The sequence below is a fragment of the Streptomyces sp. NPDC003327 genome, assembly GCF_053589515.1.
On record NZ_JBSFSA010000017.1, the window covers coordinates 53,720 to 105,360 of the forward strand.

General features: G+C 73.1%; 50 protein-coding genes (1 of these 50 cut by a window edge). 30 read left to right on the top strand and 20 right to left on the bottom strand.

The window, feature by feature from the left end; all coding sequences use genetic code 11:
- From ACWDVG_RS16520 to ACWDVG_RS16535, 4 genes are all read right to left on the bottom strand, one after another.
- Window positions 1-61: the beginning of a toxic anion resistance protein gene (locus ACWDVG_RS16520; protein WP_451699891.1), read on the bottom strand. It extends 1,160 nt beyond the left edge of the window; only the first 61 of its 1,221 coding nucleotides appear in the window; its start codon is at window positions 59-61; its stop codon lies off the left edge, out of view.
- Window positions 58-1,182: a hypothetical protein gene (locus ACWDVG_RS16525; protein ID WP_451699892.1), complete on the bottom strand. Its 1,125-nt coding sequence runs from the start codon at window positions 1,180-1,182 to the stop codon at window positions 58-60. The genes ACWDVG_RS16520 and ACWDVG_RS16525 overlap by 4 nt, the downstream gene beginning before the upstream one ends.
- Window positions 1,183-1,494: 312 nt before the next feature.
- Window positions 1,495-1,887 carry an SCO4983 family protein gene (locus ACWDVG_RS16530; RefSeq protein WP_451699893.1) on the bottom strand — a complete coding sequence of 131 codons (393 nt, stop codon included), beginning with the start codon at window positions 1,885-1,887 and terminating at the stop codon, window positions 1,495-1,497.
- A gap of 92 nt (window positions 1,888-1,979) precedes the next feature.
- Complete coding sequence (locus ACWDVG_RS16535; RefSeq protein ID WP_451699894.1) at window positions 1,980-3,191, bottom strand: pyridoxal phosphate-dependent aminotransferase; 1,212 nt, start codon at window positions 3,189-3,191, stop codon at window positions 1,980-1,982.
- Window positions 3,192-3,358: 167 nt separating this feature from the next.
- Between ACWDVG_RS16535 and ACWDVG_RS16540 the strand changes: the two genes are divergently transcribed.
- Genes ACWDVG_RS16540 through ACWDVG_RS16550 form a run of 3 tightly spaced genes read left to right on the top strand, consistent with a single transcriptional unit; the run spans window position 3,359 to window position 5,805 of the window.
- The gene (locus tag ACWDVG_RS16540) at window positions 3,359-3,859 is read left to right on the top strand and encodes a hypothetical protein (protein ID WP_451699895.1); all 501 of its coding nucleotides are present in this window, start codon (window positions 3,359-3,361) and stop codon (window positions 3,857-3,859) included.
- Between the two features lie 34 nt (window positions 3,860-3,893).
- Window positions 3,894-5,360 (top strand): polyprenol phosphomannose-dependent alpha 1,6 mannosyltransferase MptB, encoded by a 1,467-nt coding sequence (gene mptB, locus ACWDVG_RS16545; protein ID WP_451699897.1) that lies wholly within the window; start codon window positions 3,894-3,896, stop codon window positions 5,358-5,360.
- A gap of 10 nt (window positions 5,361-5,370) precedes the next feature.
- Window positions 5,371-5,805, top strand: a complete 435-nt coding sequence (locus tag ACWDVG_RS16550) for a glutaredoxin domain-containing protein (RefSeq protein WP_451699898.1) — start codon at window positions 5,371-5,373, stop codon at window positions 5,803-5,805.
- Window positions 5,806-5,951: 146 nt separating this feature from the next.
- Here the strand turns inward: ACWDVG_RS16550 and ACWDVG_RS16555 are convergent, their stop codons facing one another.
- Entirely contained in the window at window positions 5,952-7,541 is a 1,590-nt protein-coding gene (locus ACWDVG_RS16555; RefSeq protein WP_451699899.1) for an N-acyl-D-amino-acid deacylase family protein, read from the bottom strand.
- A 13-nt stretch (window positions 7,542-7,554) separates the two neighbouring features.
- Window positions 7,555-8,820 carry an alanine racemase gene (locus tag ACWDVG_RS16560; RefSeq protein WP_451699900.1) on the bottom strand — a complete coding sequence of 422 codons (1,266 nt, stop codon included), beginning with the start codon at window positions 8,818-8,820 and terminating at the stop codon, window positions 7,555-7,557.
- A gap of 276 nt (window positions 8,821-9,096) precedes the next feature.
- Between ACWDVG_RS16560 and ACWDVG_RS16565 the strand changes: the two genes are divergently transcribed.
- Genes ACWDVG_RS16565 through ACWDVG_RS16575 form a run of 3 tightly spaced genes read left to right on the top strand, consistent with a single transcriptional unit; the run spans window position 9,097 to window position 11,332 of the window.
- On the top strand, window positions 9,097-10,113 hold the full coding sequence (locus tag ACWDVG_RS16565; protein ID WP_451699942.1) for a sugar kinase: 1,017 nt from the start codon (window positions 9,097-9,099) through the stop codon (window positions 10,111-10,113).
- Window positions 10,110-10,922, top strand: coding sequence for an IclR family transcriptional regulator (locus ACWDVG_RS16570; RefSeq protein WP_451699901.1), 813 nt, complete (start codon window positions 10,110-10,112; stop codon window positions 10,920-10,922). The genes ACWDVG_RS16565 and ACWDVG_RS16570 overlap by 4 nt, the downstream gene beginning before the upstream one ends.
- A complete protein-coding gene (locus ACWDVG_RS16575; RefSeq protein WP_451699902.1) occupies window positions 10,919-11,332 on the top strand; it encodes a RidA family protein in 414 nt (137 codons plus the stop codon). The genes ACWDVG_RS16570 and ACWDVG_RS16575 overlap by 4 nt, the downstream gene beginning before the upstream one ends.
- Before the next feature lie 67 nt (window positions 11,333-11,399).
- On the opposite strand, the gene ACWDVG_RS16580 is transcribed toward ACWDVG_RS16575, so the two are convergent.
- Window positions 11,400-12,773 (bottom strand): M14 family metallopeptidase, encoded by a 1,374-nt coding sequence (locus ACWDVG_RS16580; RefSeq protein ID WP_451699903.1) that lies wholly within the window; start codon window positions 12,771-12,773, stop codon window positions 11,400-11,402.
- Between the two features lie 314 nt (window positions 12,774-13,087).
- Window positions 13,088-14,806 (bottom strand): chitinase, encoded by a 1,719-nt coding sequence (locus ACWDVG_RS16585; protein ID WP_451699943.1) that lies wholly within the window; start codon window positions 14,804-14,806, stop codon window positions 13,088-13,090.
- Between the two features lie 333 nt (window positions 14,807-15,139).
- Here ACWDVG_RS16585 and ACWDVG_RS16590 point away from each other — a divergent pair, with 333 nt between their 5' ends.
- The 12 genes from ACWDVG_RS16590 (at window position 15,140) to ACWDVG_RS16645 (ending at window position 24,530) form a co-directional block, all read left to right on the top strand.
- Window positions 15,140-16,048 carry a hypothetical protein gene (locus ACWDVG_RS16590; protein WP_451699904.1) on the top strand — a complete coding sequence of 303 codons (909 nt, stop codon included), beginning with the start codon at window positions 15,140-15,142 and terminating at the stop codon, window positions 16,046-16,048.
- A 7-nt stretch (window positions 16,049-16,055) separates the two neighbouring features.
- Window positions 16,056-16,772: a Flp pilus assembly protein CpaB gene (gene cpaB / locus ACWDVG_RS16595; RefSeq protein ID WP_451699906.1), complete on the top strand. Its 717-nt coding sequence runs from the start codon at window positions 16,056-16,058 to the stop codon at window positions 16,770-16,772.
- A 7-nt stretch (window positions 16,773-16,779) separates the two neighbouring features.
- A complete protein-coding gene (locus ACWDVG_RS16600; RefSeq protein ID WP_451699907.1) occupies window positions 16,780-18,054 on the top strand; it encodes an AAA family ATPase in 1,275 nt (424 codons plus the stop codon).
- A gap of 6 nt (window positions 18,055-18,060) precedes the next feature.
- The gene (locus tag ACWDVG_RS16605; protein ID WP_451699945.1) at window positions 18,061-18,426 is read left to right on the top strand and encodes a TadE/TadG family type IV pilus assembly protein; all 366 of its coding nucleotides are present in this window, start codon (window positions 18,061-18,063) and stop codon (window positions 18,424-18,426) included.
- 164 nt (window positions 18,427-18,590) lie between these two features.
- A complete protein-coding gene (locus ACWDVG_RS16610; RefSeq protein WP_451699946.1) occupies window positions 18,591-19,004 on the top strand; it encodes a TadE/TadG family type IV pilus assembly protein in 414 nt (137 codons plus the stop codon).
- On the top strand, window positions 19,001-20,362 hold the full coding sequence (locus ACWDVG_RS16615) for a CpaF family protein (protein ID WP_451699908.1): 1,362 nt from the start codon (window positions 19,001-19,003) through the stop codon (window positions 20,360-20,362). Before ACWDVG_RS16610 ends, ACWDVG_RS16615 begins: the two co-directional genes overlap by 4 nt.
- A complete protein-coding gene (locus tag ACWDVG_RS16620) occupies window positions 20,359-21,300 on the top strand; it encodes a type II secretion system F family protein (protein ID WP_451699909.1) in 942 nt (313 codons plus the stop codon). Before ACWDVG_RS16615 ends, ACWDVG_RS16620 begins: the two co-directional genes overlap by 4 nt.
- Before the next feature lie 8 nt (window positions 21,301-21,308).
- Complete coding sequence (locus tag ACWDVG_RS16625) at window positions 21,309-22,196, top strand: DUF5936 domain-containing protein (protein ID WP_451699910.1); 888 nt, start codon at window positions 21,309-21,311, stop codon at window positions 22,194-22,196.
- A gap of 233 nt (window positions 22,197-22,429) precedes the next feature.
- The gene (locus ACWDVG_RS16630; protein WP_451699911.1) at window positions 22,430-22,645 is read left to right on the top strand and encodes a Flp family type IVb pilin; all 216 of its coding nucleotides are present in this window, start codon (window positions 22,430-22,432) and stop codon (window positions 22,643-22,645) included.
- Between the two features lie 2 nt (window positions 22,646-22,647).
- Window positions 22,648-23,316 carry a pilus assembly protein TadG-related protein gene (locus tag ACWDVG_RS16635; protein WP_451699912.1) on the top strand — a complete coding sequence of 223 codons (669 nt, stop codon included), beginning with the start codon at window positions 22,648-22,650 and terminating at the stop codon, window positions 23,314-23,316.
- A gap of 14 nt (window positions 23,317-23,330) precedes the next feature.
- Window positions 23,331-23,903, top strand: coding sequence for a hypothetical protein (locus tag ACWDVG_RS16640; RefSeq protein ID WP_451699914.1), 573 nt, complete (start codon window positions 23,331-23,333; stop codon window positions 23,901-23,903).
- Between the two features lie 9 nt (window positions 23,904-23,912).
- On the top strand, window positions 23,913-24,530 hold the full coding sequence (locus ACWDVG_RS16645; RefSeq protein ID WP_451699915.1) for an OmpA family protein: 618 nt from the start codon (window positions 23,913-23,915) through the stop codon (window positions 24,528-24,530).
- Here the strand turns inward: ACWDVG_RS16645 and ACWDVG_RS16650 are convergent.
- Window positions 24,520-25,434 (bottom strand): endonuclease domain-containing protein, encoded by a 915-nt coding sequence (locus tag ACWDVG_RS16650; protein WP_451699916.1) that lies wholly within the window; start codon window positions 25,432-25,434, stop codon window positions 24,520-24,522. The genes ACWDVG_RS16645 and ACWDVG_RS16650 overlap by 11 nt on opposite strands.
- Before the next feature lie 65 nt (window positions 25,435-25,499).
- Between ACWDVG_RS16650 and ACWDVG_RS16655 the strand changes: the two genes are divergently transcribed.
- Together ACWDVG_RS16655 and ACWDVG_RS16660 are read left to right on the top strand one after the other, a co-directional pair.
- Entirely contained in the window at window positions 25,500-25,910 is a 411-nt protein-coding gene (locus tag ACWDVG_RS16655; RefSeq protein ID WP_451699917.1) for a hypothetical protein, read from the top strand.
- 31 nt (window positions 25,911-25,941) lie between these two features.
- A complete protein-coding gene (locus ACWDVG_RS16660; RefSeq protein WP_451699918.1) occupies window positions 25,942-27,093 on the top strand; it encodes a hypothetical protein in 1,152 nt (383 codons plus the stop codon).
- Window positions 27,094-27,146: 53 nt separating this feature from the next.
- Here the strand turns inward: ACWDVG_RS16660 and ACWDVG_RS16665 are convergent, their stop codons facing one another.
- Entirely contained in the window at window positions 27,147-27,521 is a 375-nt protein-coding gene (locus tag ACWDVG_RS16665; protein ID WP_451699919.1) for a DUF192 domain-containing protein, read from the bottom strand.
- Between the two features lie 60 nt (window positions 27,522-27,581).
- Here ACWDVG_RS16665 and ACWDVG_RS16670 point away from each other — a divergent pair, with 60 nt between their 5' ends.
- The gene (locus tag ACWDVG_RS16670; RefSeq protein WP_451699920.1) at window positions 27,582-28,319 is read left to right on the top strand and encodes a prepilin peptidase; all 738 of its coding nucleotides are present in this window, start codon (window positions 27,582-27,584) and stop codon (window positions 28,317-28,319) included.
- A 104-nt stretch (window positions 28,320-28,423) separates the two neighbouring features.
- Window positions 28,424-28,777 (top strand): winged helix-turn-helix transcriptional regulator, encoded by a 354-nt coding sequence (locus ACWDVG_RS16675; RefSeq protein WP_451699921.1) that lies wholly within the window; start codon window positions 28,424-28,426, stop codon window positions 28,775-28,777.
- A gap of 335 nt (window positions 28,778-29,112) precedes the next feature.
- On the opposite strand, the gene mgrA is transcribed toward ACWDVG_RS16675, so the two are convergent.
- Window positions 29,113-30,150, bottom strand: coding sequence for an L-glyceraldehyde 3-phosphate reductase (mgrA, locus tag ACWDVG_RS16680; RefSeq protein WP_451699922.1), 1,038 nt, complete (start codon window positions 30,148-30,150; stop codon window positions 29,113-29,115).
- A 129-nt stretch (window positions 30,151-30,279) separates the two neighbouring features.
- On the opposite strand from mgrA, the gene ACWDVG_RS16685 reads away from it, so the two are divergent.
- From ACWDVG_RS16685 to ACWDVG_RS16705, 5 genes are all read left to right on the top strand, one after another.
- Complete coding sequence (locus ACWDVG_RS16685; protein WP_451699923.1) at window positions 30,280-31,041, top strand: isoprenyl transferase; 762 nt, start codon at window positions 30,280-30,282, stop codon at window positions 31,039-31,041.
- Between the two features lie 328 nt (window positions 31,042-31,369).
- Window positions 31,370-32,695, top strand: coding sequence for a PhoH family protein (locus tag ACWDVG_RS16690; RefSeq protein WP_451699925.1), 1,326 nt, complete (start codon window positions 31,370-31,372; stop codon window positions 32,693-32,695).
- A gap of 387 nt (window positions 32,696-33,082) precedes the next feature.
- Window positions 33,083-33,805: an aggregation-promoting factor C-terminal-like domain-containing protein gene (locus tag ACWDVG_RS16695; protein WP_451699926.1), complete on the top strand. Its 723-nt coding sequence runs from the start codon at window positions 33,083-33,085 to the stop codon at window positions 33,803-33,805.
- A 132-nt stretch (window positions 33,806-33,937) separates the two neighbouring features.
- Window positions 33,938-35,440: an AI-2E family transporter gene (locus ACWDVG_RS16700; RefSeq protein WP_451699927.1), complete on the top strand. Its 1,503-nt coding sequence runs from the start codon at window positions 33,938-33,940 to the stop codon at window positions 35,438-35,440.
- Window positions 35,437-36,105 (top strand): hypothetical protein, encoded by a 669-nt coding sequence (locus ACWDVG_RS16705; protein ID WP_451699928.1) that lies wholly within the window; start codon window positions 35,437-35,439, stop codon window positions 36,103-36,105. Before ACWDVG_RS16700 ends, ACWDVG_RS16705 begins: the two co-directional genes overlap by 4 nt.
- Window positions 36,106-36,196: 91 nt before the next feature.
- Here the strand turns inward: ACWDVG_RS16705 and ACWDVG_RS16710 are convergent, their stop codons facing one another.
- Window positions 36,197-36,730 (bottom strand): alkyl hydroperoxide reductase, encoded by a 534-nt coding sequence (locus ACWDVG_RS16710; RefSeq protein ID WP_451699929.1) that lies wholly within the window; start codon window positions 36,728-36,730, stop codon window positions 36,197-36,199.
- A gap of 6 nt (window positions 36,731-36,736) precedes the next feature.
- Entirely contained in the window at window positions 36,737-37,291 is a 555-nt protein-coding gene (locus ACWDVG_RS16715) for a peroxiredoxin (RefSeq protein ID WP_451699930.1), read from the bottom strand.
- Between the two features lie 133 nt (window positions 37,292-37,424).
- Here ACWDVG_RS16715 and ACWDVG_RS16720 point away from each other — a divergent pair, with 133 nt between their 5' ends.
- Window positions 37,425-38,387: a LysR substrate-binding domain-containing protein gene (locus ACWDVG_RS16720; RefSeq protein WP_451699931.1), complete on the top strand. Its 963-nt coding sequence runs from the start codon at window positions 37,425-37,427 to the stop codon at window positions 38,385-38,387.
- A 143-nt stretch (window positions 38,388-38,530) separates the two neighbouring features.
- Here the strand turns inward: ACWDVG_RS16720 and ACWDVG_RS16725 are convergent, their stop codons facing one another.
- Genes ACWDVG_RS16725 through ACWDVG_RS16735 form a run of 3 tightly spaced genes read right to left on the bottom strand, consistent with a single transcriptional unit; the run spans window position 38,531 to window position 42,107 of the window.
- The gene (locus ACWDVG_RS16725) at window positions 38,531-40,903 is read right to left on the bottom strand and encodes an FtsX-like permease family protein (RefSeq protein WP_451699932.1); all 2,373 of its coding nucleotides are present in this window, start codon (window positions 40,901-40,903) and stop codon (window positions 38,531-38,533) included.
- A complete protein-coding gene (locus ACWDVG_RS16730; protein ID WP_451699933.1) occupies window positions 40,900-41,586 on the bottom strand; it encodes an ABC transporter ATP-binding protein in 687 nt (228 codons plus the stop codon). Before ACWDVG_RS16730 ends, ACWDVG_RS16725 begins: the two co-directional genes overlap by 4 nt.
- Window positions 41,583-42,107 carry a PadR family transcriptional regulator gene (locus ACWDVG_RS16735; RefSeq protein ID WP_451699934.1) on the bottom strand — a complete coding sequence of 175 codons (525 nt, stop codon included), beginning with the start codon at window positions 42,105-42,107 and terminating at the stop codon, window positions 41,583-41,585. The genes ACWDVG_RS16730 and ACWDVG_RS16735 overlap by 4 nt, the downstream gene beginning before the upstream one ends.
- A 251-nt stretch (window positions 42,108-42,358) precedes the next feature.
- Between ACWDVG_RS16735 and ACWDVG_RS16740 the strand changes: the two genes are divergently transcribed.
- Window positions 42,359-44,584 carry a transglycosylase domain-containing protein gene (locus ACWDVG_RS16740; protein WP_451699935.1) on the top strand — a complete coding sequence of 742 codons (2,226 nt, stop codon included), beginning with the start codon at window positions 42,359-42,361 and terminating at the stop codon, window positions 44,582-44,584.
- A 68-nt stretch (window positions 44,585-44,652) separates the two neighbouring features.
- On the opposite strand, the gene ACWDVG_RS16745 is transcribed toward ACWDVG_RS16740, so the two are convergent.
- From ACWDVG_RS16745 to ACWDVG_RS16755, 3 genes are all read right to left on the bottom strand, one after another.
- Entirely contained in the window at window positions 44,653-46,653 is a 2,001-nt protein-coding gene (locus ACWDVG_RS16745) for a SpoIIE family protein phosphatase (RefSeq protein ID WP_451699936.1), read from the bottom strand.
- Window positions 46,654-46,991: 338 nt separating this feature from the next.
- A complete protein-coding gene (gene fomD / locus ACWDVG_RS16750) occupies window positions 46,992-47,657 on the bottom strand; it encodes a cytidylyl-2-hydroxypropylphosphonate hydrolase (protein ID WP_451699937.1) in 666 nt (221 codons plus the stop codon).
- Between the two features lie 44 nt (window positions 47,658-47,701).
- Complete coding sequence (locus ACWDVG_RS16755) at window positions 47,702-49,102, bottom strand: class II fumarate hydratase (protein WP_451699938.1); 1,401 nt, start codon at window positions 49,100-49,102, stop codon at window positions 47,702-47,704.
- A 106-nt stretch (window positions 49,103-49,208) separates the two neighbouring features.
- On the opposite strand from ACWDVG_RS16755, the gene ACWDVG_RS16760 reads away from it, so the two are divergent.
- Entirely contained in the window at window positions 49,209-50,738 is a 1,530-nt protein-coding gene (locus ACWDVG_RS16760) for a ricin-type beta-trefoil lectin domain protein (protein WP_451699939.1), read from the top strand.
- 148 nt (window positions 50,739-50,886) lie between these two features.
- Here ACWDVG_RS16760 and ACWDVG_RS16765 read toward each other — a convergent pair whose 3' ends face one another.
- A complete protein-coding gene (locus tag ACWDVG_RS16765; protein WP_451699940.1) occupies window positions 50,887-51,555 on the bottom strand; it encodes a lipoprotein in 669 nt (222 codons plus the stop codon).
- Between the last annotated feature and the right edge of the window lie 86 nt (window positions 51,556-51,641).

The window sequence follows — 51,641 nt, forward strand, 5'->3', positions numbered from 1 at the left end:
GGGCGTCGTGCCCGGGCGGCGTCAGGGCCGTCGTCCTGGGGTCGGGTGTGGGCGTGCTCATGCAGGGTCCCCCTGGTCACGGGCCCGCCGCGCCATCTCGTGCAGCACCTCGCTGGTGGGCACGGGCGCCTGGCGGACTCCGGTCAGTGTCTGGTTGAGGTAGTCGGTGTGGCCGGCGGTCGCGGAGGTGAACTCGCTCGCCGCGCCCTGGGGCCGGAAGCCGTGGCGCACCGCGAGCTTGCGCAACTCCGGGTCCGTGGCAAGGAGTTCGCCGAGCGCCCGGCCCTCCTCGCTGAGCGGCACGAGGGTGTGGTCGCTGTTGACCGTGGTGTCCGGGTAGAGGACGACCAGGTCGCTCATCGTCTTGCCGGCGATCAGGAGGGAGGCGACCTGCGACTCGTACACGAGGACCAGCGGGTTGCCGACGCCGCTGACGAAGTCGCCGAACGGCGCGTCGGAGCCGCCCTGTTGGGTGCCCTGGACCTGGATCAGCTTCCGCATCAGCGGGGCGGTCCTGGAGACGGCCGCCTTGTCGCCCGCGACCTTTCCGCCGTCGGCGACGTAGCTCGCGGCGGCGAGGTAGAGGGCGCCGGAGTTGGACGCGACCGGGTCGGTCGAGGTGATGAAGAGCGTGCCGCTCAACTCGGTGTGCCGGTCGGCGCCCTTGAGCTGCTGCCAGGTCCGGTCGGCGCGGGCCGCGTCCAGGTAGGCGCCCATCTTCAGGGTGCCGCTGGTGCCGCGCGGGCGGAGCGTCGCGAGGCCGTTGTCGGCGAGGACGCGGGCGGCGGAGCTGCGCGCGACGACGACGAGCGGCGAGTAGAAGGGGCGCTGCGGGGCCGCCTTGGACGTGCCCTTCGCCTTCGCCTTCAGCACGTCGGCGGGCCCCTTGGAGGAGGGGAAGGCGAAGTCGTAGCCGTCGAGGGGGAGCGCCTCCATGTCCCAGGACCCGGAGGTCTCGGTCCGCACGGTGTACCCCTGGGCGGCCAGGGCCCTGACGACCTGGGGGTCGGCGAAGAACGCGGCCTTCTCCGACCCGATGACTCCTCGCACGGTCTTCGGTGCCGTGTCGTGGTCCTGGTCGCCGCCCGTGAGGAGGACGGCGCCGACGCCGCCGAGGAGCAGGACGGCCAGGACGATTCCCAAGATGCGTCTCACGCGGGAAGCGTGCTCGCGGAAACCCACGTTCCAGGGGGAGTTGGGTGTACGGGTGGTGAAGTGCCGATCCCGGTAGGGAACCGGAGCGGCGCCTCCCGCATGCCTGGTGCGGGGGCGCCGCGGGACCCCTGGGTCCGCACCAGGGCCTGAGGCGAGTGAACCGAAGGGTCGCGGCCGGGGGAACGGGCCGGAGCGCGCGGAGGCCTGTGAGGAACGAACGGGTCGAGCACGTACGGGCCCGTGAGCCCGGCGTAAGCGACCCGGAGGTGAACCGAGCCCCAAAAAAGGGGGCTGGGTGGCGCCCGGTCCGCGCGGTTCGTGCCGCGCGGACCGGGGCCGTCAGGGGGCGCCGACCAGGGTGTCCCCGGTGAGCGCCGCGGTGTGCGCGTCCATGCGCTCGGCGGCGAGGATCGCGGCGGCCGTGTCGGCGCGGGAGGCGGCGACGACCAGGGCCCGGCCCGCGAGGGCGTGCGCCTTGCGGTGCAGGTCCCGGGCGGGGGCGCCGCTCAGGCCGGCGTGCCGCGCGGGCGGGGCGCCGCGCAGCCGCGCCACCTGGCGGGCGATGAGGTCGCCCGCGTCCGCGTCGCCGAGCTCGTCGGTGACGGCGAGCAGGGCGGCGAGGTGTCCGGCGAGCTGGATGTCCAGCTCCTCCTCGCGGGAGCGGTGCGGGTACGTGTCCTGGGCGTCGTCGGCCATCCGGTGGACCGACTTGGTGCGGATCGGTTCGTACATGGGGATGGCCTCCAACGGTTGCTCTGGAGCCATCCTAGCTTAGATTCAGTCTAAAGTTGTGCGCGATCCGGGAGTGGGCCGGAGTCCTGCCGTCAGGGCTGGCCGTAACCGTCCAGGAAGCGCCCGATCCGCGTCACCGCGTCCGCGAGGTCCGCGGCCGCCGGCAGCGTCACGATCCGGAAGTGGTCCGGCTCGTGCCAGTTGAAGCCCGTACCGTGCACGACCATGATCTTCTCGGCCCGCAGCAGGTCCAGGACCATCTGCCGGTCGTCCTTGATCTTGTAGACGTTCGGGTCCAGGCGCGGGAAGAGGTACAGCGCCCCCTTCGGCTTCACGCACGTCACGCCCGGGATCTGGGTGAGCAGTTCGTACGCCGTGTTCCGCTGCTCCAGGAGCCGCCCGCCCGGCAGCACCAGGTCCTCGATCGACTGCCGGCCCTGGAGCGCGGCGGCGACCGCGTGCTGCGCCGGCATGTTGGCGCACAGCCGCATGTTGGCGAGGATCGTCAGGCCCTCGATGTACGAGGACGCGTGGTGCTTGGGCCCGCAGACCGCCAGCCAGCCGGAGCGGAAGCCCGCCACCCGGTAGTTCTTGCTCATCCCGTTGAACGTGAGGGCGAGGAGGTCCGGGGCGATCGCGGCGGTCGGGGTGTGGGTGGCGCCGTCGTACAGGATCTTGTCGTAGATCTCGTCCGAGCAGACCACCAGGTTGTGGCGGCGGGCGATCTCCGTCAGCGAGCGGAGCATCTCGTCGTCGTAGACGGCGCCGGTCGGGTTGTTCGGGTTGATGATCACGATCGCCTTGGTGCGGTCGGTGATCTTCCGCTCGATGTCGGCGAGGTCCGGCATCCAGTCCGCCTGCTCGTCGCAGCGGTAGTGCACGGCCGTACCGCCCGCGAGCGACACCGAGGCCGTCCACAGCGGGTAGTCCGGGGCCGGGACGAGGACCTCGTCGCCGTCGTCGAGCAGCGCCTGCATCGACATCTGGATCAGCTCCGAGACGCCGTTGCCGAGGTAGATGTCCTCGACCGAGAGCGGGATGCCCTTGGTCTCGTAGTGGCTCATCACCGCCCGGCGGGCCGACAGCAGGCCCTTCGCGTCGCCGTAGCCGTGCGCCTCGGAGAGGTTGCGCAGCACGTCCTCGAGGATGGCCGGCGGGCACTCGAAACCGAAGGCGGCCGGGTTGCCGGTGTTGAGCTTGAGGATGCGATGACCCGCGGCCTCAAGCCGCATCGCCTCTTCGAGCACCGGACCCCGGATTTCGTAACAGACGTTGGCGAGCTTCGTGGACTGGATCACCTGCATGCCGAGAGCTTACGGCGGGGGACGGCGCGCCGCCTCGTGTTCTGTGACACGTCGGGCGAAAGGGGGTCCTCGGGACGCGGCCGGCCGGGCGCCGGGGCGGCCCCGCACGGGGCCCCGATGTGACCCGGATCGCACCGGCGGTGTCGTGCTCCCTACAATCCGGGCCCATGAGCCACCACGAGCACGGAGCCGCCGACCAGAGGCGCGGCCGAAGACGGCACGCCCCGCAGCGCCGGGGGCGCGGGCCCGTGTGGCTGGTCGCCCTCGGCGGTGTCGCCGTCCTCGGGATCACCGCCACCCTGCTCACCGGAGGCTCCCGGCCCGGCGCCGACCCGAACCCGCCGGCCGACGGCGGTTCGGCCGGGCTGCCCCGGCTCATCCAGCCCGAGCCGGACGCGGACGAGACCTCGGGCACCCCGCGGCCGGCGGACGCCGCCGGAGGGACGGGCGCCCCCTCCGCCTCCTCCTCCGGAACGGCCACGCCGGGCACCACCGCCTCCGGGACGCCCACGGGCGCCCCGTCCGCGACGGAGACCACCGCGCCGTCCGACGGCGGCACGGACGGCGGCGACGCGGCGGACGCCCCGGACGCCACGGCCGACCCCGAAGGCTCCGACGGCTCCGGCCACCCCGGCCGCGGGCGCGGCGCCACCAAGCGCCCCCGGTAGGACCCGCCGACGCGCCGGGATAGGTTGGCCCGTCATGGTGTGGAATCTCGGAGCCCCCGGATGCCGGTGGCTGGGCACGGCCGGAGCGCTCGCCGTCACGGCGGGCGGCTACGCGGCGGGCGCCCTGCCCGTACGCGGCGGCGGGGCGCTCTGGGAACCGCGCGGCTCCGCGCTCACGACCGCCGGCGCCGTCCTCGCGTACCTCGGCCTGACCCTGCTCGTCGCCGCCTGGTGGCGGTACGGCGTCCTCCTCGCGCGCGGCGCGCGCGACCGGGTGCTCCTCACCCTCCTCTGCTGGACCGCGCCGCTGCTCCTCGCCCCGCCGCTGTACAGCGCGGACGTCTACAGCTACCTCGCGCAGGGCGCCATGGTCATCGAGGGGTACGACGTGTACGGCGCCGGGCCCGCCGTCCTGCGCCCCGGCGACCTCGGCGCGGACGCGGCCGCGAGCGTCGGCGGGAACTGGACCGACACCCCTGCTCCGTACGGGCCGGTCTTCCTCGTCCTGGCCCGGCTGGTCGTCACCCTCACCGGCGGCGAGATCGTCCCCGCGGTGCTGCTCGTGCGGCTCCTGGCCCTCGGCGCGCTGGCCCTGATCGTCTGGGCCGTCCGGGGCTTCGGCCGCCTCGGCGGCGCCGGCGACGCCAGGGACGAGGGGGACGCGACGGGCGGGGCACTGTGGCTGGCCGCGCTCAATCCGCTGCTGCTCGTCCACGTCGTCGGCGGCGTGCACAACGACGGTCTGACGGCCGGGCTCATGCTCGGCGGCGTGCTGCTCGCCGTGCGCGGAAGGTGGGTGCTCGGCAGCGTCCTCGTCGGGCTGGCCGTGATGACCAAGTCCCCGGCCGCCGTCGCGCTCCTCTTCGTCGGCGTGGTCGTCGCCCGCAGGGCAGGTGGCGTACGGGGCGTGCTGAAGGGGCTCCTGCTGCCGGGGGCGGTCGCGGCCGCCGTGGCCGCCGTGGCCACCCTCGCGGCGCGGACCGGGTTCGGCTGGCTCGGCACCCAGAGCGTCGCCGGGGCCATCCACACCCCGCTCTCCCTCACCAGCGACCTGGGGCTCGCCCTCGGCACGCTCCTCGCCGACGACCCCGACCCGGTCAAGGGCGCCGTGCAGAAACTGGGCCTGCTCGCCGCCCTCGCCGTCATCGCGGTGCTCGCGTGGCGGGCCTGGCGCGGCCGCCTCGACCCGGTCCTCGGCCTCGGCCTCTCGCTCGTCGCCCTCGTGGTGCTCTCGCCCATGGTGCAGCCCTGGTACCTGCTGTGGGGCACCGTGGCCGTGGCCGCGGTCGCCTGGCGCACCCGGGCGGGCCAGCTCCTCGCCGTCCTGTCGGCGGCGCTCGTCTACGAGACGGCGCCCTCGGGCCACACGCCCTGGTACGGCTTCGTGATCGCGGGCCTCGTCCTCGCGCTCGGGCTCCTGTGGGTCCGGCGCGACCCGTGGCCGCCCGCCCTCACGGACGGCGCGGCACAGGGCGCGGCCACGGTGGGCGCCGGGCGGTAGCTTCCGGGCCATGACGCGACGACCCTGGACCCTGCCGCTCCTGGTGCTCGCCCTCGGTGGGGCCCTCACGGCGGTCCGGGCCGCACAGGGCAGCCACGGCGGCGCCGTCGTCTCCCTGCTGTTCTTCGGGCTGCTCGCGGCCGCCGTGTCGCCGTCGGCCTTCCCGCGGTCGACGGGCGCGGCGGAGGCCCGCCGCCTCGCGGAGGCCGACGGGCGCCCGATCGTCTACTGGCGGCCGGGCTGCGCGTACTGCCTGCGCCTGCGGTTGCGGCTGGGCCTCCGCGCCCGCCGCGCGCACTGGGTCGACATCTGGCGCGACCCGGAGGCGGCGGCCGCGGTGCGTGAGGCCACCGGCGGGGACGAGACCGTCCCGACGGTCGTCGTGGCGGGCCGGGCCCACGTCAACCCCGCCCCCGCCTGGGTCCGGGCCCGGCTCACGCCCTGACGCGGGCGCCCGGCGGGCTGGTTACATCCCTGCGGAAACGGGCAAAAATACCGGCCTGTCGAAGCTGGCCCGGCCACCCCGTTCGGCTCATGCCCTGACTCCGGCGCCCGGCGGGCAGGTCACCTCGCCCCGGCTCCCCGCCCGGCTCACCGTCGGCCCACCGGCGTCCGGCGGATCGCGCGGCCCGCCAGGACGTCCGTCCTGCGGCCGTCCTCGATGACGAAGCGGCCGTCGACCAGGACGTGCGGGATGCCGACCGGGAGGGTGCGCGGGGCGTCGTACGTCGAGCCCGCCGCGACCGTCGCCGGATCGAAGAGGACCAGGTCCGCCACGTACCCCTCGCGGACCAGGCCCCGGTCGGGGAGGCGGAGCCGGGCCGCCGGGCGGGAGGTGAGGTGGGCGACGCACTCCTCCAGGGAGAGCACGCCGAGCTCCCGCACGTACCGCCCGAGGTAGTGGGGGAACGTGCCGTACGCCCGGGGGTGCGGCTTCGCGCCCTGGAGGATGCCGTCCGAACCGCCCGTGTGGACCCGGTGGCGCATGATCGCCCGCACGTTCTCCTCGTGGCCCACGTGCTGGAGGACCGTCGTCCCGAGGCCGTCGTCGACCAGGAGCCGGCGGGCCGCCTCCCAGCCGTCGATCCTGCGGCCCACGTGCGCGGCCAGCGCCGGGTCCGAGACGCCCGAGACCTCGACCGTGCTCCAGTCGACCGGCACCCCGTGACAGCCGTCCGAGCCCGTCACCTCCAGGTCGTGCCGGACGCGCTCCGCCGTCGCCGCGTCGCGCAGCCGCGCGAGGACCGCCTCGGGACCGCCCTCCTGCGCCCAGGAGGGCAGCAGCGCGAGCAGGGTCGTACAGCCGGGGGTGTACGGATACGTGTCGAGGCTGATGTCGCAGCCGTCGGCGAGCGCCCGGTCGAGGAGGCCGAGCAGCTCGGGGGCCCGGCCCTCGTTGACGCCGAAGTTCATGGTGGCGTGGGCCAGGTGGAGCGCGCAGCCCGCCTCCCGGGTGAGCGCCACCATCTCCTCGTACGCGCGCAGCGCGCCCGCCCCGTACGAGCGGTGGTGCGGGCAGTAGTAGCCGCCGTACTCCGCGACCACCCGGCAGAGCTCGGTGAGCTCGGTGTCGGGGGCGTACATGCCGGGGGTGTAGGTGAGCCCGGAGGACATGCCGACGGCGCCCTGTTCCAGGCCCTCGGCGACCAGCCGCCGCATCCGGTCGAGCTCGGCGGGGGTGGCCGGCCGGTCCTCCCAGCCCATCGCGTACATCCGGACGGTGCCCTGCGGGACCAGGTAGGCGGCGTTCACGGCGATCCCGCGGTCGAGCCGGTCCAGGTACTCGCCCACGGTCCGCCAGTCGAAGTCGACGTCGTCGCCGTGGCCGTTCCAGCCGGTGATCGCCCGCCGGACCCCGGCCAGCGTGCGGTCGTCGACGGGCGCGTACGACAGGCCGTCCTGGCCGAGGACCTCCAGGGTCACGCCCTGCGCGGCCTTCGCGCTGTGGTCCGGGTCCCGGAGCAGCGCCAGGTCGCTGTGGGCGTGCATGTCGACGAAGCCGGGGGAGAGGACCAGGCCCTCGGCGTCCAGGACCCGGCGGGCGGTGGGGCGCTGGCAGCCCGCCGCGGCGGCCTCCTTGACGATCGCGGCGATCCGGCCGCCCTCGACGGCCACGTCGGCCCGGTAGGAGTCGCCGCCGCTGCCGTCGACGACCTCCGCGTCTCGGAAGACGAGATCCACGCGCCCCCGCCCCCTAGAAGAACGTGCGGACGTAGTCGACGACCGTGCCGTCCGCCTCGACCAGCGGGATGAGCTGCCACTTGTCGAAGGAGGTGCAGGGGTGCGACAGGCCCATGCCCACCCAGTCACCGACCTCCACGTCGGCCTCCGGCGCCGTGCTCAGCCAGGCGTGCTGGTCGGAGAGCGCGGTGACCGTGACGCCGGTGGCCGGGCGGACCTCGCCGGTGCGGCCGTCACGGACCACCTGCGCCTCCGGCAGGTGCAGGTCGTGGGCGGCGTCGCGCTTGCCCGCGTTGGTGAAGGCCTGCCCGGCGGAGGGGCGGGAGACGACCTGCGACCAGAGACGGAAGGCGGGGTGGAGCGCGCCCTCCTCGGGGATCCGGTTGAACGGCGTCTTCTCGCGGTACTGGCCGTCGTCGTGCGAGACGTACGCGCCGGAGCGCAGCAGCTTCAGGACGGGCAGGGAGAGCGCGGGCAGCTCGGCGAACACGTCGGCGACCGCGTCGAACCAGGCGCTGCCGCCCGCGCTGACGACGATCTCGCCGGCGGCCGCGTCGAAGCGGCCCTCCTTGTCGAAGGCGACGGCGAGGCCGGTCAGCCGCCGCAGCCAGGCGCGCACCCGCTCGGCGTCGGCCCCCGGGACCTCGGCCTCGTAGCCGGAGACGCCGACGAGCCGAAGGGTGCTGGTGGCCGCGACCGCGTCGGCGACGGCCGTGCAGTCGGCCTCGGTCCGCGCGCCGGTACGGGCGCCCTCGCCCGCGCCCAGTTCGACGACGACGTCCAGGGGGCGCCGGGCGCCCGCCGCGCGCAGGGCCTCGTCCATCAGCTCGACCCCGCGCACGGAGTCGACGTAGCAGACCAGGCGGAAGTCCGGGTCGGCGTCCAGCTCGGCGGCGATCCAGCGCAGGGCGACCGGGTCGACGACCTCGTTGGCGAGGAAGATCCGGGCCACGCCGTGGGCGCGGTAGACGCGCACCTGGTGGGGGACGGCGGCGGTGATGCCCCAGGCGCCGTGCGCGACCTGGCGGTCGAACAGCTGCGGGGCCATGGACGTCTTGCCGTGCGGGGCGAAGGCGAGGCCGTGGCGCTCGGCGTACGTCTCCAGGAGGCGGAGGTTGTGCTCGACGGACTCGGCGGAGAGCGCGAGGACGGGAGTGGTGAAGCCGCCCGTGAACAGGTTGCGCCGCTGGGCCGCGAGCTCCCCGACGGTCAGGCCCTCGGCGTCCGGGGGCAGGCCCTTGAAGCGGTGGTCGACGCGCTCGGCCGCCAGGTCCGGCATGGGTCCTCCTCGTGGAGAGCGGTTGTTGCACGCTGTGCAACAACCGTTGCGCATATCGCTTGGAGCTGTCTAACATCCGGGCGAGCGCCGGGTCAATGGACCCGAGGACGCACGGCACCGAGGGAGGCGAGCGTGACCGGAGACCCGGCCCAGCGGCTCCCGGAGCCGCCCGCTGACACAGATGCCGGTGAGGGTGGCGGTGCCGAAGTCGACCCGACCGGTGAGGGTGGCGGTGCCGAAGTCGACCCGGTCGACGTCGTCTGCGTCGGCGAGTCCATGGTCGCCTTCCTCCCGTCCCGGCCAGGCCCCCTCGCCGACGTCCCCGCCTTCACCCGCGCCGTCGGCGGCGCCGAGTCCAACGTCGCCTGCGCCCTCGCCGCCGCCGGACACCGCACCCGGTGGATCGGCCGCGTCGGCACCGACGGCTTCGGCGACCACCTCCTCGCCACCGTCGCAGCGTACGGAGTCGACGTCACCGCCGTCCGGCGCGACCCGCACCGCCCCACCGGCCTCTACTTCCGCACCGACGCCGACCGCGCCACCGACGCCCACGAGGTCGTCTACCACCGCGCGGGCTCCGCCGCCTCCGCGATGTCGTCCGCCACCGTCCCGTACGACTCCGTGCGCCACGCCCGAGTCCTCCACCTCACCGGCATCACCGCCGCGCTCTCCGCCGACTGCCTCGCCCTCGTCCGCGACCTCACCGCCCCGCGCCCCGGCCGGCCCCTCGTCTCCTTCGACGTCAACCACCGGCCGGCCCTCTGGCGCGACGGCACCGCACCGGAGGTCCTCCTCGACCTCGCCAACCGCGCCGACCTCGTCTTCGTCGGCGCCGACGAGGCCGAGGCCCTCTGGGGCGCCCCGGACGCCGCGGCCGTCGCCGCCCTCGTCGACCGGCCCGGGACCCTCGTCGTCAAGCTCGGCCGGGGCGGCGCCCGCCTCTTCGACCGCCGCCCCGGCTCCCGTACGGGCGCCCCGGACGCCGACGGCGCGGGCCACCTCCAGCGCCCGCCGCATGTGGACGTCGTCTCCGCCGTCGGCGCGGGCGACGCCTTCGCCGCCGGGTTCCTCTCCGCCACGCTCCGGGGCCTGGACGCCACCGCCCGCCTGCGCCACGGCCACCTCGCGGCCGCCGCCGCCCTCACCGTCCCCGGCGACCTGGCCGCGCCCCCGCCCCGCACCCGCGCCGACCGCCTCGCCGCGCTCGACGCGGACGCCTGGGGGAGACTGCACCTCGGCCCCGGCTGGACGTCCGCCGGCACGGAGGCCGACGAGGAGGTACGTACGCCATGAGCCAGACCGTCGACCGCGCGCTCAGCATCCTGCCGCTGCTCGCCCGGGGCCCCGCCGACCTCGGGCAGGTCGCCGACCGGCTCGGCGTCCACAAGTCCACCGCCCTGCGGCTCCTGCGCACCCTCCACGAGCACGGGCTCGTCCACCGGCAGCAGGACCAGCGCTACCGCCTCGGCGCCCGCCTCTTCGCCCTCGCCCAGGAGGCCGTCGAGAACCTCGACGTCCGCGAGATCGCCCATCCCCACCTCCTCGCCCTCAACGAACGCACCGGGCACACGGTCCACCTCGCCGTGTACGAGGAGGGCGAGGTCCTCTACATCGACAAGGTCGAGAGCCGCTACCCGGTCCGCATGTACTCGCGCATCGGCAAGCCCGTCGCGATCACCGTCGCCGCCGTCGCCAAGCTGCTCCTCGCCGACCTGCCCGAGCAGGAGCGACGGGCCGTCGCCGCGAAGCTCGACTACCCCCCGTACACGCCCCGTTCGACGCCGAACGCCGCCGCCTTCCTCAAGGAGCTGGCGCTCGTCCGCGAACAGGGCTGGGCCACCGACCTCGGTGGCCACGAGGAGTCCATCAACTGCGTCGGCGCCCCCGTCCGCGGCCCGGACGGGCGGGTCGTCGCCGCCCTGTCGGTCTCGGCGCCCAACGTGGTCGTCACGGCCGAAGAACTCCTCGCCCTGCTCCCGCTGGTGCGCCGCACCGCGGACGCCGTCAGCCGCGAGTACTCCGGCGAAGCCCCGGCGGAACACCCCGGCGAAGCCCCGGCGGACCACTCCGGAGACGCCCCGACGAAGGAAGCCAGCGCATGACCACCGAGAAGACCGCGATCACCCCCGCCACCCACACCGCCCCGCCCGCGAGGTTCTCGCACGGCGTGCGCAAGGGCAACATCCTCCAGGTCGCCGGCCAGGTCGGCTTCCTGCCCGCCGTGGCGGGACAGCCGCCGACGGTCGCGGGCCCCACGCTGCGCGAGCAGACGCTCCAGACCCTCGCCAACGTCAGGGCGATCCTGGAGGAGGGCGGGGCGGGCTGGGACGACGTCATGATGATGCGCGTCTACCTGACGGACGTCGACCACTTCGCCGAGATGAACGCGCTCTACGACCAGTACTTCGACGAGCAGGACCTCAAGGCCCCGCCCGCCGCCCGCACGACCGTCTACGTGGGCCTCCCGAAGGGCCTCCTCATCGAGATCGACGCGCTCGCCGTCCTCGGCTGACCCCCGCGCGGCAGGTCGCCCCGGCGGTCGACCGCCGGGGCGCCCCTTCGTCGTACGGACCGGACCGTCAGGAGGCGCAGTACTGCGCCTGCTTGCCGATCGAGCGGTACATGCAGTCCGCGTTCTCCAGGAGCTGCAGGACCGCGTCGCGGTTGCGGCTCGTCTCGCGCTCGATCACCTCGTCGGGCGGGTAGAAGCCGCCGCCGGAGGACGAGGCCGGGTACATCTCGAACGTGTAGCCGAAGATCCGGTGCACGCCCCAGAGGTAGTCGTCGATCGAGCCGTCCGTGATGTAGAGGTCGCTGGACTGCTCGGGCGTGTAGCCGTTGCTCGCCGCCATCTTCCCGCCGACGGTCGCGAAGGCGTCCCGGTCGTCCTGCGTCATGCCCGGGGCGGTGTTCGCCGTGGTGTAGCCGAAGGGCCAGAGCACCAGCTCGCTGTACGTGTGGAAGTCGATGGCCGCGGTGATCTGCTGCTTGCCGCCGACCACCCGGGAGCGGACGAAGTCGGCGACGACCTTCACCTCGGGGGCCGACTCGGGGGCCGCGCCCCGGTAGGTGTCGGAGCTCTTGGAGCCGGAGGAGCCGCCGCAGCAGCCCCACTTGTAGTTCCAGTTCCGGTTCATGTCGGTGCCGATGTACGAGGAGCCGGAGTTGGGCTGCCGGTTCTTGCGCCAGCTGCGGTACGAGCCGGAGGCGATGTCGTACTCGCCGCCGTCCGGGTTGAGGTCGGGGACGATCCAGATCTCGCGGTTGTTCACCATGGAGGTGATCCGGGAGTCCGAGCCGTAGCCCGCGCCGAACTCGCGCAGCAGGTAGAGCGCCATCTCGACGGTGAGGTGCTCGCGGGCGTGCTGGTGGTGGGTGAAGAGGACCTCGGGCTCGTTCTCGTCGGTGGCGACGTTGTCGCTGATCTTGATCGCGACGATGTCCCGGCCCTGGTACGACTTGCCGATGACCCGCTTGCTCATGATGGACGGGTACGCGGCGAGCCGCTGGTCGATCTCCGCGGTCATCTCCGCGAAGTTGTGGTACTTCGCGTCCGCGGACGGGAAGTCGAGCGCGCCGGACGCGGACAGGGACGGCACGCCCCGGTCCGGGGGCCCGGGAAGGGCGGTCGGCCGGTAGCCGAGGGCCTTGAGCCGCTTCAGCTGGTCGGCGTTGGCGCTGACGACGACCGAGCGGGCGTCGACCTCGTCGATCGAGACGCCCGTGGCGGCGGCGAGTGCCGTACGGGCCGCGGAGGTGGCGGGTCCGGCGATCTCGTACTGCCGGACGACCTCCTCGGTGCCCGCGGCGAGGGCCGTGCGGGCGGAGGGGGCAGCGGTCGGCGCCGGGTCGGAACCGGCGGATGAGGACAGGGCGGTGAGGGGCGCCGCGAGGGCGAGCGCCACGAGGGCCGCGAGGGTGGCGGACCTTCTACCGCGCGGGAGAGGTCGCATGCTGTCTCCTGGGTGGGGAGTGTGGGGGTGTGCGACAGACTGGTGCGGGTGTCCGGGCACATCGTGAGGCTGTGTCATGGCCCGGTCAAGGGTGTCGATTCGGCCACACCGCGCCACGAGGGCGGCGAGCGGGCGGCGCACTGTCGTCGCGCAGTCGTCGCTCTCACGCTAAGTGACGGCGCCCCGGGCGCCGCCGCCCGACGCGCCCGCGCCCGACCCGCCCGAGGCCGCCCCACGCGCCCCGCCGCCGGGAGAGCGGCGGAGAACGGCACAGCGCCGCCGGTCGGCCGGCGGCGCTGCGGGGGAAGGCGGGGTTACGGCAGGTTGTGCACGTGCGGGCCGACCGCGTTCGACCAGGCGTTGCCCGCCGTCGCGTCCCAGTTGGTGGACCAGGTCATGGCGCCCCGGAGGGACGGCCAGGCCTGGGCCGGCTTGAAGCTGCCGCACCCCGTCAGCCGGGTCAGGCAGTCGAGCGCGTTCTTCACGATCTGCGGGTCGACGTAGCCGCTGCCCGCGCCCCGGGTGGAGGCGGGGACGCCCAGGCCGACCTGGGACGGGTCGAGGCCGCCCTGGATCTGGATGCAGGCGAGCGCGGTGAGGAAGTCCACCGAGCCCTGGCTGTAGACCTTGCCGTCGCAGCCGAGCATCGAACCGCTGTTGTAGTACTGCATGTTGACCACGGTGAGGATGTCCTTCACCGCGAGCGCCGTCTTGAAGTACTCGGTGCCCGTGTTCTGCATGTCGATGGTCTGCGGGGCCATCGTCAGGACCATGGACGGCCCGGCCTTGGCGGAGAGCTGCCGCAGCGCCTTGGTCAGGTACGTGGAGTTGATCCCGTGCTCCAGGTCGATGTCGACCCCGTTGAAGCCGTACTCCTGCATCAGGGCGTACGCGCTGTTCGCGAAGGCGGTCGCGGAGGCGTCGCTGTTGATCGTGACGTTCCCCTTCTCGCCGCCGACCGAGATGACGACCGACTTGCCGGCCGCCTTCTTGGCCGCGACGTCCGCCTTGAAGTCGGCGACCGAGGCGTAGCCGACGGCCGGGTCGAGGTTGAAGACGATCTGGCCCGGCGTGGCCGTGGAGTCGGCGAACGAGACGGCGATGATGTCGTACTGCGCCTGCACGTCCCGCAGCTTCTGGACGGTCGCGCCGTTGTTGAAGTTCTGCCAGTAGCCGGTCAGCGCGTGCTTCGGCACGGACGGGCCCGGGCCCGGCGTGGTGGTCTTGGCGGTGCGGACGGTGACGGCCGCGGACTTCGCGGACTCGCCCGCGGCGTTGGTGGCGGAGACCTGGAACGAGTAGGCGGTGTCGGCGGTGAGCCCGGTGACGGTGGCCGAGGTGCCGGTCACGGTCTGCGGGTTGGCGCCGTCCCTGTAGACCTTGTAGCCCGTCGCGCCGGAGACGGCGTTCCAGGTCAGCGGGACCGAGGACGAAGTCGGCGTACCCGCCGCGAGGCCGGCCGGGGTGGCCGGGACGACCGGGTCGGGGTCGGTGCCGCCGCCCCCGTCGGGGCCGAAGACGCTCACGTCGTCGACGTGGTAGGCGGCGGTGCCGTACCAGCCGTGCGTGTACACCTGCACCGAGGTGGTGGTGGAGCCGGTGGTGAACCTCGTGGTCAGCTGCTTCCAGGACGGCGAGTCGGGCGTCCACGTGGACACGTCGGTGGTCCCGGTGCCGCTCGCGCCGAGGTAGGCGTAACCGCCCTGGACCCAGGCGCTCAGCGTGTACGTGGAGTTGGGCTTCACGGTCACGGTCTGCACGCACCTGGCGTTGTCGAGACCGGCCGGGGTGGCCTTCAGGGCGCCGGCCCCGGTGCGGACGGGCGAGGAGACGGCGGCGCCGCTGCCCGCGGAGCAGCTCCAGTTGGCGAGTCCGTTCTCGAACCCGGCGTTCTTGGCGACGTTGACGTCGGCGGCGACGGCGGTGCCGGCTCCGCCGACGAGGACGAGCCCGGATCCTACGGCGAGCGCGAGGGCCCCGCCGAGCCATCTGCGGCCGTGCGGGCGTGAGGTGGTGGTGCGGTCCACGTGCATCCTCCGGGGGAGGTGGGGGAGTTGGGGGGTACCGACGGTGGCCACCGTGATGCGCAACAAGTTGGTCCAGACCAATTGCGTTGTCAAGGCCTCCCGCCGCGCGAAGTGCCCGCCCGGGGCCCCGAAAGGCACCGGAGCGACCCGCTCCGGACGCCAAGATGGAGAAGGAGCTTGGCGGATTGTGTGTTCACCACCCCGGGTCCCCTGGATAAGGTGCAGAGCAGCCGTGCTGTGCAGTGACACGGCGAACGCGGTAAGTGAGGTATGTGGTCTGCGGGGAGAGGCCTGCGGCCCCCGGGCAGCCGGAGGCCACAGGGGGACGGGGAGCCTGACGTGCCGACAGCGATCGCGGTCACCAGCGCCGAGCTGGTGCTGCCGCCCACCGACCCCCAGACCCCGCACGCCGCCGTCCTCCCCGCCCCCGAGACCCAGCCCATCGACGCCACCCTCGCCGACCTCCGCCACCTCGTCGACCGGTACGGCCACGTGGTCGTCGTCTGCCCCACCTCCGCCCCGCCCGCCGTCGCCAGACGCCTCCACACCGTCCGCTCGCTCCTCGAGAGCGACCGGATCGCCCTGGTCAGGACCGACCTGCCGCCGCTCGGCGCCGCCGTCCTCGTCCGCCAGCTGCGCCAGCTCGCCGGCTGCGACATCAGCCCCGGCGTCCTCGCCTCCGCCGCCCGGCTCCTCACCCACTACATCTACGCCGGCGCCGTCCTCGGCTCCGTCTCCCGCCTCGACCGCGTCCCCGTCAGCCTCGGCTCCCACCTGAAGGGCTGGCTCCCCGGCGCCCACTTCGCCGTCCTCGCCGGACCGACCCCGCAGATCGTCCGGATCGGCTCCGGCGAGACCCCGCTCGCCGGCCCCGAGTTCGCCACCCGGCTGCTTCTCGCCCGCGGCCAGCTCCAGACCGACTGGCCGACGACCACCCTCGTACCCCGCTGGCAGATCCAGGGCCCCGTCCAGGAGACCGCCCTGCCGGCCGGCTCGCCCGCCTGGTGGGGCACCGGCAAGCTCGTCGAGTTCGCCTCGTACCTCCCCGACCTGCCCGTCCTCTACCAGCTCGTCGCCTCCGTACGGCGCGAGAACTGCCACTGGTGCGGGATGGAGCTCATCGGCGACCGCTGCGGCTTCTGCGCCGCGCCCCTGCCGACGGCCGCCCAGCCGCCGACGGCCGCCCGGCCGCCCGCGTCGGGCCCCGCCCCGTCCGCCCGCCCCGCCCATCGGATCCGATCGAGGTAGTCCGGCCATGAACTCCCGCCAGCGCCGCGGCGTCATCCTGCTGCTGCTGTCCGTCCTGTGCGCCCTCGGCGCCTTCGCCGGCGTCCTCACCGTAATCAGCGACGTCAACTCGAAGGTGGGCCCCGAGGTCGACGCGTACCGCATCAGGCAGGACGTGAAGCCCTACACCACCCTCAGGGCCAGCCAGTTCGAGAAGATCACCATGCCGAAGCGCTGGCTCTCGCCCACCGCCGTCACCGACCTGCGCCGCATCGAGGGCCGGATCGCCGTCACCACCCTCAAGAAGGGCTCGCTCCTCCAGTCCGACATGATCGTCGACCGCCCCCAGCTCCGGCCGGGCGAACAGGAGATGGCGATCATGATCGACGCCGCCACCGGCGTGGCCGGAAAGATCACCGCGGGCGCCACCGTCAACATCTACGCCACCTTCGCGGGCGAGAAGAAGGACGAGTCCCCCCAGTCCCGGCTGATCGTCCAGGGCGCCCGCGTCCTCGACGTCGGCACCCTCACCCCGGCCCGCGACCGCAGCGACCGCTCCGAACGCGCCACCTCCGCCGTCCCCATCACCTTCGCGCTCTCCGCACTCGACACCCAGCGCGTCGCGTACGCCGAGTCCTTCGCCGAGCACGTACGCCTCGCCCTCGTCGCTCCCGCGGCGGCCGGCACCCCGGCCGATCCCGCCAAGCCCGGCGACCGCACCTACACGCTCGACAAGGACAAGTGAGGCCGGTATGACCACCAGGATCCTGCCGGCCGTCGGCGACCCCGACGCGGCCCGGTCCGTCACCACCCTCATCGGCCAGCTGCCCGACGCCGAGCCCGCCCCGCCCGTCACCGACTCCACCCAGCTCGTCGACACCCTCGCCCGGCTCGCCGCCGAATCCCTCGACGAACTCCCCGAGGTCGTCCTCGTGCACGAGCGGATCGGACCCGTCCCCGCCCTCGAACTCGTCCGCGAGGTCGCCCTCCGCTTCCCCGCCGTCGGCGTCGTCCTCATCACCGCCGACGCCAGCCCCGTCCTCTTCTCCGCCGCCATGGACTCCGGCGCCCGCGGCCTCGTCACCCTCCCGCTCGGCTACGAGGAACTCGCCAGCCGCGTCCAGGCCGCCGCCCAGTGGTCCGCCGGGGTCCGCCGCCACCTCGGGGCCGGGGCCGACGTCGTCACCGGCCCCGGCGGCACCGTCGTCACCGTCAGCGGTGCCAAGGGCGGCGTCGGCACCACCGTCACCGCCGTCCACCTCGCCCTCGCCGCCCGCGCCTCCGGGCGCACCGTCGCCCTCGTCGACCTCGACCTCCAGAGCGGCGACGTCGCCTCCTACCTGGACGTCCAGTTCCGCCGCTCCGTCGCCGACCTCGCCGCCATCGCCGACCTCTCGCCCCGCGTCCTCCAGGACGCCGTGTACGTCCACGAGACCGGCGTCTCGCTGCTCCTCGCCCCCGCCGAGGGCGAACGCGGCGAGGAGGTCACCGACCGCGCCGCCCGCCAGATCGTCAGCGCGCTCCGCGGCCGCCACGAGGTCGTCGTCGTCGACTGCGGCGCCCAGCTCACCGGCGCGAGCGCGGCCGCCGTCGAACTCGCCGACCGCGCCCTGCTCGTCACCACCCCGGACGTCGTCGCCGTCCGCGCCGCCAAGCGGACCGTACGCATGTGGGAACGGCTCCAGGTCCGCAAGGCGGAGGAGAGCATCATCGTCGTCAACCGGCACACCCGCTCCACCGAGATCCAGCCGCCCCTCGTCCAGAAGATCACCGGCACCCGGATGGCGGGCGTCACCGTCCCCGCCCAGTTCAAGGAACTCCAGGCCGTCGTCGACGCCGGCCGCCTCCACGAACTCGACGCCCGCTCCACCGTCAAGCAGGCCCTCTGGGCCCTCGCCGGCGAACTCGGCCTCACGGCCGCCCCCGCCCCCGGAGCCGGCGGCACCAAGGAACTCGCCAGGACCACCCGGACCTCCGGCGACCGCGGCTCCCTCGGGCTGCGGCGCCGCGGCGAGCGAGGGCGCTGACCCGTGATCCGACGACCGACCCGGGACGACGACAGGGGACAGGTGGCGGTCGAGTTCCTCGGCATGGTGCCGCTCATCCTGCTGACCCTCGCCGCGCTCTGGCAGCTCGTCCTCGTCGGTTACACCTACACCCTGGCGGGGAACGCGGCGGACGAGGCGGCGCGGGCCTGCGCCGTCGGCGACGACGGGGTGGCGGCCGCCCGGCGCCACATCGACGGCGCCTGGGGCGTCTCCGGCGGCGACTGCGGCGAGGACGGCGGCCTGGTCCACGTCCGCGTCGCACTCCGGGTGCCCGTCCTCGTCCCGGGCCTGGGCGGCCTCTTCGAGGTCGTGGGCGAGGCGGCCGCGGTACGGGAGGAGACGACCCCATGAACACGCGCTCCACGGAGAAGGCGAGGACCCGGCGCGCCGGGCCGTACGGGGAGGGGCGGGAGCCGCGGTCGTACGGGGAGGGGCCCCGGCCGTACCGGTCGTACGGGGAGGGGCGGCGGGCCCGGCTCCGCGACCGGGCCCGAAGCCTGGGCCGCGAGCGGGCCCTGGACCGCGCCCGGCCCCGGCTCCGCGACCACGCGCGGTCACGGCCCCTGTCCCGTGAGCGTGACCGCGGGCAGGCCGCCGTCGAGTACCTCGGGTTCCTGCCGATCCTGCTGCTCGTCGGGCTCGCGGGACTGCAGCTCGGCGTCGCCGCGTACGCCGCCCAGCAGGCCGGCACCGCGGCCCGCGCCGCCGCGCGGGCGGCGAGCAGCGACGCCGAGGACGCCCCCGACGCCACCGCCGCCGGCCACGCGGCCGCCGACTGGGCCACGGCCGTCGACGTGAGCGACACGGGCGACGGGGTCGTCGCCACCGTCACCGTGCGCGTCCCCTCCGTCGTCCCCTTCTGGAACTTCGACCCGGTGAAGAGGACCGCGACCATGCCGAGGTCCGACGACGAAGGGGAGGCCCCGTGAGCCTGCGCGCCCGCATCAACGCCCCCGAGGAGAAGGCCGGTGCGGCCGGCCGGGAGGACGGACACCTCGTCGCCGCCTTCCGCGCCAAGCTCCTGGAGGAGATCGACCTCACCGAGATGTCCGCGCTCGCCGCCGCCGAGCGCCGGGCCCGTCTCGAACGCGTCCTCGGCCACATCATCAGCCGCGAGGGCCCCGTCCTCTCCACCGCCGAACGCGCCCAGCTCATCCGCCGCGTCGTCGACGAGGCCCTCGGCCTCGGCGTCCTCGAACCGCTCCTCGAAGACGCCTCCATCACCGAGATCATGGTCAACGGACCGGACCAGATCTTCGTCGAGCGCTCCGGCCGGGTCGAACTGCTTCCGCTCCGCTTCGCCTCCCACGACCAGCTGATGCAGACCATCGAGCGGATCGTCTCCACCGTCAACCGGCGCGTCGACGAGTCCAACCCGATGGTCGACGCCCGGCTCCCCTCCGGCGAACGCGTCAACGTCATCATCCCGCCGCTCTCCCTCACGGGCGCGACGCTCACCATCCGCCGCTTCCCCCGCGCGTACACGCTCCACGAGATGATCGGCCTCGGCTCCCTCGACGAGCAGATGCTGCTCCTGCTCTCCGGACTCGTCCAGGCGCGGTTCAACGTGATCGTCTCCGGCGCCACCGGCACCGGGAAGACCACGCTCCTCAACGCCCTCTCCGGCCTCGTCCCCGAGGGCGAACGGATCATCACCATCGAGGACTCGGCCGAACTCCAGCTCCAGCAGTCCCACGTCATCCGGCTGGAGGCCAGGCCCCCGAACATCGAGGGCCGCGGCGCCGTCTCCATCCGCGACCTCGTCCGCAACTCCCTGCGCATGCGCCCCGACCGCATCATCGTCGGAGAGGTCCGCGGCGGCGAGACCCTCGACATGCTCCAGGCCATGTCCACCGGTCACGACGGCTCGCTCGCCACCGTCCACGCCAACTCCGCCGAGGACGCCCTCATGCGCCTCCAGACCCTCGCCTCCATGTCGGAGGTCAAGGTCCCCTTCGAGGCCCTCCGCGACCAGATCAACAGCGCGGTCGACGTCCTCGTCCAGCTCACCCGCCACCCCGACGGCGCCCGCCGGATCACCGAGATCGCCGTCCTCGCCTCCCACGGCCGCGAGCGCTTCCTGCTCGCCACCCTGTGCCGCTTCCACGCCCAGCCGATTGCCGCCGACGGCCGGGTTTACGGGCGGTACGTCCACCACCCGCTGCCCCGGCGCGTCGCCGAACGCCTCTACCTGGCCGGCCAGCCCCTGCCGCAGGCCTTCGGCGTGGCCGCAACCGACGACCGACTCGCCATCCGCGAAGCGAACGAGGAGAGCAACGGCCGATGACCGATCCCGTGTGGCTGACGCTCGGCGTGGCGGCGCTCTGCTGCGTCCTCGGCGTCGTCGGCCTCCAGCTGTACGCGAGCGGGGCCCGCCGCCACGCGGCCCTCGTCGCCCGCCTCGACGAGACCACCGCGCCGGAGACGACCGGGCGCCGCAGACGCCGCTTCCCCGGCCTCGACCGGCGGGTGCGCCGCACCGCGCTCGGCCGCCGCCTCGAACGGCGGATCGCGGCCACCGGCCTCGACGTCACGCCCGGCGAGTTCACCGTCGCCCTCGCCGTCACCGTGGCCGTGCTGTGGACGGTCGGCCAGGCCGCGCTGTCCCCGTTCTTCGGCCCGATCTGCGGGCTCCTCGGCATCTGGGTGGCCCTCGGCTACCTCGGCTGGCAGCGGCAGAAGCGGATCGAGAAGTTCATCAACCAGCTCCCCGAACTCTCCCGCATCCTCGCCAACGCCACCCAGGCCGGACTGGCCCTGCGCATGGCGCTCAGCCTCGCCGCCGACGAGATGGAGGCGCCCGCGGGCGACGAACTGGAGAAGGTCGCTCAGCAACTCGCCGTCGGCACCTCCCTCGACGACGCCCTCGGCGAACTCGCCGAACGCCTGCCGTCCCGCGAACTCGTCGTCCTCGTCACCACGCTCGTCCTCGCCAACCGTGCGGGCGGCACCGTCGTCTCCTCCCTCCGCAACCTCACCGAGACCCTGGAGGAACGCAAGGAGACCCGGCGCGAGGTCCGCACCCAGCTCTCCCAGGTCAGCATGACCGCCTACTCCGTCCCCGTGATCGGCGTCGGTTCCCTCCTCCTCATCGACAACATGCAGCCCGGCGCCCTCGACCGCATGACCGGCTCCACGATCGGCCAGTTCGCGGTCGTCGCCGCCTGCGCCCTGTACGTGGTCGGCTTCGCCGCCATCCGCCGCTTCTCGAAGATCGACGTCTAGGGGCCGTGATGGACCTCCTCCTCGCCCTCCTGGCCGGCCTCTCCGTCGCCGGCATCGCCCACGGCCTGCGCCTCTACCGCGCCGACGCCCGCCTCCCCGACGACCTCCGGCTCGCCCTGGAGGTCGGCGCCACCCGCACCGGCGCCGTCGACTCCGCCGTCGACCGGCTCGGCATGCGCTGGTCGCCCGCCGTCCTGCGCCTGATGGGCCCCGCGCGCGTCAACGCCGTACGCCGCCGGATCGACCTCGCGGGCAACCCCGGCGGCCTCACCATCGACCGGTACGGGGCACGGCGGGCCGTCTACGGCTTCCTCGGTGGCCTCGGCGCCCTGGTGATGCTCGGCAGGGGCTCGTACCTCGTGGCGCTGCTGCTGGTGGCGTTCGGCGCGTTCTGGACCGAGGTCGGCATCTGGTCGGCGGTCCGCATCCGCAAGGACCAGATCGAGCGCACGCTGCCGGACTTCCTCGACGTCCTGGCGGTCGTCGTCTCGGCCGGTCTCGGCTTCCGGCAGGCCCTCGAACGCGTCGCCGAGAAGTACGAGGGCCCGTGGGCGGACGAACTGCGCATCACCCTGCGCCAGATGGACATGGGCGTCAGCCGCCGCAAGGCCTTCGACGAACTGCGCCGCCGCAACGACTCCGAACAGGTCGCCCAGTTCGTCACCGCCCTGCAGCAGGGCGAGGAGCTGGGCGCCCCGATCGTCGAGACGCTCATCCAGATCGCCAACGACATGCGCCGCACGGACGCGCAGAACGCCCGCAGGAAGGCGGCGAAGGCGGTCCCCAAGGCGACGATGGTGATCACGACGCTGATGGTCCCGGCGACGATGATCCTGCTGGGCGCGGGCCTGTTCCTGGGTACGGGTACGGACTTCGGCTCGATCACGGGCGAATGACGGTGGATCTGTCACAGTGGGGGAGGGGCGAGAGGGAGGGGCCGGCGATGAACGGAGCCGACGTCTTCGCCGAACTCCCCACCACCACCCGCACGGAGGCCCTAGCCTCCCAACGGGACACGAGGCCCGACCCATGACCCGACCTGACGAATGGGCCCGGAGCCCCTGTGCACCAACGGCGCCCCCGGCATACGGTGCCGGAGCGCAAGCGTCTGAACGCGGAGGGGACCACGATGCACGACGCGATGCTGAAGGCTGTGACGAAGGCCAAGATGCGATGGACGGCAGCTTGCACGACCCCGGCCCACAGGGACCGGGGGCAGACGGCGGTGGAGTACCTGGGGATCATCGTGGTGGTGGTGGCGATCGTGGTGGCGATCACCGGCACGGACATCGGGACCACGATCATGGGTGCCATCACGGACAAGATCGCCGAGCTGACCGACTAGCAGTGTTCGGTGGCAGAGGGCGGGACGTCGGCCAGGCGTTCCCCGTCTACATCGTGGTGATCGCCGCACTCTTGTTCCTCGCCTTCGTGTACTTCGCGGTGGGACAGGCCGCCAGCACACGCAACGGTGCGCAAACGGCAGCGGACGCAGCGGCGCTGGCCGCTGCGCAGAACGCACGCGAGCAGTTGCGCAGAGGGTGGCTCGAGGTGATCACCGATCCTCTGCAGTGGGAGGGATTCGTCCAAGGCGAGGCTTATAAGGTCTCGCCTGCATGCGAGGAAGCGGCTGCCTTCGCCGAGAAGAACGAGGCGCAACTCGAACGGGACGGGTGCGACCGCCTTCCCGAGGGGCGTGAGGGCTTCAGCGTCACCGTGCGTACGACGGACACAGTCGGCCGCTCCATCGTCCCTATCACCGAGTCGCGCCATGCGATCGCATCGGCGACGGCTGTGATCGAGCCGAAGTGCACCTTTGCCGCGCCGGAGGAGCCTACGCCTGAGCCCACACCCGAGCCCACTCCGACAGCGCCTGACGAGGGCCAGGAGGAAGAAGGCGAGGCGATTCTTGGGCTCACCTGTGACGGTGAGCCCTGGGAAGTCGATCCCGACGACCCGAGGCTGCCCCGTGCCGTCGATCTCTTCACTGTCCGGTTGTCCGGCGACGACGAGTAAAGGAAGCGTTGTTCATGAACGTTCGGTACGCACGAAGGGGGCTGGCTTCCTTCGCCATCGTGTCGATGGCTCTCCTCGCGGTCGGCTGCGGAGCCAAGGAAGAGCCGAAGGCGGACAAGCCCGCGACGACGGCGCCCGCACCTCAGACGGGAGGGACCACGCAAGGGTCACAACCGGTCGAAGAGCCGACGGAGGCGCTGGCCGTGCTCATGGGTGAGGACGGATTCGAGCTCACGCTGACGTCGGTCGAACGAGACGCGGGTGGCTTTCTGACGGTGAAGGGCTCGCTGAAGAACTCGTCGGACCGCAGCAGGGCGGTGTCGCCCCGCGTCCGAGGAGATGAGACGGAACTGCTGAAGCACGGCAACTCGCTTGGGGGCGCCACGTTGCTCGACTCGGTCGGAAAGAAGCGCTACTACGTGCTCAGGGACACCGATGGGCGGCCGCTGACGACGACGGGATTGAGCATTCTGGGCAAGGGCAAGTCCATCCCCGTCTTCATGCAGTTCCCCGCACCCCCCGCCACCACCACCGAAGTCTCCTTCCAGCTCCCCACCTTCGAACCCGCCACCCTCAAGCTCTCCTGAGGCGACGCCATGACGACGACCACGACAACGCGCCGCCTCGCCACCGTCCTCGCTCTCGTCACCGTCGTGTGGTGGCCCGTGCAGGCGCCCAGTGCGGAGGCGGACGATCCGCCCGGGTCCGTGTCGCAGGGGGCGCCGCCGCCTGTGGTGGATGCGGGCGCGCCGGGGTTGATGCTGCCCGACGGGGCCACCCTCGCGCCCGCCAAGGTGCTCGACATCAAGCAGATCGTCGAGGAGGAGGGTGGGGAGCAGCGGCGGGAGGACACCAACGTCGACGTGACGTTCGCGCTCCAGGCCGAGGTGCTGTTCCCCAAGAACAGCGCCACGCTGACCCCCGCCGCCACCGCGCGGATCGACGCCATCGCGGCGGAGATCGGGCGGATGGGGTCCGGGCGGGTCCGGGTGTTCGGGTTCACGGACAACCTGGGGACCTACGCGCACGGGCTCAAGCTGTCCAAGGAACGGGCGGTCGCCGTGCAACGCGTGCTCGCCCGGCGGCTGGACGCGGGGACCACGTACGACATCCGCGGGTACAGCGAGGACTACCCGATCGCCGACAACGGCACCGAGGAGGGGCGGAAGAAGAACCGCCGCGTCGAGGTGTCCTTCCCCCGCGTCACAGGCTGAGCGCCGCCCGGATCGTGGCCGTCACGCGGTCCGGGCGCGTGAAGACCTCCCGCGCGGTGAAGCGCAGCACGCGGCGGACCTCCGGGCAGGACTGGAGGGCGTTGTAGCGGGCGACGTCGCGTTCGTGGGCGCGGCGGGTGCCGTGGTACGCGTAGCCCTCGATCTCGACCGCCAGGCCCGCCCCGCGGAAGAGGAAGTCGGGGTGCAGGGCGCGGCCGTCCCCCGCGCGCAGGGCCGGCTGCGGTTCCGGGTGGAGCCCCGCGTCGGCCATCCGCAGCCGGGCGACGGTCTCGGCGGGGGAACCGGAGGCCGGTTCCGCCAGCGGGAGCCAGCGGCGGGCGCGGGGCGCGCCGGGGCGGGAGGCGGCGAGTTCGGCGGCGAGGTCCTCGTACCGGACGAGCGGCCCGCGGCGCACCCCCTCCACGGCCCGCCGGGCGAGGGCAGAGTCCGCCGCGACGACCGCCTCCTCGCGGCGGACACAGCTCCGTATCAGGTCGGCGACCGTTCTCGCCGGGGTCGTGGTGCGCAGGCCCCGCCGGGTCGACCAGTCGCGCGGGGTGAGGTGCGTGGTGGAGTCGATCCGGAGGCCCGCGGTCCGCGCGGTGCGGCGCAGGGGCGTCGTGAAGTGCAGGCCGTCGGGGTCACCGCCGTGCAGGAGTTCGATGCGGTGGAGGCGCGCCGCCGTCCGGTGGCTGCACACCAGGTCGGGCCGGAGCAGCTGGAGCGCGGCCGCCCGCACCCGCCAGTCGACCTCCTTGCCGGGCGCCGCCCACGCGCCGCGGCAGACGGGCTGCCAGCCGTCCCGGCGCAGGCGACCGGAGAGCCGGCCGCGGGGCCAGCCCGCCGCCAGCGCCCAGATCGTCAGAAGGACCCCGCCCCGGGCGAGGATCGCCAAGTCGTACATGTGCCCAACGATCCACGGAAGCGGGACACTTCGCACCCCCTGTGGAAAACTGGAGCATGACGTCGATGAGACCCATGCAGCCGATGCCGTCGATGCCGCCGAGTGTGCAACTGGTCAGTGACCTCGTCGCCCGGGTGCCCGCGTTCCGCGAGGCGTACGAGTCGCACGTGTTCCGTCAGGGCGGTGTCCAGCCGCACGTGTTCTTCTGGGACGTCGTCCAGAACACCGTCCGTTCTTTCGTCAGCGAGGCCGGTGAGCCCGCCGGGCCCGGAGCCGTCCGGGGCGCCGCCGACTGGCGGCTCACCCTCGACTTCCTGGAGGAGCAGAGCAGGCGCGGCATCCTCGGGATCGACGAGGTGATCGTCACCTCCTTCCTGGGCGACCTGCCGTCCCCGCACGAGCCGGGCCACGGCATCGTCCAGCAGCTCGGGCCCGTCCTCTCCGCGAAGTTCGTCCGCATAAGGCCCCTGGGGTGAGCCCGGGGCGCCCGCCCGGATAATCGAGCGCATGCTCCACCCCGTCGCGGCCCCCGCACCGCCCCGCACCCCGGCCCGCGCCCCGTCCCGCGGGCCCGACCGCGCGACGCTCGTCGCCCTCGGCGCGTACGCCGCGACCCGCCTCACCGGCCTTCTCGTCCTCGCCCTCGTCGCCGCCGCGTCGGGCGGCGAGGACTGGCTGCACCGGCTGCGCGGTCGCTGGGACTCGGTCTGGTACGCCCGGATCGCGGAGCACGGCTACGGGTACGCCACCACCCTCCCCCACGGCGACGTCCACTCCGACCTCGCCTTCTTCCCGCTCCTCCCGGCCCTGGAGCGGGGCCTGTCCGCCGTGCTGCCGGTCGACGCCGCCACCGCGGGGCTGCTCGTCTCCTGGACCGCTTCCCTCGCCGCCGCCTGGGGCATCCACCGGTGCGGCGCGCGGATCGCCGGGCCCCGGGCGGGCGTGCTGCTGGCCGCCCTGTGGGGCGTGTACCCCACCGCGTTCGTGCAGTCCATGGCGTACACCGAGACCCTGTTCACGGCCTTCGCCGCCTGGTCGCTCCTCGCCGTCCTGCGCGACCGCTGGGTCCTCGCCGGTCTCCTCTGCGTCGCCGCGGGCCTCACCCGCCCCACGGCCGTCGCCCTCGTCGCCGCCCTCGGCGTCACCGCGCTGGTCACCCTCGTACGGACGCGGCGGCTGCCGCCCGCCACGCTCGCGGGCGTGCTGCTCGCGCCCCTCGGCTGGCTCGGGTACGTGGCCTACGTCGGCCTGCGGGAGGGCAGCGCCACCGCCTACTTCGACGTCCAGGCGGCTTGGGGCAACTCCGTCGACGGCGGCGTCGCCCTCGCCCGCTTCATCGTGGGCCTGCCGTGGCCCGCCGCCCTCGGGCTCTGCGCGGCGCTCGCGATCCTCGCCGCGCTGGTCTTCCTCTGCGTACGGCAGGGGCAGCCGCTGCCCCTGCTCGTGTACACGGTCGGCGTGGTCGCCGTCTCCCTCGTGGGCGCCGCCTACTTCGGCTCGCGGCCGCGCCTGATGATGCCCGCGTTCGGACTGCTGCTCCCGCCCGCCGTCGCCCTGGCCCGGCTCCGTACGAGGACGGTCGTCCCGGTCGTCGCCGTCCTGGCCCTGGCCTCCGCCGCCTACGGGGCCTTCACGCTCCTCGGCCCCGGGCCGCCGTGAGCCGAGCGGCTCTCACGCTCCTCGGCCCCGGGCCGCCGTGAGCCGAGCGGCTCTCACGCTCCTCCTCCCGGGTCCGCCGTGAGCCGCACCGTCACCCGTACGCCCGGGCGCACGCCCCAGCCGGCCATCGCGCCCGCCTCCGCCTCCAGGACGTGCCGGCCGCGCGGCCGGATCATGCCGAGCCGTCCCGGCCGCATCGTCACCACCGACAGGACCCTGAACGACCGGTCCAGATGCGCCACGTCGATCGCGAACCGCATGCCGAAGGTGTGCACGCTGTTCGTCGGCGTGATCAGCAGCGCGCCCTCGATGCCGTCCCGCCCCAGCAGCCCCCGCCGCCGCGCCCGGTACGAGGCCGCGACCTCCACCGGCACCACACCCCCCGGGGTCTCCAGAGACCCCGCCCCGTCCCGCCACGTCCTCCCCATCCGCCCGACCCTAACCAACCCCCCCCACCCCCTTGGGGGTGACCCCCTAGGGTCGGCCACGTGGACCTCGCACTCATCGCCCTCGCCGCCCTGTGGGGAGCCGCCACCGGGCTGCTCGTGCCGCGTGCCGCCCACCGGCTCGCCGTCGAGCCGGGGGAGCCGTGGCGGGACAGCTGCCCGGGCGGCCACCTCCTCGTCGGGCCGGCGCGCGGGTGGCTCGGGCCGCCCGGGCGGGGGGCGTGCGCGACGGCGGCCGCTCCGGCCGTCGCGCCGCTGGTCACCGCCCTCGCCTGCGCGACGCTCGCCGCCGCCACCGGCGGGCCCCGGCCGGAGCTCGCGGTCTGGCTGCTCCTGGCGCCGTTCGCCACGCTCCTGGCCTGCGTCGACGCCCGTGTGCACCGGCTGCCGGACGGGCTGACGCTGCCGCTCGCCGGCGCCGTACCGCTGCTCCTCGGGGGCGTCGCGCCGCTGCCAGGCGCCGCCGGGTCGTGGCCGCACGCGCTGCTCGGCGCGGCCGCCCTGGGCGGCGGCTATCTGCTGCTGTTCCTGATCAACCCGGGCGGGATCGGCTTCGGCGACGTCAAGCTGGCCGTACCGCTGGGCGCCGCCCTCGGCTGGTACGGATGGGGCGTTCTCTTCGCCGGGGCCCTCGCGGGCTTCCTCCTCGGCGCGGTGTACGGGTTCGGGCTCGTCCTGCTGCGCCGCGCCGGGCGCTCCTCCGCGATCCCCTTCGGGCCCTTCATGCTCGTGGGCGCTCTGCTCGGCCTGCTCCTGGGCGCGTTCACCGCGCGGCCCTGACGCCGGGCGGCACGTTGCTCCGCCGTGGCCGAAGCCCCACCGGTCCCGTCCCCCTCGCACGTACGGTGAGGGACAACGGGAAACGATCAGCAGGGGAGTTGGCGATGGCCAAGGGGAAGACCGCGTACAGCTGTGGACTGGACGCGGCCGTCGACGTCGTCGGGGGCAAGTGGAAGCCGCTCATCCTCTGGGCGCTCCACGCCCACGCGCCGGTCCGCTTCGGGGAGCTCCGCCGGATGGTCGCCGGGGTGAGCGAGAAGATGCTGGTCCAGCAGCTGCGCGAGCTGGAGGCGGACGGGGTGGTCCACCGGGAGATCTACCGGGAGGTCCCGCCCCGCGTGGAGTACTCGCTCACGGAGCTCGGCGAGGCGCTGAACACGGCGCTGCTGCCCCTGGGGGAGTGGGGCGACCTCTTCATGGCCGAGATCATCGCCCGCAAGGAGGCCCGGGCCGCCTGACCCACCCCGGACACCCGTCCCGAGGCTCCGCCCGTCAACGGCGCGACCGTCCGGGGCGGTCCCCCTTGGGAGGGACGGAACCCCGCCGCCACGCCGGGGCGCAAACCCGCCACGGGGGCCCGGAGCCCTTGTCCCGACTGGGATCCGGGGATTCCGCCGGGATTCGCGCGGCGCGGGTGGCACGCAGCACGACTAACGAAGGGTTATGGTGGAAACCCCCCCTCGGGCCGGTCCGTATCCCCCCCCACGGACCGGCCCGTTTTCTTTCCCGCGGCCCCCCCGCCGCTTCCCGCCCCCCCGCGTCGGCTCAGCCCCGTCGGCTCAGCCCCGTCGGCTCAGCCGCGTCCGGCCCAGATGTTCGTGCCCTCGGTGTCGACCGCGAACGAGTCGATCTCCCTGAGCTCCTCGTCCGTGAGCGGGGCGCCCGCGAGCGCCCCCACGTTCTCCTCCAGCTGGGCGACGCTCGACGCGCCGATCAGCGCCGAGGTCATCCGCTCGTCGCGCAGCACCCACGCGAGCGCCAGCTGCGCCAGCGACTGCCCGCGCCGCTCGGCGATGTCGGCGAGGCCGCGCAGGCGCCGCAGCACCTCCTCGGAGAGCAGGTTCGGGTCGAGGGACTTGCCCTGGGTGGCCCGGGAGCCCTCCGGGATGCCCTTCAGGTACTTGTTGGTCAGCAGCCCCTGCGCCAGCGGCACGAAGGAGATGCAGCCCATCCCGGCCGCCTCCAGCGTGTCGAGGAGGCCGTCCTCCTCGGTCCAGCGGTTGATCATGGAGTACGAGGGCTGGTGGATGAGGGCCGGGACGCCCATCTCGCGCAGGATCCGGGCCGCCTCGGCGGTCTGCTCGCTGGTGTACGAGGAGACGCCGACGTACAGCGCCTTGCCCTGCTGCACGGCGGAGGCCAGGGCCCCCATCGTCTCCTCCAGCGGGGTGTGCGGGTCGAAGCGGTGCGAGTAGAAGATGTCGACGTAGTCGAGGCCCATCCGCGCGAGGGAGGCGTCGAGCGAGGACATCAGGTACTTCCGGGAGCCCCACTCGCCGTACGGGCCGGGGTGCATCAGATAGCCGGCCTTGGTGGAGACGATCAGCTCGTCCCGGTAGGGCGCGAAGTCCTGGGCGAAGAGCTTGCCGAAGTTGAGCTCGGCGGAGCCGGGCGGCGGCCCGTAGTTGTTCGCCAGGTCGAAGTGGGTCACGCCGAGGTCGAAGGCGCGGCGCAGGATCGCGCGCTGCGTGTCGAGCGCCCGGTCGTCGCCGAAGTTGTGCCAGAGGCCGAGGGAGATCGCCGGCAGCTTGAGGCCGCTGCGGCCCGTGCGGCGGTACTCCATGGCGTCGTAGCGGTCCGCGGAGGCGCGGTAGAGGGGGGAATCAGTCACGTATCTCTGCTTATCACGGACTTGTGACAGTGCCCGACGGAGTTGTGACGGTCCCGGACTGGGAGCCCGTCGCCCGTGCGCAGTAGTGTGGCGGCTTGCGGACCGCCGCCCATGGAGGGGTAAAGAACAGTGAACCTGCGCGACCTGGTGTACGGGCTCTACGCACGCCGGGTGGAAGGCCGTCTCGACCACGCCCAGGTGCCCAAGCACATCGGGGTCATCCTCGACGGGAACCGTCGCTGGGCGAAGGCGTCCGGCGGGACCCCGGAGCAGGGACACAAGGCCGGCGCGGACAAGATCCAGGAGCTGCTCGGCTGGTGCGCCGAGACGGACGTCGAGGTCGTCACGCTCTGGATGCTCTCCACGGACAACCTGAACCGGCCCGAGGAGCAGCTCGTGCCGCTGCTCGCCATCATCGAGGACGCCGTGCGCGCCCTGGCCGCCGACGGCCGCTGGCGGGTGCACCACGTGGGGACGCTCGACCTGCTGCCCGCCCGCACCCAGTCCGTACTGAAGGAGGCCGAGCAGGCCACCGACGGCAACACCGGAATACTGGTGAACGTCGCGGTGGGCTACGGCGGTCGCCAGGAGATCGCGGACGCGGTCCGCTCGCTGCTCCTGGAGCACGCGGAGAAGGGGACGAGCTTCGAGGAGCTCGCGGAGATCGTCGACGTCGAGCACATCTCCGAGCACCTGTACACGCGCGGCCAGCCCGACCCGGACCTGGTCATCCGCACCAGCGGCGAGCAGCGCCTCTCCGGTTTCATGCTGTGGCAGAGCGCCCACTCGGAGTACTACTTCTGCGAGGTCCACTGGCCGGCCTTCCGCAAGGTCGACTTCCTGCGGGCGCTGCGCGACTACGCCGCCCGGCACCGCCGCTACGGCACCTGAGGTCCGGAGCCGGGGCCCGGATCCCGGGAACACGACACCGCCCGCCGGGAGGTCCCGGGGGCGTCACCGCACGTTCATGTACGCGCCGTCATATGCCGTGGCATGGCGGCGTCCGTACAAGGGAATAAGCCTGGTGAAGTGAGCGGCACGGAGACCGCCACCCGGGAGGCCCCTTGAACCAGGACGTCCGTGCGGGACACGCACGGGAGGAGCGGAGGGCCGGTGCTCGGCCCGCTCACGGCGGTTCGTTCCCGGTCCCATTCCGCAGCGACACAGGTTCCGTCGCACCCCGACCTCAAACGGGTCGTCAGAGGGGGTCTGTCCTTCCGTGGTGACCAGCACGAAGCGCCGCCTTTCAGACCGGCGCACCTATGTTCTCGACACCAGCGTCCTGCTGGCCGACCCCAGCGCCATGTCCCGCTTCGACGAGCACGAGGTCGTGCTCCCGATCGTCGTGGTGACCGAGCTGGAGGCCAAGAGGCACCACCCCGAACTCGGCTACTTCGCCCGGCAGGCCCTGCGGCTGCTCGACGACTTCCGGGTCCGCTACGGACGCCTCGACGCCCCGCTCCCCGTGGGGGACCTGGGCGGCACCCTGCGTGTCGAACTCAACCATTCCGATCCCGGCGTCCTTCCCGCCGGCTACCGGTTGGGGGACAACGACTCACGGATCCTCGCGGTCGCGCGCAACCTCCAGGCGGAGGGGTACGACGTCACGGTCGTCTCCAAGGACCTGCCGCTGCGCATCAAGGCCTCCTCGGTCGGGCTGCTCGCCGAGGAGTACCGCGCGGAACTCGCCATCACCGACAGCAACGGCTGGACCGGGATGTCCGAGCTCGCGCTCTCGGCCGAGCAGGTCGACCTGCTCTACGACGAGGATCGGCTGTACGTGCCGGAGGCGGCCGAGCTGCCGGTCCACACGGGCCTGGTGCTCCAGTCCGAGCGGGGCAAGGCGCTCGGCCGGGTCACGCCGGACGGGAACGTCCGCCTGGTGCGGGGCGACCGGGAGGCCTTCGGCATCCGGGGCCGCAGCGCCGAGCAGCGGATCGCCCTCGACCTGCTCCTCGACCCGGACGTCGGCATCATCTCGATGGGCGGCCGGGCCGGCACGGGCAAGTCCGCGCTCGCGCTCTGCGCGGGCCTGGAAGCCGTCCTGGAGCGCCGTCAGCACCAGAAGGTGATGGTGTTCCGTCCGCTGTACGCCGTCGGCGGCCAGGAGCTCGGCTATCTGCCGGGCAGCGAGGCCGAGAAGATGAGCCCGTGGGCGCAGGCCGTCTTCGACACCCTGTCGTCGGTGGCGAGCCGCGAGGTCATCGAGGAGGTGCTCGGCCGCGGGATGCTGGAGGTGCTGCCGCTCACCCACATCCGGGGCCGCTCGCTGCACGACGCGTTCGTGATCGTGGACGAGGCCCAGTCCCTGGAGCGGAACGTCCTGTTGACCGTTCTGTCCAGGATCGGGGCGAATTCCCGGGTCGTGCTGACCCACGACGTGGCCCAGCGGGACAACCTGCGGGTCGGCCGGTACGACGGAGTCGTCGCCGTGGTCGAGAAGCTGAAGGGGCATCCGCTCTTCGCGCACGTCACCCTCACCCGCTCGGAGCGCTCGCAGATCGCCGCGCTCGTGACCGAAATGCTGGAGGACGGTCAGCTCTGAACGAGATGTCCTGATTGATGCTCCCTTGACGGCATAAGGGAGTTGGCGCCGCCCGGCAGAGCGCAGGAGCTTAGCCGGGCGGCGCTCCGCTGTCCGCAGCAATCGCCAAAACCCGTGTGCCTGAAGAGGTGTGAGCTTTCACACGCAACTCGGAATTGCCTTGCGGTGTCGCCGTCCGGCAGAGTCTTGCTTCCGTCAGGCCCCCGCATACGGCACACGTGCATCCTCAGGGACGCGCAGCACCACACAACTCCACAGACGCCGCCGTATGCCGCCCACAGCACCACGGGCCCGTGTCTTCTGTGACCGAGTACGTCGGAGACCAGCGCCAGGGGCACGATTTCGCCCGCGTGGTCACCTGTGCGGGCGATGCTGGAAGGAAACCGTGTGAGCCGGATCTCGGTCCGGGGATTCGCGGTGGCTTCGGCCACTGCGGTCACCACCGTCGGCGCCGTCGTCGGCGTTGCCTCGGGCAACGCCGTGCAGCCCGCGGACGACAACTTCGAGGCCACCGCGGCCGACACCACGCTGCTCGCGGACATTCCCGCGGGCGAGCAGGCGCAGGTACAGGTCTCGTCCCTCGCGGAGCAGGCGGACGTCCAGGCCGCCGCGGCCGACGCCACCGCGCGCAAGTCCGCGGAGGAGGCGGCCCGCTACCAGGCCGCCAAGGACGCCGAGGCGAAGAAGAAGGCGGCCGACCAGGCCGAGAAGGAGCGCAAGGAGGCCGAGGAGCGCGAGAAGCGCGAGGCCGAGGAGCGCGCCAGCCGCGACGCCGCCCGCGAGATCGGCACCTACTCGGGACCGGTCCAGGGCTCGTACTCCGTCGCGGAGGTCAAGGCGATCGCCCGTCAGATCGTGCCCGCCTCGCAGTTCCAGTGCTTCAGCACCATCGTGGACCACGAGTCCAGCTGGAACTACCGCGCGACCAACCCGTCTTCGGGCGCCTACGGTCTCATGCAGGCCCTGCCGGGCTACAAGATGCAGTCGGCCGGCGCCGACTGGCAGACCAACCCGGCCACCCAGATCAAGTGGGGCCTCAACTACATGAACGACCGCTACGGCAGCCCGTGCGAGGCCTGGGACTTCTGGCAGGCCAACCGCTGGTACTAGACCCGGCGTGCTCAACCTCCCGACGCCCCTCACCGTCCTACGGTGAGGGGCGTCGTGCGTGTAGGTTCGAAGGCCGCGGACTCCACGGGGGAACACCGCGTCGTGGACGGCGGGCGGGGGAAGAGGAACGACATGTCGAGACTGCCGAGGTGGCTGGGCCGGCTGGGCGAGGGCCTGAGCCGGATCGGCGCGCACCTGGACGAGCGAAGGGCCGAGGCCGAACGGGACGACCCGATCGGTCCGCCGTACGGGGACGGGGGCGCCGCTCGCGGGCTGGGTGCCGCCCGGGACCGGACCGCGCCGACCGGGGACGGAGACGCGGGAGGGGCCACGGCCGCGTCCACCGGGCCGGCCGGGGGGACGGAGGGCCCCGCGAGCGGGGGTACCGCCCTGGAGGCCGGCCTCTCGGTCCCCCCGCCGCCCGCGTACGCCCCCGCCGTCGCCGCCCGCCCCGACCCCGCCGCCGCCATCCCGTGGGGCATGCGCGTGGCCGCCGAGGCCGGGTGGCGCCTGCTCGTCCTCGCCGGCACGGTCTGGGTCCTGATGAAGGTGATCAGCTCCGTGCAGCTGGTCGTCCTCGCCTTCGTCGCGGCCCTCCTCGTCACCGCCCTGCTCCAGCCGACCGTCGCCCGGCTGCGGAAGGCCGGACTGCCCCGGGGCCTCGCCACCGCCGTCACCGCCGTCTCCGGCTTCGTCGTGATGGGCCTGGTCGGCTGGTTCGTGGTCTGGCAGGTCATGGACAACATCGACAACCTGTCCGACCGGGTCAGGGACGGCATCGAGGAGCTGAAGCGCTGGCTCCTCGACAGCCCGTTCCACGTGACCGAACAGCAGATCAACGAGATCGCCAAGAACCTCAGCGACACCATCGGCGCCAACGCCGAGCAGATCACCTCCGCCGGGCTCCAGGGCGTGACCGTGATCGTGGAGGCCATGACCGGCATCCTGCTCGCCATGTTCTCCACCCTCTTCCTGCTCTACGACGGGAAGAAGGTCTGGGAGTGGACGCTCCATCTCGTCCCCGCGCAGGCCCGGCCGGGCGTCGCCGGGGCCGGCCCGCGCGCCTGGCGCACCCTCACCGCCTATGTGCGCGGCACGGTGCTCGTCGCCCTCATCGACGCCGTCTTCATCGGCCTCGGGCTGTGGTTCCTCGAGGTGCCGATGGCGGTGCCGCTCGCCGTCTTCATCTTCCTCTTCGCCTTCATCCCGCTGGTCGGTGCCGTCGTCTCCGGCGCGCTCGCCTGTGTCGTCGCCCTCGTCACCAACGGGGTGTTCACCGCCCTCATGGTGCTCGTCGTCGTCCTCGCCGTACAGCAGATCGAGGGCCACGTCCTCCAGCCCTTCATCCTGGGCCGGGCCGTCCGGGTGCATCCGCTCGCCGTCGTCCTCGCCGTCGCGGCCGGCGGTCTGACCGCCGGCATCGGTGGTGCCGTGGTCGCGGTCCCGCTGGTCGCCGTCACCAACACCGTCGTCGGCTACCTCCGCGCGTACGCCACCGAACAGGCCCTCCGCAGCACGCCCGAGCCGCGCGGCGCGACCGCCTTCGAGGTGGCGCCGACGCCGGCGCCCGGCGCGACGGGCGGCTCCCCGAGCGGCTCCGCGGGCGTTCCGACGGGACCGAAGGGGGACGCGTGATCTCCGAACCCGAACTGGTGGACGGCTCCGGCTTCGACGCCCCCGACGTGCTCACCGACGCCCCGCCGCCGCGCCCGCCGCGGGCCCGCCGCCCCTGGCCGTGGGCGCTCGGCGGCGCGCTGCTCGCCTCCGCCGTGTGGGCCGGCGGCCTCTACGCGTACGGGCAGAAGCAGGAGACCGGCCCCGACCTCGCCGGGTACGCGCACGTCGAGAACCTCTGCGAGGCGGCGGAACTCAAGGCGCTCACCGCGGCCCTGGGGGACCGGGGACAGGACGGCACCGGCTTCGTCGTGAACGAACCGGAGATCAGCGAGTCCTCGTGCATGGTCGCGTTCGGTCCGGCGAACAGCGGGCTGAGCCTGGACATCACGTACACCCTGCACAAGGTGGTCGACCCGGGGCCCGAGTTCGCGGTGCGGGCCGAGCAGTTCGGTGTGATCCAGGCGGTCGGCGGCATCGGCGAGCGGGCCTTCTTCGACGACCAGGGCGGGGAGGGCGGGACCCTGCGGGTCCTCGACGGCCAGGCGGAGTTCCTCCTCAACCTGAACCGCTCGTACTCCGAGGTCGACGGGAAGCTGGTCGAGACCGCCCCGGTCGACCTCACCGGGATCGACGTCCCCATGATCCAGGACACGCTCGCACTCATGGCCGCGCTCAAGAAGTAGCGGCCGGGGGGCCGCGGACACGGAAAGGGCCCCGGGGCGTTGCATGCCCCGGGGCCCTTCCCCGCGTTCCGTACGGACCGCTCCGCGCCGACTACTCGGCGAGGACGGCCTCCGCGTCCAGCGTGACGCCGACCGCCTGGATCACCGAGGCGATCTTGACGGCCTCCTGGATCGTCTCGCGGTCGACACCGGCCTGGCGCAGGACCTGCTCGTGCGAGTCCAGGCACTGGCCGCAGCCGTTGATGGCGGAGACGGCCAGCGACCACAGCTCGAAGTCGACCTTCTCGACGCCCGGCTTGCCGATGACGTTCATCCGCAGACCGGCGCGCATCGTCCCGTACTCCGGGTCCGACAGCAGGTGCCGGGTCCGGTAGAAGACGTTGTTCATCGCCATGATCGCGGCGGCGGCCTTGGCGGCCTCGTACGCCTCGGGCTTCAGGTTGGCCTGCGCCTCCGGCTCCAGCTCCTTGAGGACCTTCGGCGAGCGCGAGGCGATCGCGCAGGCCAGGACGGTGCCCCAGAGCTGCTGCTGCGGCAGCTCGCTGTTGCCGATCACCGAACCGAGGTTCAGCTTCAGGTCCTTGGCGAAGTCCGGGATGGCGGCCTTCAGTTCGTCCAGAGCCATGTCAGATCACTCGCCCGAGAGGAGAGCGGCCGCGTCGAGGGTGCTCTCGCCCTTGTTCCAGTTGCACGGGCACAGCTCGTCGGTCTGCAGGGCGTCCAGGACCCGCAGGACCTCCTTGGGGTTACGGCCGACGGAGCCGGCGGTCACCATGGTGAACTGGATCTCGTTGTTCGGGTCCACGATGAAGACCGCACGCTGCGCGAAGCCGTCCTCGCCCTCGACGCCGCAGTCGCGCATGAGCTCGTGCTTCGAGTCGGCGAGCATCGGGAAGGGCAGGTCACGCAGGTCGGCGTGGTCCTTGCGCCAGGCGTGGTGGACGAACTCGGAGTCGCCGGAGACGCCGAGGATCTGGGCGTCGCGGTCCTCGAACTCGTCGTTCAGCTTGCCGAACGCGGCGATCTCGGTGGGGCAGACGAACGTGAAGTCCTTCGGCCAGAAGAACACCACGCGCCACTTGCCCTCGTAGGCCTTGTGGTCGATCTGCTCGAACTCCTTGCCGCTCTCCAGCGACACGCAGGCGGTCAGGTCGTAGGTGGGGAACTGGTCACCGACAGTGAGCACGCGCTCTCCTTGCACAGTGGAAGGATCCCTTTTGGGGGCTTCCGTGAGGGGTTGGACGTCTCACATCCTGGCACGGGGTGCATTGATCAGGGAAATAGCTAGAGTGGCTCGTGTTGATCGAAGGTGGTTATCAGTGGCATCCCCGTACGGCCCCTCCCGCACCAAACAGCCCAGTCTTTCCCAGCTCAGAGCGTTCGTGGCGGTCGCCGAGCATCTGCACTTCCGCGATGCCGCGGCCGCCATCGGCATGAGCCAGCCCGCCCTCTCGGGCGCGGTTTCGGCACTCGAAGAGGCACTCGGTGTCCAGCTCCTCGAGCGTACGACGCGGAAGGTGCTGCTCTCGCCCGCCGGGGAGCGGCTCGCGAGCCGCGCCCGGACCGTCCTCGACGCCGTCTCCGAGCTCCTGGAGGAGGCCGAGGCCGCGCAGGCGCCCTTCACCGGGGTGCTGCGGCTCGGCGTCATCCCGACGGTCGCGCCCTACCTGCTCCCGACGGTGCTGCGCCTGGTCCACCGCCGCTACCCGGAGCTCGACCTCCAGGTCCACGAGGAGCAGACCTCCTCGCTCCTCGACGGGCTCGCCGCCGGACGGCTCGACCTGCTGCTGCTCGCGGTGCCGCTCGGCGTCCCCGGCGTCACCGAACTGCCGCTCTTCGACGAGGACTTCGTGCTCGTCACCCCGCAGGGCCATCCGCTCGCCGGGCGCGACGACATCCCCCGCGAGGCCCTCAAGGGGCTCCGGCTGCTGCTCCTGGACGAGGGGCACTGCCTGCGCGACCAGGCCCTCGACATCTGCCGGGAGGCCGGGCGGACGGACGGGGCCGAGGTCACCACGACGGCCGCCGGCCTGTCGACCCTGGTGCAGCTGGTGGCCGGCGGGCTCGGGGTGACGCTGCTGCCGCGCACGGCGGTCACCGTCGAGACCGCCCGGAACACCGCCCTGTGGACCGGCCTCTTCGACGACCCGGCGCCCTCGCGCCGGATCGCCCTCGCCATGCGGACCGGGGCCGCCCGCGGCGCCGAGTTCGAGGAGCTCGCGCAGGCACTGCGGGGCGCCCTGAAGGGCCTGCCGGTCCGGGTCCTCGACCCTGAGGCGTGAGGACGCGCAGACCTGAGGGCCCGGAGACCTGAGGTCCCGGAGGCCTGAGCGCCCGGACGCGGCGCAGGGCGGCGGGCGTACGCCAAGGGGCTCCCGCCGCCCCCCGGCGACGGGAACCCCTCCTCGTACACGAATGCGACGGGTTACTCGGTGCGCAGGCCGTCCGCCCGCATCAGCCGCCACAGCACCGGCAGGCTCAGCAGCGTCACCGCCGCGATCAGGGCGAGGCCGATCCCGGTCACCGGCAGGAAGACCCACCAGTCGAGGACCTGTTGTCCCGTCATCCGCAGCAGGACGGTCCCGAGGCCGAGCCCGCCCGCCACGGACAGGGCGAGCCCGAGGGCGATCGGCACCGCCGTCTGCCACAGCACCGACCAGCTCAGGGTGGAGCGCCGCGTTCCGAAGGCGACGAGCGAGGAGAGCAGCCGCTTGCGGTCCCGGAGCTGTTCGAGCGTGGCCACCAGGAGCGACGCCGCGACCAGGAGCATCGTCAGGGTCGAGCCGACGAGGATGCCGGTGCGGACGCTGGAGAACGCCGCGTCCCGCTCGGTCTCCTTCAGGTCGCGGACCCAGGAGGTCGGGTCGATCGCCGCCGCCGTGTTCCGTACGAACTCGGCGGCGTCGGGCACGGCCGGGTCGAGCCGCACCATGGTCTGCGCGTCGGGCTCGTCGAGCAGGGCCGCGTCGATCGCCGAGGGCGTGGCGAGGACTCCGTACTGGTACATGCCGGTCGGGTCGGGGCGCGCGTCCACGGTCCGGGCGTCCGCGGGGATGCGCCACTGCGGCAGCGGACCGCCCTTCGGGTGTCGCGGCGTGCTCGGGTGCGGGTACGGGTCGCGCAGGAGGACCGTGGCGCCGGGCCGGGCGGCCCGCGTGACGAAGGAGTCGTCCGGGTTGCCCTGCGCGCCGTGCGCGAGGAAGACGAAGACGTCGCCGTCGGCGCAGGACGGCAGCTCCGCGTACTCCCCGAGGGAGGCGCAGTCGCCGACCCGGATCGAGGCCGCCGGGGCGAACTCCTCGCCGGGCTTCAGGGGTCCGGGCCGCCACACCTGCGACTCGACGGTGCCGATCACGCCGGTGACGCCCTTAGTCCGCGCGAAGCGGCTGATCGTCGCGCGGGCCTCCTCGGCGTTCCGGGCGTCGGTGCCGACCGCGATCTGCGCGCGGGCCGTGTCCTGCCCGGTGAGCTGGGTGAACTCGTTCTCCATGGCCTGGAACAGCATCTGGAGGGCGATCGCCCCGGTCGCGGCGACGACGATCCCGCTGACCGCGCGGGCCGCCGTGCCGCTGCTCAACTGGAGCCTGCGGACCGCGAGCTGCCAGGCCACGGGCCCGGCGTGCAGCCGCTTCACCGCGGCCTCGACCAGCCAGGGCAGCAGGCTGGTGAGCCCGATCAGGGCGAGCGTGGTGCCGGCCGTGACGCCGACGGTGTCGATGCTCGTCCGGGTCACCTCGACGCTGCCCATGAGCGGTACGAGCAGGGCCGCGCCGGCCGCGAGGAGGAGCAGCCGCCACCAGAGCCGGCGGCGGCGCGGCGGCGCGGTCCGCACGACGCCGAGCGGCTCGATCGCCACCCCGCGCAGCGCTACGAGCGTGACGACCACCGAGGCGACGGGGACGACGACGAGGACGAGCGCGGCGAGCGCGGGCATCGGCACGACGTCGGAGGGGTAGGCGTTGACGTCCCAGATCGTGCAGGCCCCGGCGAGCTTCCGGGCCGCCGCGAAGAGTCCGCCGCCGACGACGAGACCGAGCAGCGCGCCCGCCAGGGACTCGCCGGCCGCGATCCGCCGGGTCGTGGCGGTGTCCGCGCCGACGAGCCGGAGCGCGGCGAGCCGCCGGTCGCGCTGCTCGCCGCCGAAGCGGACGGCGGTCGCGACGAAGACCAGCACGGGCAGGAGCAGGACGACGCAGGCGACGACGACGAGGAGGACGAGGAAGGCGTTCATCGGCTCCTCGGGCACCGACCAGCCGTAACGGGTGCCGCGTCCGTCGAAGTTCTCGGTTTCGAGGAAGTCGACGTGGGCGACGTAGCGCAGTTCGGCCGGGCCGATGAGCCCGGCCTGCCCGATCGTTCCGGCGATCTCGTACGGGATCCGTTCCCTGAGCAGCGCGCCCTCGGGGGAGTCGAGCAGCTCGCGGAGCGCGGGGGAGACCAGCATCTCGCCGACGGCGGGGAACGCGTCCGCGCCGGGCGGGACCGGGGGCGCGTCGCCCTCGGGGCGCAGCAGCAGGCCGGAGACGACGTCGTCCCGGTAGACGGTGCCCACGCCGAGGTGGAGGAAGGAGTCGGCGCGGGGGGAGGTGACCTGCTCGCTGCCGTCGACGGCGCGGACCGACTCGCGCACCTCGCGCTGGAAGAGCATGTTCGGGAAGGACGCGGCGAGCAGCAGCAGCGCCACGCCGAAGCCGACGCCGGTGGCGGTGAGGAGGGTGCGCAGGAGGCCGGAGCGGCCGCCGGTGGTGGCGAAGCGGGCGCCGAGGGCCAGGTCGCGTGCCCAGACGCGGAGCCTCATGCCGCCCACTCCGTGTCCCGTACCGAGCCGTCCCGTACGACGACCTCGCGGTCGGACCAGGCGGCGACGCGGGCCTCGTGGGTGACGAGGACGACGGCGGCGCCGGTGTCCCGGGAGGCGTCGGTGAGCAGGCGCATCACGCGCTCGCCGTTGAGGGAGTCGAGGGCGCCGGTGGGTTCGTCGGCGAAGATCACGCGCGGGGCGGTGACGAGCGCGCGGGCGACGGCGACGCGCTGGCCCTGGCCGCCGGATATCTCGCCGGGGCGCTTGCCCGCGGTGTCGTCGACCTCCAGCCGGGCGAGCCACTCGGTGGCCCTGGCCTCGGCGGCCCTGCGCCGTTCGCCGGCCAGCCGGAGCGGCAGGGCCACGTTCTCGGCGCAGGTCAGCTCGGGCACGAGCTGGCCGAACTGGAAGACGAAGCCGAAGTCGGTACGGCGCAGGGCGCTGCGCCGGGCGTCGGAGAGGGCCGTCAGCTCGCGCCCGTCGTAGGTGATGGTGCCGGCGTCCGGGCGGACGATCCCGGCGAGGCAGTGCAGGAGCGTGGACTTGCCGGAGCCGGAGGGGCCCATGACGGCGACGACCTCGCCGGCCCGGAGCGTGAAGTCGGCGCCGGAGAGCGCGGGCGTCGGCCCGTACGCCTTGTCGAGTGCGGTGGCCCGCAGCAGCGGGGTGGCCGTGGTCATCGGCGGACCTCCGCGGCGAGGCCGTCGAGCCGGGCGGCGGTGAGTTCCAGCCAGCGCAGGTCGGCTTCGAGGTGGAAGAGGGCGTGGTCGCAGATGAGCTGGTCGGCGAGGTCTCCGTCGCGCTTGCGCCGGGTGAGCTCCCGCATCAGGCGGAGGTGCTCGGCGCGCTGGGTGTCCAGCAGCTCGGCGGCCCCGCGCCCGGTCATGAGGGCGAGGACGACCTTGGTGTAGAGCGTCGACTGGAGGTACGGCTCCGGCTTCTCGGGGGTCGCGAGCCACCGCTCGACATCGGTGATGCCGGCCTCGGTGATCGCGTACCGCTTCCGCTCGGGGCCGCCGCCCGCCTCGATGCCGTCGACGACGACGAGTCCGTTCTTCAGGAGCCGGGACATCGTCGAGTAGACCTGCCCGTAGTGGAGGGGCCGGTCGTGACCGAACCGCTCGTCGAAGGCGCGCTTGAGGTCGTAGCCGTGGCGCGGCCCGGACTCCAGGAGCCCGAGGAGAGTGTGACCGATGGACATGACCTCACTCTACACGGCGTGTATACCCACGATGTATAGCGAGGGGTGGTTATCCGGAACCGAACATTCATGCAACCATCGCGCCCCCGCGAGCGTCGGTTCCCCTGGGCGTGGGTGCTGATTCTCACGTCCGGAAAAGACGGGATCGGTTGCCCTATGTCTGCATCGTCGGTGTTAGCTTGCTGAGCCGATCCGGCGCGGAGACACCGGGCCGAGACGCCGAGACGACGACGAGCGGAGCGACGCAACCCATGGGCCGACCGGACACAGCCAAGGCGAAGAAGCGCGGCATACGCCGCTTCTTCACCTGGAAGAAGCTCCTGGGCACCTTCTTCGCGTGCTGCCTGATCGCCCTGGGCGCCCTGTACGTCGTCTACCTGCTGGTCCCGGTCCCCACGGCCAACGCCGAGGCGACCATGCAGAGCAACATCTACAAGTACGCCAACGGCAAGATCCTCGCCCGCACCGGAGAGATCAACCGCGAGATCGTCGGCCTGGAGAAGATCCCCGAGCCGGTCCAGAAGGCTTTCGTCGCCGCCGAGAACAAGAGCTTCTACCGGGACAACGGCGTCGACATCAAGGGCACCACCCGCGCCGCCTGGAGCACCGTCACCGGCCAGGGCAAGCAGGGCGGCTCGACCATCACCCAGCAGTACGTCAAGAACTTCTACCTGAGCCAGGACCAGACGGCGACCCGCAAGCTCAAGGAAATGGTCATCGCCGTCAAGGTCGACCAGCAGATGTCCAAGAACGACATCCTGGCCGGCTACATGAACACGAGCTACTACGGCCGCTCCGCCTACGGCATCCAGGCCGCCGCCCGCTCGTACTACGGCGTCGACGCCTCCCGCCTCACCACCGCCCAGGGCGCCTACCTCGCCTCCCTGCTCCAGGCGCCCAACCAGTACGACTGGACCTCCGCCAGCGCCACCGGCCGCAAGCTCGTCGAGGAGCGCTGGAACTACGTCCTCGACAACATGGTCGGCGAGGGCTGGCTCTCCGCCTCCGAGCGCGCCGCCATGAAGTTCCCCGTGCCGCAGAAGCCCAAGCCGCTGCCCGGCATGGAGGGCCAGACCGGCTACATCGTCGAGGCCGCCAACCAGGAGCTGATGCGCCAGGGCGTCAGCGAGGAGGACATCAAGGCCGGCGGCTGGACGATCACCCTCACCATCGACGAGAAGCGGCAGAAGGACCTCGTCCGGGCGGTCAACGACCAGCTGGAGGCCAAGCTCGACCGCAAGGGCGACAAGAAGGACGCCACCGTCCAGGCCGGCGCCACCTCCGTCGACCCGAAGACCGGTGCGATCGTCGCCCTGTACGGCGGCGTCGGCGCCACCGAGCACTGGATGTCCAACGCCACCCGCCGCGACTACCAGCCCGCCTCCACCTTCAAGCCCGTCGTCCTCGCCTCCGCCATCGAGAACGACGCGGTCACCCAGGACGGACGCGCGATAGGACTCGGCACGGTTTACAACGGCGACACCCGGACGCCGGTCGTCGGCAGCGACATCCCGTTCGCGCCCGAGAACGAGGACGACCGCAGCTGGGGCCCCGTCACCGTGCAGCGCGCCACCAACAAGTCCATCAACTCGGTCTTCGCCCAGATGATCGTCGACGTCGGCCCGCGCAACGCCAAGAAGACCGCCCTCGCCCTCGGCATGAAGGACGGCGCGGACTTCGGCGAGACCCCCGCCATGTCCCTCGGCACCATGGGCGCCTCCACCGTCGACATGGCCGGCGTCTACGCCAGCCTCGACAACCACGGCCGCAAGGTCACCCCGACCCTGGTGAAGGCCGCCACCCACAAGGACCGCACCGTCGAGACCGTACGGGGCATCGGCCCCCAGGCCATCAGCCGCGCGGCCGCCGACACCGCCACCAAGGCCATGATGGGCGTCATCACGGACGGCTCCGGCTTCCGCGCCGCCGGCGACTACGAGGCCGCGGGCAAGACCGGCACCTCCGAGAACAACCGTTCCGCCTGGTTCGTCGGCTACACCCCCGAACTCGTCACCGCCGTCGGACTCTTCGGCGAGGACGCCAAGGGCAACCAGGTCACCCTCACCGACACCATCAACCCGGGCCGCGCCAACGGCGGCCGCACCCCCGCGCAGATCTGGGGCGACTACACCACCCGGGCGCTCGGCGGCGGCTCCGACGCCCGCTTCGAGCTGGAGACCGAGGGCGGCGGCTCCGCCGAGCCCGACCCGGAGCCCACCGGGACCAGCGAGTCCCCCGAGGCGACCGACGAGCCGACCGACGAGCCGACGACGGCGCCCCCGACCACCGACCCGGTGACGACGCCGCCGACCACCGGCCCGGTCACCACACCGCCCGCCACCGACCCGGTCACCACGCCCCCGCCCACCGTGGAGCCGACGACGGACGAGCCGTCCCCGCCCCCGTCCATCGAGCCGCCGGACGTCACCGACCCCGAACAGGGCACGGACGGCAACCGCCCGCCCCCCTCGCAGTGACGGAAACGGCCGGCCCCCTCGGGGGCCGGCCGTCCTCGTTCCCGTACGCGCGTTCGCGGCGCGACTCCTCAGGTGCGGGTCGCCAGCTCGAACCAGACCACCTTGCCGCCGGAGAGCCGCGTCGCCCCCCACCGCCGCGCCAGCCGGTTCACCAGGAACAGGCCGCGCCCGCCCTCGTCCGTGTCCCGCGCCCGCCGCTGCCGCGGCAACTGCGGTGAGTCGTCGCCGACCTCGCACCGCAGGACGTCCGTCCGCAGCAGCCGCAGGGTCACCGGCCGCTCCGCGTACCGCACGGCGTTGGTCACGACCTCGCTGATCAGCAGCTCGACCGAGTCCGTCAGCTCCTCCAGGTCCCAGCGGGCCAGCGCCCGCCGCGCCAGCCGCCGGGCCCGCCCCGGAGCCGCGTCCTCCGGCTCCAGGAACCAGTACGCCACGTCGCTCGGCGCGATCCCGTCGAAGCGGGCCGCGAGCAGCGCGATGTCGTCGTCCCGGTCGCCGGGCCCCAGCATGTCGAGCACGTCGTCGCAGAGCGCCTCCAGGGGCGGCGCGTGGTCGGGCCCGGTCAGCTGGGCGGTCGCGGCCAGCCGCTCCCGCAGCTGCTCGATCCCGGTCCACACGTCCCGCAGCCGGGACTCCACCAGACCGTCCGTGTAGAGGAGCAGCGTGGCACCCGCCGGGGCGTCGAGCTCGACCGCCTCGAAGTCCACCCCGCCGACCCCGATCGGGGCGCCGGGCGGCACCCGCAGCACCTCGGCGCGCCCGCCGAGATGGAGCAGTATGGGCGGCGGGTGACCGGCGTTGGCGACGGTGATCCGGTGCGAGACCGGGTCGTACACCGCGTACATGCAGGTCGCCATGCGGTTCTCGCCGAGCCTCTGCGCCTGCTCGTCCAGGTGGTGCAGCACCTCCTGCGGCGGCAGGTCGAGCCCGGCCAGGGTCTGCGCGGTCGTGCGCAGCTGGCCCATGATCGCCGCCGAGGTCATGGAGTGGCCCATCACGTCACCGACGACGAGCGCGACCCGGCTGCCCGGCAGCGGGATCGCGTCGTACCAGTCGCCGCCGACCCGGGCCGTCTCGGCCGCGGGCAGGTAGCGCGAGGCGAGGCGCACCCCGGTCGGCTGCGGCAGCGAGTCCGGCAGCATCGTCCGCTGGAGCTCGTCCGCGATGTACGCCTCGCGGCCGTACAGCACGGCCTTGTCGATGCCGAGCGCGGTGTGGGTGGCCAGCTGTGCGGCGACCAGCAGGTCGTTCGGCTCGAAGCCGGCCCGTTCGGTGCGGCGCAGGAACACCGCGGCGCCGATCACCCGGCGCCGGCCGCGCAGCGGGGCGAGCACGGCGCGCAGTCCCCGGGGCAGCGGGTGCTCGGCGCCGAGGAGTTCGGCCAGGGCGGCGCGGGCGGCCGCGGAGTCGCCGAAGACCGGCCGCACCCCGCGCAGCACCTCGGCGAGAGCCCCGCCGGACCGCACCTCGCACAGCTCGGCCGCCGGCGTCGGATCGGGATCGGGTACGAGGACGAGCTCCTCGCCCTCCAGTTCCGTTAACCGGAGCCGGTCGGTGCGGCGCAGCCGCAGCACGAACGGGGCCACCGGGCGCTCGTCGCCGACCGGCAGCGGATCGCGCAGGTAGACCAGGATCTCGTCGGAGAAGGTGGGCACGGTGGCCCGGCAGAGGCCCAGGACGATCTCGTCCAGGTCGAGGCCGCGCGCGATGCGCCGGGTCGCGGCGCCGACGAACCGGAGCCGGTCGCCCTCCTGCCGCCCGTCCCCGGTCCTGCGCCCGCCGGGGCTCTGCGGGGAGACGGCCATGGCGACGGCCCCGGCGGCCCCGGTGTTCCCGCCGGCTCCGGTCGGCCCGGGGGCGGCGGGCGGGCCGACGGACGACCCGGTGGGCGACCCGGTGGGCGGTGCGCCCACCGCCGCGCCCACCGTCGCGGCCCCGGGCTGCGCGGGTAGGTCGGAGGGGTCGGAGGGCAGGCCGGCGGCCGCCGCCTCCTGGCGGGGGCGCGCGCGTTCCTGCGGCCGGGCAGCCAGGGGCTGTCGGCCTTCGTGGGAGGTGGGATGCTCCGTCACGCGTGGGATTCCGTCCGTCCGGGCCGGTGGTGCGCTGTACTCGCTCTTCTGGCCGATGCCGCGCCTTCGCCGGGGATAAACCCCTCGTATGCAGCGGATGCGGACGTTCCGCGAGTGGTGGCGACGACAGGGGCCGGAACACCCGGGCACACGTCGGGCACTGCGCTCCCCCTCATGGATGACTGGTAATCAGGTGCTCTGCTGCGATCGGTCGTTGACGTGCTGTTCGGTCGGTCCGACGCCGTGTCCGATCGATCTGACGTGTCGTTCGATCGGTCCCGGTCCTGGCCTTGCGGAGGACGATCCTACGTTTGCACCCGGGGGGCGCATCAAGGGTCTCACGGCGCCGTGTGCGCCGGAGTGCGGTCCCAGTCCGCCGGCAAGTGCGGCACCCGCCAGGCGGGATCGGGCCGCCACTGCTCCCAGCCGTCGGCGAACGGCGCGCCCCAGGCCCGGATCTGCTCCACCGCCCGCTGCCCCGCGGACCTCACCCGCTCGGCCTGCGCGGCGTCCATCAGCCCGGCCCGCTGGGCCTGCGCGAACTCGTCCTCGTCCCGCCACAGCCAACTGCGGTCGGGGTAGACGGAGATGTCGAGGAAGTGGTCCTCGGAGTCGACGCCGCCGGCCCAGCGGGTGCGCGGCTCCTCCAGGTTCACGTACCAGCTGCGGAAGCGCCAGCCGCGCTCCCAGAACAGCCAGACCGACCACGGGTCCGCCGGACGGGCCAGCTTGAGCACCCCGCTGCCGAACCAGCGCGCGCGTTCGACGGTGCGCGGGGCGGTGTAGCGGGTGGCGAGCGGCTCCTCGTGCACGGCCCGGCCGTCGGCGAGGACGGGGCGCACGCACTCGGTGCCGGGCGCCATCCACACGGCGAGCAGCTCGGGGGTGTCCTGGACGACGGTCACCGGGCGGCAGATGTGCACGTCTCCGGTGCCGTTGCCGCGGTAGCGCCAGAGGATGTGCTCCCCCGGCGCCCAGTGCTGAGGGCCGCCCGATCCTGTCATGCGCAGATCTTAGGGGCGCGCCCCCGCCACCGCTGCGGTACGGGTCACGGATGAGTCATGCGCAGGACGTCGAGCGCCTCGTCCAGCTGCTCGACCGTCAGGTCGCCCCGCTCGACGTACCCGGACTCCAGGACCACCTCGCGGATGGTCTTGCGCTCGGCCAGGGAACGCTTGGCGACCTTGGCGGCCTCCTCGTAGCCGATGTACTTGTTCAGCGGGGTCACGACGGACGGCGAGGACTCGGCGTACTCGCGGGCCCGTTCGGCGTTGGCGGTGACGCCGTCGACCGTGCGGTCGGCGAGCAGCCGGGCGGCGTTGGCCAGGAGCCGTACGGACTCCAGCAGGTTCTTGGCCATCACCGGCAGCATCACGTTGAGCTCGAAGTTCCCGGCCGCGCCCGCCACCGCCACCGTGGTGTCGTTTCCGGTCACCTGCGCGGCGACCATCAGGACGGCCTCCGGGATCACCGGGTTGACCTTGCCGGGCATGATCGAGGAGCCGGGCTGGAGGTCGGGGAGGTTGATCTCGCCGAGGCCGGTGCGCGGGCCGCTCGCCATCCAGCGCAGATCGTTGGCGATCTTGGTGAGGGAGACCGCGACGGTCCTGAGCTGACCGGACGTCTCCACCAGGGCGTCGCGGGCGCCCTGCGCCTCGAAGTGGTCCCTGGCCTCGGTCAGCGGCAGCCCGGTCGCCCGCGCCACCTCCGCGATGACGGCCGCCGAGAAGCCCGGCGGGGTGTTGATGCCGGTGCCCACCGCCGTACCGCCCAGGGGGAGTTCGGCGAGCCGGGGGAGCGCGGAGCGCAGCCGCTCGACGCCGTACCGGACCTGCGCGGCGTACCCGCCGAACTCCTGGCCCAGGGTGACCGGGGTGGCGTCCATCAGATGCGTACGGCCCGACTTCACGACCGTCGCGAATTCGGCCGATTTTCGCTCCAGGGATTCGGCCAGACGGTCGAGCGCCGGAATGAGGTCGCGGGTGACGGCGGCGGTGGCCGCGATGTGGATGGAGGACGGGAAGACGTCGTTGGAGGACTGCGAGGCGTTGACGTGGTCGTTGGGGTGGACCTCGCGGCCCTCGGGGAGCCGCTCCGTGGCGAGCGTGGCCAGGACCTCGTTGGTGTTCATGTTGGACGAGGTGCCCGAACCGGTCTGGAAGACGTCCACCGGGAAGTGCGCGTCCCAGCGCCCCTCGGCGACCTCCCGCGCCGCCGACGCGATCGCCTCCGCCCGGTCCGCGTCGATCACGCCGAGTTCGGCGTTGACCCGGGCGGCGGCCGCCTTGATCCGGGCCAGGGCCTCGATGTGGGCCCGCTCCAGGCGCTGGCCGGAGACGGGGAAGTTCTCCACCGCCCGCTGGGTCTGCGCCCGCCACTTGGCGTGCGCGGGGACCCGCACCTCACCCATGGAGTCGTGCTCGATGCGGTACTCGTCCGTGTCGTTCATGTCTCTCAACCTCCCGTAAAAGATGAGCACTTGTCTTGTTCGATGTATTCCCAAGGCGCGTACCGGCCAGTAAAAACCGTGGGTAACCCCACCTCCAGGAGGCGCAGTGAAGCGCACCAGGTCCAGGCTCCGCCGGTCCGTCGCGGCCGTCGCCGCCGCGGCGGCGGTCCTCGGCAGCATGACCGCAGCCGTCCCCGCCGGCGCGGCCGACACGAGCACCGCGACCGGAATCACCTCCGTACCGCTCTCCCCCGAACTGGAGGCGATCCGGGCCGCCGAGGCCACCCGCATCTACGGCAGCCCCGAGGAACGCCCGCTCGACCAGCGCAGGACCGGTCTCATCTCGCTCGGCGACAGCGAGATCTCCGGCGAGGGCGTCGGCACCTACGAACCCCCCACCAACGGCCCCACCAACTGGTGCCACCGCTCCCCGGACGCCGCCATCCACCGCACCGGCATACCCGCCGACCTCACCTTCAACGTCTCCTGCTCCGGCGCCCACAGCGGCAACATCCGCATCGGCGGCTCCCGCCAGTACGCCGACGAGCTGGTCCAGAGCGACAACCTCGCCGTCAAGGCCCGCAACACCCGCATCAAGATGGTCCTGCTCGTCTCCGGGGCCAACGACGACCTCCAGTTCGGCCCGGTCATGACCGACTGCGTCCAGCGCTTCGTCCTCAGCCAGGGCCCCTGCGAGCCGAAGTACGCCCCCGGCTGGCAGTCCCGCGTCGACGCGCTCGTCCCCAAGACCGAACAGGTCGTGCGCGACCTGCGGACCGTCATGCGCGACGCCGGCTACGCCGACGGCGACTACAAGCTCGTCGTCATGGGCTACCCCAGCCCCATCGGCCCCGACTTCCGCGACAACCCCGGCTTCCCCGGCAAGCTCGCCTGCGGCGGCATGGGATACGACTCCGACACCGTCTGGGGCCGCGACTCCGCCGTCCCCGCCTTCGAGCGCGGCATGCGCAGGGTCGCCGCCGCCACCGGCGCCGTCTACCTCGACAACTCCCGGCTCTTCCACGGCCACGAGGTCTGCATGGAGGACACTTGGGCCCGCGGCCTCTACGTCGACCTCTCCAAGCCGGGCGGCATCGACGAGAACTCCGTGCGCCAGTCCTTCCACCCCAACAGGAGCGGCCACGCCGCCTTCGCCTCCTGCCTGACCCAGCTGTACGCCTCCGGCCTGCGCGAGGCGAGCTGCGCCGACGTCAACTCCTCCGGCACGCCCGTCCTCTTCCCGTACGCCTGGGACGACGTGTACCGGCCGCTCAGGAACCAGGCGACCGGCAGCTGTCTCGACGTCGACGGCGCCCGTTCCGCCAACGGCACCGGCGTCCTCGGCTGGGACTGCCACGGCGGCCGCAACCAGAACTGGTGGTACGACTCCGCCCGCCGGACCGTCCACACCGCACTCACCCAGGACCGCTGCCTCGACGTCCCGGCCGCCGAGTACCGGACCGGCAAGGCCCTCGTCCTGTGGAACTGCCACGGCGGCACCCACCAGACGTTCGTCCGCGACGGCGCCACCCTCCGGCCCGCCGCCGCGACCGGACTCTGCCTCACCCACGGCGCCCCGAAGGAGCCGGTCCGGCTCCAGACGTGCGACGGCTCGGCGAACCAGCGGTTCGCGTAGGTTCCCGAAGGTCCGCGTCGGTCCGCGTGGCTCCGCGCGGGAGCGCTCGGACGCCGTGGCCCCCCGGCCGGTGCGGGACGGGGGGCCACGGTCATGGACGGAGCCACCGGCGGCCGGGACGGCCGTCCTCGGAGCGGCCTGACCGTCCTCAGAGCGGCTTGACCGTGCTGCGGGCCAGCTCGTATGCGGGGAGCATCGCCCGGTGCTCCGCCGTGTCCATGCCGCCGAGGTGCACGATCACGGTGCCCTTGGGGGCCTCGACCGCGAACGCCCGCTCCTCCTTGGTCTCGCCCAGGGCCTCGTTGTGCACGGTGTACGTGACCTCCGTGGCCGGCAGCGCGCCCGCCTTCGTCTCCCGGTAGGTGACGCCCGAGGTCTTCTCCTCCGCCTTCACGAACCCTTCGAGGGCCGCCCGCGCCGTCCCCGCGTTCTTCGGGGCCGTCCACACCCGCAGGAAGCCGACGTGCCCGGCCGGCTTGGCGTCCACCTCGCAGCGGACGGTCGCCGGGCCCTGACGCGTCAGCGCCGCGAAGTCCGGGTTGTCGGTGTCGCGGACCACCTCCGGCTCCCAGCCGGCGGTGAGCGTGAAGGAGACGGGCAGCGCGCAGACCGTCTCGCGCCCGCCGAGGGTGCCCGCCGCGACGGGCGCGGGGGCGGTGCTCGCCGTCGCGGTCGCCGCCGGGGGCACCGTCGTCGGCTTCCCGGAGGCCGGAACCTCGGGCTTCGGGGTCGTACCGCAGGCGGCCGTCAGCAGCCCGGCCGCGAGCAGGCCGGCCACGGGAAGCGCCCTGCGTATCGGAAGGGGTCTCTCAGACATGGCCCCATGATCCCCGAGCCCCCGCCCCGCTGCTCGACGCCCACCCCGCGGACCAGGGCGCCCTCGTCGTGGACGACGGCTCCGAG

Coding starts and splice junctions, on each gene's coding strand:
- ACWDVG_RS16530 (WP_451699893.1), bottom strand. CDS start 1,887: ATGTACGAACCGATCCGCACCAAGTCGGTCCACCGGATGGCCGACGAC.
- ACWDVG_RS16535 (WP_451699894.1), bottom strand. CDS start 3,191: ATGCAGGTGATCCAGTCCACGAAGCTCGCCAACGTCTGTTACGAAATC.
- ACWDVG_RS16540 (WP_451699895.1), top strand. CDS start 3,359: ATGAGCCACCACGAGCACGGAGCCGCCGACCAGAGGCGCGGCCGAAGA.
- mptB (WP_451699897.1), top strand. CDS start 3,894: ATGGTGTGGAATCTCGGAGCCCCCGGATGCCGGTGGCTGGGCACGGCC.
- ACWDVG_RS16550 (WP_451699898.1), top strand. CDS start 5,371: ATGACGCGACGACCCTGGACCCTGCCGCTCCTGGTGCTCGCCCTCGGT.
- ACWDVG_RS16560 (WP_451699900.1), bottom strand. CDS start 8,820: ATGCCGGACCTGGCGGCCGAGCGCGTCGACCACCGCTTCAAGGGCCTG.
- ACWDVG_RS16565 (WP_451699942.1), top strand. CDS start 9,097: ATGGTCGCCTTCCTCCCGTCCCGGCCAGGCCCCCTCGCCGACGTCCCC.
- ACWDVG_RS16570 (WP_451699901.1), top strand. CDS start 10,110: ATGAGCCAGACCGTCGACCGCGCGCTCAGCATCCTGCCGCTGCTCGCC.
- ACWDVG_RS16575 (WP_451699902.1), top strand. CDS start 10,919: ATGACCACCGAGAAGACCGCGATCACCCCCGCCACCCACACCGCCCCG.
- ACWDVG_RS16580 (WP_451699903.1), bottom strand. CDS start 12,773: ATGCGACCTCTCCCGCGCGGTAGAAGGTCCGCCACCCTCGCGGCCCTC.
- ACWDVG_RS16585 (WP_451699943.1), bottom strand. CDS start 14,806: ATGCACGTGGACCGCACCACCACCTCACGCCCGCACGGCCGCAGATGG.
- cpaB (WP_451699906.1), top strand. CDS start 16,056: ATGAACTCCCGCCAGCGCCGCGGCGTCATCCTGCTGCTGCTGTCCGTC.
- ACWDVG_RS16600 (WP_451699907.1), top strand. CDS start 16,780: ATGACCACCAGGATCCTGCCGGCCGTCGGCGACCCCGACGCGGCCCGG.
- ACWDVG_RS16620 (WP_451699909.1), top strand. CDS start 20,359: ATGACCGATCCCGTGTGGCTGACGCTCGGCGTGGCGGCGCTCTGCTGC.
- ACWDVG_RS16625 (WP_451699910.1), top strand. CDS start 21,309: ATGGACCTCCTCCTCGCCCTCCTGGCCGGCCTCTCCGTCGCCGGCATC.
- ACWDVG_RS16630 (WP_451699911.1), top strand. CDS start 22,430: ATGCACGACGCGATGCTGAAGGCTGTGACGAAGGCCAAGATGCGATGG.
- ACWDVG_RS16640 (WP_451699914.1), top strand. CDS start 23,331: ATGAACGTTCGGTACGCACGAAGGGGGCTGGCTTCCTTCGCCATCGTG.
- ACWDVG_RS16645 (WP_451699915.1), top strand. CDS start 23,913: ATGACGACGACCACGACAACGCGCCGCCTCGCCACCGTCCTCGCTCTC.
- ACWDVG_RS16650 (WP_451699916.1), bottom strand. CDS start 25,434: ATGTACGACTTGGCGATCCTCGCCCGGGGCGGGGTCCTTCTGACGATC.
- ACWDVG_RS16655 (WP_451699917.1), top strand. CDS start 25,500: ATGAGACCCATGCAGCCGATGCCGTCGATGCCGCCGAGTGTGCAACTG.
- ACWDVG_RS16660 (WP_451699918.1), top strand. CDS start 25,942: ATGCTCCACCCCGTCGCGGCCCCCGCACCGCCCCGCACCCCGGCCCGC.
- ACWDVG_RS16665 (WP_451699919.1), bottom strand. CDS start 27,521: ATGGGGAGGACGTGGCGGGACGGGGCGGGGTCTCTGGAGACCCCGGGG.
- ACWDVG_RS16675 (WP_451699921.1), top strand. CDS start 28,424: ATGGCCAAGGGGAAGACCGCGTACAGCTGTGGACTGGACGCGGCCGTC.
- ACWDVG_RS16700 (WP_451699927.1), top strand. CDS start 33,938: ATGTCGAGACTGCCGAGGTGGCTGGGCCGGCTGGGCGAGGGCCTGAGC.
- ACWDVG_RS16710 (WP_451699929.1), bottom strand. CDS start 36,730: ATGGCTCTGGACGAACTGAAGGCCGCCATCCCGGACTTCGCCAAGGAC.
- ACWDVG_RS16725 (WP_451699932.1), bottom strand. CDS start 40,903: ATGAGGCTCCGCGTCTGGGCACGCGACCTGGCCCTCGGCGCCCGCTTC.
- ACWDVG_RS16730 (WP_451699933.1), bottom strand. CDS start 41,586: ATGACCACGGCCACCCCGCTGCTGCGGGCCACCGCACTCGACAAGGCG.
- ACWDVG_RS16735 (WP_451699934.1), bottom strand. CDS start 42,107: ATGTCCATCGGTCACACTCTCCTCGGGCTCCTGGAGTCCGGGCCGCGC.
- ACWDVG_RS16740 (WP_451699935.1), top strand. CDS start 42,359: ATGGGCCGACCGGACACAGCCAAGGCGAAGAAGCGCGGCATACGCCGC.
- fomD (WP_451699937.1), bottom strand. CDS start 47,657: ATGACAGGATCGGGCGGCCCTCAGCACTGGGCGCCGGGGGAGCACATC.
- ACWDVG_RS16755 (WP_451699938.1), bottom strand. CDS start 49,102: ATGAACGACACGGACGAGTACCGCATCGAGCACGACTCCATGGGTGAG.
- ACWDVG_RS16765 (WP_451699940.1), bottom strand. CDS start 51,555: ATGTCTGAGAGACCCCTTCCGATACGCAGGGCGCTTCCCGTGGCCGGC.